This is a genomic window from Tabrizicola caldifontis, from assembly GCF_004762095.1.
GTDB lineage: Bacteria > Pseudomonadota > Alphaproteobacteria > Rhodobacterales > Rhodobacteraceae > Tabrizicola > Tabrizicola caldifontis.
Genome location: NZ_SIJH01000011.1, coordinates 111,280 through 159,718 on the forward strand (window position 1 = coordinate 111,280; position 48,439 = coordinate 159,718).

Here is a 48,439-nt window from a genome sequence, read left to right on the forward strand (position 1 = left end):
CGAAGCCGAAAGCCGCGCAAAGCTTATGGTACTGCTTGTTGGCCAGCCGGTTCGCAAGACTGCCTTCCCGCAGGGTTCCCCCTTCAAGCACCTGCCTGATGAAGGCACGATTGTTCACGTCGCCTTCAAGCCCGAATGCGGTCAGGGCAATCTGCAAGAGCCGCCTGTCAGAGACCAGTTGCTCAGCCGTCTCGATCTTGCCGATCCGGTCGCGAAAATAGGCTTCATCCCGCTTTAGGACGGGTGAAGCCAACTGTGCCGCCTGCTGACGCTGCAGCGTCCTCTTTAGGAAACCCCAGCCGCCATAGCCGGACATCGGCAATAATGGCTGGAAGCTCATGGTCGTGCCGAAGCGACCAGCAGTCGCTCTTCCCTGGGTAGCAGGCTGCGAAGCGCCTTCAGTGCCTGGTAATGCTGATCTTCAAGAACCGCGCGGCTGGCCAGGGCCAGTTGGGTGCGGCTGTCATTGTCGGTCAGGGCCTGACTGAGATGTTCGATCCCGCGAAGGAGCTGCAGCCGGGCCTCGGCCGGATCGGCATCGCCCGACAATACAAGCTGCGCGATGTAGCACACGCGACGGACCGGAGTGTTGACCTCACCCGGATGGATGGCGTCGCGCAGTCGAAGGATATTGGCATTCGGGGTCATGATGGCCAGACGCGACCTCTTTTCCCCATTCTTCACTACGGCGCCATTGATCAGCACCCGTTCATGCGGCCCGAGTTTCAGCACGAGGCCGGTCATGTCGTGCCCCCCGCTCCTCGCAGGCCGCGCATCACGGCCGTGTTGATTTCGGTCAGGACAGCGACACTGGCCTTGCCGTCCAGCACAGATCGGCTGTGCCGGCTGGCAAACTCGTAAAGATAGAACAGTCTCGCCCGCAGTGCCGCGGGCAAATTGTTTCCGGGAAGTGCCACATCGGCGGCAAGCGCGGACCAGAGTTGCAGGTTATCGGTCACGGCGCGCACAAGGCCGGGAAAATCGGCCTCGCGGTTCGACCAGGCAGAATGCAGCCGACGGGTGATCTGTGCCAGTAGATCGTATTCGACCGATCGGTGCGAACGCGTAGGTGCTTCCTGATGAGCATATGCGATTGGGGCTTGATGGGACATCGGGGTTCCGTCGGTTCGAAGCTCTGGAAGGGTGCGGGCCGCGGCGCGTCAGCCGCGGCCCCGAACGCTTAGCGGAACAGAGAGAGAAGACCCTGCGGCTGCTGGTTTGCAATCGACAGCGCCTGGGTGGCCAGCTGCTGTTGGACCTGCAGCGCCTGTAGCCTGGCCGAGGCTTCCTCCATGTCGGTATCGACCATGGCGCCGATCCCGGTCCTGAGCGAATCGGTCAGCTGCCCGACGAATTCGCTCTGGATCTCGATGCGCTTCTGTGCCGAGCCGAACGCAGCCGCGGCGTCGATCGCCGTCTGGAGCATCCCCTCGATCGCCCCGAGAGCACTTGCTGGGGCATTCACCACGTCGATGCCGTGTAGCCCGGCCAGACCGCCGGTGCCTCGGCTGGCGGAAACCGAAACATCGGCTGCCTGGTTCGTGTTGTTCGCGATTTGCAGGGCGCCGCTCGACAGGGACAGGGTGAAGTCGCTGTCGGACAGGCCATTCGCGGTCAGGGCGTTCTTGAGGCCCGCAACCAGCGAATCTGCGGTGTCGCCCTGCTGCACAACATAGCGGCCTTCAACCGAGCCGACCCTGAGCGAAACCGAGTCACCTGCGATCAGAGCGGTCAGCGTGGCGGGATCCGCACTTGGCGCGTTCGATGCCAGGGCACCCCCACCCCCCTGGAAGGTAAAGCCGTTCAGCGTGACCGGAGTTCCGGTCACCACGCTTGTGGCCGACAGCGTTCCAAGACCGCCGCCTGTCAGCGCGCTGCCCGCCGTGGTAGACAGATTCTGTGCCGTCACTTCGATATTGGCCGATGTCACGCCTGACTGCGACCGGTCGAGCGAGGAAAGCACATTGACCGTGGACTTGGATCCGTCCACCAGGTTCAGCCCGTTGAACTGCGCCGCGCCGACGACGGATTCGATCTGCTTGGTCAGCGCCTTGATGTCGGTGTCGATCTTGCCGCGGTCGACGTTCTCGGCCTGGGCGGCGACGATCTTGCCTTTCATCTCGGTCAGCAGCTTGGTCACCGATTCCGCTGCCGACCGGGCGACGGTCAGCGTCGCATTCCCTACGGCGAGGCTGTCGGAGATGCCCTTGAAGCCCTGGACATCAGATTCCATCACCTTCGAGATTGCCCAGACTGCGGCATTGTCCTTGGCGGTAGCCACGCTCTTGCCGATGGAAATATCGGCCTGCGTCTTGTTGAGGTTGGCGTTAATGCCCTTCATCGTCTGGAGGGCAACCATTGCACTGGTATTGGTCAGAAGCGACGACATTTCTGTTTCCTTCACGAATGGCCGCAGGTTTCACGGCCGCGAATGCCACGTCTGAATGTGGCGGGACGGGCCTTCTGTCCGATGCCGCCGGCTGGGCCGGAAGCGCCGCCCCGTCATGAGGCGCGAGGACAGTGAAGCGTCCAAGGTTCTAACCAATCCCTAACTCCGCCGCGTGAAGTGCCGGGCATTCTAGAAAAATCAGAACCGTCCCAGGGCCGAGGACGTGCCGTCGCCGACCTCGGCCCGCCGGCCGCGCGAATCATAGGTGGTCAGCGTCGGGCTGGTGGTGATTTCGGTCAGCCTGCCCAGCGCGGCCTTCACACCGCGCGCGGCGGCTTCAAGCAGGCGGGCATTTCGCTCGGCCTTCTGCTGCAGGCGCTCTGCGGTCGCCTTGTCGGGTAACGAAAGCGTCTGGGCCTGTGCCTCGATGCCGGTTCCTATCCGTTCAAGCGCGGCCAGGTCGCCTGCAAGAAGTGCATCCCGGGCCTCGTCCAGAAGGTCTTCAATCGCCATCGCCGGTTCCTTTCGCCACCATTGCCTCGAAGATCGTCCGGGCCAGCCCTATTCCCCCTGCGCTTGCCATCAGCCGCGCCTGTTCGTGCCGCAGGAACGAGGCGAACTGTGCCTCTCCGGAACCGCCGGAGAAGGAACCTGCTGCGCCGCCCAGGCCGGCATGGGCCAGCATCGCGGCCAGAAAGACGGTCTCGAGTTCCTGTGCCTTAGCGAATGCGCGGTCGTAGCGGCCAGTTGATGCCAAGGCCGGGGTCGGGACGGAGTTCGTGTGCATGAACGGCTCTCTCATCGGTCGGAATTTACGCGACAATCTGCGACGGCAGTAAAGAATGGGTAACCTCCCTGGCAGATAAGCGATTGCAGCGTGGCCGAAGGTGTCCCGAAATGCAGTCCACCCGCCCTGTGCAGACTTGTCCGCTCCCTTCCCTCGTCGCACGCTTTCGGGCAGAGGGGGCGGGCGGACTCGCCCCGGAATTCGCGGATCTGCTGGGCGCTCCTGCGGGGGTGAGGGATGCCCCGGATTCAGACGGTGCACCCTGCGATTGGAATGCGCCACTGCCGCAGGAAACCGTGCTGTTTCTCTTGCCGGGAACGGCAGGGACGCGCGCACCGGAATTTGCGTCAGACGTCGGTGCAGATCCGCAGGGGCAGGCCATCGGCAGCGAGACATCGGCACCCGAAGCCTTAGACCCCTGCACGTGGGAAACCGCAGATGCGGCAATCGACCGCCCGGTTGACAGTCCGGGTCTTTTCGTCAGAGGCTTGCCGCATTCCGATGATATGGCGCCGAACGATGACGGCCGGAACTGCACTGGTGCGGCAGGGGTGCCGGATGTCCCCGCACAGGACGGATCCTCCTTTCCTGCACGGAATGCAACAAGCGCCGCCAAGCCCGGGGAAGTGGTCCGTGATCAGGCGTCAGAGGCTTCGGTTTCCGGCCTTGTCCCTGCCCGGAATCCGGCGGTCGTCGATGCGTCGCCGGGAAATGGGCCGGCGTCTGCACCGGCGGCTTCCCCGACCCCGCCGTGCCTGTCTGGCCGGAACCGGCCGGCGGGCGGCCTTGTCGCCCCCCCTCTGGCCCCGGCACCACAGCTTTCTTGCGACCACGGTGCAGCCGGTTCCAGAGGGCCGACCGCAGGTCATGCCATCCCGATCACGGTCGGCCATGCCGGGGCAGAGACCGCTTTGCCGTGGCATGGGCTGCAGCAGGCTGCGGAAGGGGATTTGGACGGCCTGACCTTTGTCGCAGGCAGCCCAGGTCGGGCAGCCGCTGCCGGCCTTGCACCCGTGATTGTGCCCGACCATCCGGAAAAGCAATGTCCGACAGACAGCACTGCGGGCGCGGATCTGCTGGCGGCCGAGCAAGCGTTCCGCAGGCCAGTGCCAGCGTCGGTCCTGGCGCCGATGGCCGGGCCTTCTGGCGGGCTGCTGCCGGATCCCGCCGCGCTGCCGCTGCTTGCCCACACATTACCGCACGCATCGACCGGGGCGATGGCGCATGCGCCAGCCTTGCCGAATATCGGCGCAAGCATTGGCCAGCTTGCCTTGGCGATCGTCGACCCCGGCCGGCATGCGAAGGACAAGGTCACCGAAATCCGTCTGTCGCCTGATGAACTCGGCAGTGTCCGCGTGACCCTGCAGACGGATGCCGCAGATCCCGATCGGATCGCCGTGATGCTGAGCTTTGATCGCCCCGATACGCTCGACCTGTTCCGGCGCCATGCAGAGCAACTGACCGAAGCCTTGCGTTTGGCCGGCTTTCCTCGGGCAGAGATCGGCTTTGGTCAGCACGGTGCGGATCAGTGGCAATCCGGCACCCCCGGATCAGGACGGGAGGAGCCCCGGCGCTATGGGGGCGCACCGGATGCCATGCCCGCGGATGCGGCCGTGAAGCCTGGAGTTTTGCGGCAATCTGCAACCCCCGCATCTTCGCTGGATCTTCGATTGTGAGGACTGCCATGACTGTCGCAACCGTAATGCCCTCGTCCGGTGCCACCGCTTCCGGCAACAAACCGGGCCAGGCCTCCGGGATCGCGTCCGATTTCAACACTTTCCTTCGGATGCTCACGGTGCAGATGCAGAACCAGGATCCGCTGAACCCGATCGATTCTGCGGATTATGCGGTGCAACTGGCCACCTTCTCGGGGGTCGAACAGCAGGTGCGCACGAATCAGCTTCTGTCCGAGATGACGACGCGGTTCCAGCAGATCGGCATGGCCGAAATGGCCAGCTGGGTCGGGAAAGAGGCGCGTACGGATGCGATGGTGCGCTTCGATGGTCGCCCGGTGACCCTGTCGCCCAACCCGGCGCAGGGGGCGACCCGGGCGGTTCTCGAGGTGCGGGATGCGCAAGGCCGTCTGGTCGCACGCGAGGAAATTCCCGTCACTGCAGAACCATACGCCTGGTTGGGTGCCGATGCGGCCGGCAATCCGCTGCCGCCCGGGGCTTACTCTCTCAAGCTGGAAAGTCTGCGCGGAGAGGAAGTCATCTTCACCGGCCCGATGGAGCATTATGCGCGTGTGGTCGAGGTGCGCGGCACGCCTGCAGGGACCAGCCTTGTCCTTGCAGGTGGCAGCGAAGTGTCTGCCAACCGCGTCACGGCCCTGCGCGAGGCACGCTGATGCCTCCGGTCAGAAGAGGCGATCCACCAGCACCCCGGCTGCGAAGGCCGCCAGTATCACCAGTAGCCAAAGCCCGACCTTCATGCGGGGGCCGGGTCGCGCAGGAGGTGTGGCCGGGTTTCCGGCGCGGATGAGCTGGGCCTCGACAAGACCCGGAAGTTTCGGCCCGAAACGCGCGAGAACCCGGGCGGTCTTTGCCAGATCGCGCAGAACCGCCTTTGGTCCGACGTTCTCGCGGATGTAGCGTTCGACGATCGGGCTGGCCACTTCCCAGATGTTGATGTGCGGATCCAGGGACCGCGCCACGCCTTCGACCACGACCATCGTCCGTTGCAGAAGGATCAGCTCGGTCCGCGTTTCCATCCCGAAGCGTTCGGTGACCTCGAACAGGTAGGCGAGGAGCCGCGCCATCGAGATGCGGCTGGCATCCATGCCGAAGATCGGCTCGCCCACCGCCCGCAGCGCGCGGGCAAATTCGTCGATGTCGCGGTCGGGGGGGACGTAACCCGCCTCGAAATGCACCTCGGCCACGCGGCGGTAATCCTTGCGGATGAAGCCCATCAGGATCTCGGCATAGACCCGGCGGGTGTATTCGTCGATCCGGCCCATGATGCCGAAGTCATAGGCGATGATGTCGCCGTTCGCGGCCACCTTCAGGTTGCCCTGGTGCATGTCGGCATGGAAGAAGCCGTCGCGCAGCGCGTGGTTCAGGAACAGCTGCAACACGCGGGCGCCCAGCACCCGGCGGTCGTGTCCGGCGGCCTCGATCGCCTCGACATCGTTCAGCCCGATCCCTTCCGCCCAGCCCAGCGTCATCACGTTGCGCGACGACAGGAACCAGTGCGGCTTCGGCACCTGGAAGCCTTCGTCCTGTGCCGTGTTCGAGGCGAACTCGGCGGCCGAGGAGCTTTCCAGCCGCAGGTCCAGCTCTCCCATCACCACGCCTTCGAAATGGGCGATCACGTCCACGGGGCGCAGGCGGCGGCTGAAGGGGGCAAGGCGCTCGATCCAGCGGGCGGCGAGGTAGAAGGCGTCGATGTCCTTGCGGAAGGCGCGTTCGATCCCGGGGCGGAGCACCTTGATGGCGACCTCCTCGCCGGTATCGGCCAGCCGCGCCCGGTGGACCTGGGCGATCGAGGCGGCGGCGACGGGTTCGGAGAAGTCGGAGAACAGGTCGGAGACCGGCACCTCGAGTTCCGCCTCGATCATGTTCCTGGCGGTTTCGGTCGGGAAGGGCGGCAGCTTGTCCTGAAGATACTTGAGTTGGTCGGCCAGTTCCTCGCCCACGATGTCGGGGCGCGTGGACAGGACCTGGCCGAACTTGATGTAGGCCGGCCCCAGCGCGGTCAGCGCCCGGGTGGCGGGGGGCAGCGCGGGGTCGCCCTTCAGACCCAGCCACTTGAACGGCCAGCCCAGCATCCGTGCGGCAAAGCGGAGCCGGGGGGGCGCGCGAAAGGCCTCCAGCACCACGTCCATGGCGCCGGTGCGTTCCAGCGTGGCGCCGGTGCGGATCAGGCGGACGATGTTGTGCGGGCCCTTCATGCGGCGCGCTCCGGGCGGCTCTTCGCATCCCTTCGGTCGCTCATCGCGGGGCGCGACCGCGAAGAGGGACCGAACGGGGCCGATGAGCGGCAGGTCCTCACAGCTTCCACCCGGAATGGAGGGCCGCGATGCCCATGGTCAGGTTGCGGTATTTCACCTGCTCGAACCCGGCGGCGCGGATCATCGCGGCGAAGCTTTCCTGATCGGGGAACCTGCGGATGGATTCGACGAGATACTGGTAGCTGGCGCGGTCGCCCGCGATGACCTGGCCCATGACCGGGATGATGTTGAAGGAATAGAGGTCATAGACCTTCTGCATCAGGTCGTTGGGGATCTGGCTGAATTCCAGCACCATCAGCCGCCCGCCCGGTTTCAGCACGCGGAAGGCTTCGGACAGCGCGTCGGGGATGCGGGTCACGTTCCGGATTCCGAAGGAGATCGTGTAAACGTCGAAGCTGTTGTTCGGGAAGGGCAACGCCATGGCGTCGCCCACGACCCAGTCGAGGCTGTGCGCCAGGCTTTCCGCCTCGGCGCGCTTGCGGCCCTCGATCAGCATCGGCTCGGTCATGTCGCAGACGACGGCCTGCGCGCCGGGGGCGCGTTTCAGGAAGCGGAAGGCCACGTCGCCGGTGCCGCCCGCCACGTCCAGAAGCCGCTGGCCGGGACGCGGGGCCAGCCAGTCCATCATTGCGTCCTTCCAAAGCCGGTGGATGCCCAGGGACATCGCATCGTTCATGATGTCGTATTTCGAGGCCACGCGCGAAAAGACGCCATGCACCATCCCGGCCTTTTCGGCCTCGGGCACGTCCTGAAAGCCGAAATGGGTTGTCTTTTCTTCGCTCATCGGTCTTGCGATCCTTCGCCCTGACGCCTCCTTATAGTCCGCCACCCCGCGCCTGCAATGCGCCCATCTGTCAGGGACCGCCGATGCCTGAACTGCCCGAAGTCGAAACCGTGCGCCGCGGCCTGATGCCGGTGATGGAAGGCGCGATGATCGCCCGGACCGAGGTCAACCGCCCTGACCTGCGATGGCCCCTGCCCGAACGGATGGCCGAGCGGCTGACGGGGCAGCGGGTGAAGGCACTGCGGCGGCGGTCGAAATACCTTTTGGCCGATCTTGATTCGGGCGAGACGCTCCTGGTGCATCTGGGCATGTCCGGGCGGATGCTCGTCTCGGGCGCGCGGGTCGGCGCCTTCCACCGCGACCACCCCGCACCGCAGAAGCACGACCATGTGGTGCTCCACCTGGAGGGTGGCGCAAGGGTGACGTTCAACGATGCCCGCCGCTTCGGCGCCATGGACCTGACACCCACCGACCGCGCTGGTGACCACCCCTTGCTGGCGGGGCTGGGGCCGGAACCCTTTGGCAATGATTTCAACGAAGCCTACCTTGCGGACCGTCTGAAGAACCGGAAGACCCCGATCAAAGCCGCACTTCTGGATCAAAGGATCGTGGCCGGTTTGGGCAACATCTATGTTGCCGAGACGCTTTACCGCGCCCGGATCAGCCCCTTGCGACTGGCCGGTGATCTTGCACAATCGCAGGTTCACGACCTGGTGCCGGCCATTCGGGACGTTCTGGCCGAAGCGATCGAGGCGGGAGGGTCGAGCCTGCGGGATTTCCGGCATGCCAATGGCGAGCTTGGCTATTTTGCCAAGCATTTTCAGGTATATGGTCGGGAAGGCGAACCCTGCGAAACCCCCGGCTGCGCCGGCACGGTCGTCCGTACGGTCCAGTCGGGGCGATCATCCTTCTGGTGTCCCTACTGCCAGAGGTGACTTGCCATCGCCCCGTTTGGTGCTAGGAGTCAGCCGACCGCCAGAAGGAGGGCCGCAATGGCCTATGAGACCCTGATCGTCGAGGTCGAGGACAATGTGTCCCTGATCCGCCTGAACCGCCCTGACGCCATGAACGCCCTGAATTCCACGCTGATGCGTGAACTTGCGGCGGCCGTGACGGCGGCGGAAACGAATGATCGCGTGCGTTGCATCGTGATCACCGGCTCGGAAAAGGCGTTCGCCGCCGGGGCCGACGTCAAGGAGATGGCCGAGAAGGGGTTCATAGATGTATTCTTCGATGACCTCTTCGGCCCCGAGGCAGCCACCATCGCCCGCGCCCGCAAGCCGATCATCGCGGCGGTGGCGGGCTATTGCCTGGGCGGCGGCTGCGAGCTGGCCATGCTGGCCGATTTCATCATCGCCGCAGACACGGCCAAGTTCGGGCAACCGGAAATCAACCTGGGCATCGTGGCAGGCATGGGCGGCACCCAGCGGCTGACGCGGGCCGTCGGCAAGTCGAAGTCGATGGACATGCATCTTACCGGGCGCTTCATGGACGCTGCCGAAGCGGAACGTTGCGGGCTGGTCAGCCGGGTCGTGCCCTGCAAGTCGCTGCTGGAAGAAACCATGAAGGCCGCGCAGAAGATCGTCGAGAAATCGGCGGTGACGGCGATGGTCGTAAAGGAATGCGTGAACCGGGCACAGGAAACCAGCCTGTCCGAAGGGCTGCTGTTCGAACGGCGCATGTTCCACGCCATGTTCGCGACCGAAGACCAGAAGGAAGGCATGGCCGCCTTCCTTGAGAAACGCCAGCCGCAGTTCCGCGACCGATAGGGCGGCCTTTCCAGCTGGTGGCACCGTGCCGTCGAAGCCAGCCGCGCAGCCTTGCAAGGCTATCCGCGATCCTGCGCTTGGGGGCTTTCCTTTTCGGTCGCGCTGCACTAATGGACGACGTACATGCGCGTGGGCCCGCTTAGGCAAGAATCATTCCCGATCCTTCGGTCGGGGCCTTGTGGTCTTTCGTGCAATCTGAAACGCAAAGATCCCGAGGTAGCCAGATGGCCAATACCGAACAGTCCAAGAAACGCGCCCGTCAGGCGCAGGCGCGCTATGCCGTGAACAAGGCGCGCCGCTCTCGCATCCGCACTTTCCTGCGCAAGGTGGAAGAGGCGATCGCTTCGGGCGATGCTGCCGCAGCCGAGGCTGCGCTTAAGGCTGCGCAGCCAGAGCTGGCACGCGGTGTGACCAAGGGCGTACTGCACAAGAACACCGCCGCGCGCAAGATGTCGCGCCTGTCCTCGCGTGTGAAAGCCGTCGCCAAGGTCTGATCGCAGCTTCCGTCCGGTCTGGAAGGGCGCCCCCGGAAGGGTGGCGCCCTTCGGCATTTCCGGGCCGCTGGAACCCGTAGCCAGGTCGGGCCGTTGCCGATTTGCAAGGGGGCGCGGATTCGGCTTCCGCAAGGCTGTGTCAAGCGCGTTGTTCGGTTGCGGCGCCCGCGGACCCCTTGCTAGCTTCAGCCTGCGATTCACTTCGTCTTGGGGGACATGAACGGATCGCGAAGGAAAAGCTGCTGCACAGATCGGGTGCTGCCGTGCCGGAAGATCTGAGTTTTTCCTTTGTGGTCAATGATATAAGGGCGGCATTCCTGCTGCCCCGTCATACTGGTCTGGCTGCCGGGTAACCGGTGGTATCAGGCTGGTTGCTTCCTGTCTTCCTTCGGGAAGCGTCGTGTCCGTTGCGCAGCCGCAGTGGACATTGCGCTTGGCGAGGGTGGTTCGTCCATGGCGAGGCAACTGTGCATGTCCGGCGGATATTCTGCCGGTCAGTCGATATTGGCAGGCGACAGAATGACGAACGAAACTTGGGGTCAGGTCCGGGAAGAACTGATCAAGCGGGTCGGCAAGAACAATTACGTCACCTGGATCGAACCCCTCAAACTGTCGCATCTCAAGAATGGCGTGGCGCGGTTCGAAGTGCCGACGATCTTTTTCGGTGACTGGGTGCAGCGCAACTATGCCGACCATATCCGTTCGCAGCTGGCCAGTGCTGGAGAGCCGGTAGAGCGCATCGAATTTGCCGTAGGCGGTGCCGGGTCCAGAAGCCCCGCCACGACGCCGGTGCTGAAATCGGTGCGGACTAGGCCCGTGTCAGAGGAAGATCTTCCCGGCGCACCGCTGGATGCCCGATTCACCTTCGACACCTTCGTTGTCGGCAAGCCGAACGAGCTGGCCCATGCCGCAGCCCGGCGGGTAGCCGAAGGCGGGACCGTCACCTTCAACCCGCTGTTCCTTTATGGCGGGGTCGGACTGGGCAAGACGCACCTGATGCACGCGATCGCGCATGAGCTGAACGCCCGCCGCCCCGAGCTTCGGGTACTGTATCTGTCGGCCGAGCAGTTCATGTATCGCTTCATCCAGGCGCTGCGCGACCGTCAGGTGATGGATTTCAAGGAGCTGTTCCGGTCCGTTGATGTGCTGATGGTCGATGATGTTCAGTTCATCGCCGGCAAGGATTCGACGCAGGAAGAATTCTTCCACACCTTCAACGCGCTGGTGGATGCCAACAAGCAGATAGTCCTGTCGGCCGACCGCGCCCCGGGCGAGATCAAGGATCTCGAGGAACGCATCAAGTCGCGTCTGCAGTGCGGCCTGGTCGTCGATCTGCACCCGACAGACTACGAACTGCGGCTGGGCATCCTGCAGCAGAAGGTCGAACATTACCGCGCGCAGTATCGCGGCCTGATGATCGCCGACGGGGTGCTGGAATTCCTTGCCCACCGGATCACCACCAATGTCCGCGTTCTGGAAGGGGCACTGACCCGGCTTTTCGCCTTTGCTTCGCTGGTCGGGCGCGAGATCACGCTGGATCTCGCCCAGGACTGCCTCGCCGACATCCTGCGGTCGTCCGACCGGAAGCTCACGATCGAAGAGATCCAGCGCAAGGTGGCCGAGCACTACAACATCCGCCTGTCCGACATGATCGGGCCGAAGCGGCTGCGCACCATCGCCCGGCCGCGGCAGGTGGCGATGTATCTGGCCAAGCACCTGACCCCGCGCAGCCTGCCGGAAATCGGACGGCGTTTCGGGGGGCGCGACCACACCACGATCATGCATGGCGTGCGCAAGATCGAGGAGCTGATGGCCACCGACAGCCAGCTGGCCGACGATCTGCAACTTCTGCGTCGGCTGCTTCAGGGCTGAGCCGGGGCTGCTCTTGACGGCCCGGCCAATCCTAATCACAGTCGCGCGCAGCACTTGTGAACCGGGAAAAACCGGGTAAATTCGGCGTCCCTTCAGGGGTCGGCAGGGGGAAGAGATGAAGCTTTCGATCGAACGCGCCACGTTGCTGAAGGCGCTGGCGCAGGCCCAGTCGGTCGTGGAACGCCGCAACACCATTCCGATCCTTGCCAACGTTCTGATCGAGGCCGAAGGCAATCAGGTCTCCTTCCGTGCCACAGATCTCGACATCGAGGTCGTTGATCGTGCACCGGCCATGGTCGAACGGTCGGGTGCGACGACTGTCTCGGCGGTAATGTTGCATGAAATCGTTCGCAAGTTGCCGGACGGCGCCCTCGTAAACCTGTCGGATGATGCGGCTGCGGGACGCCTGACCATCACGGCAGGACGGTCCACTTTCAGCCTGGCCACGTTGCCGAAGGAAGATTTCCCGGTGATGGCGTCCAGTGAATATTCGTCGAACTTTTCGGCCAAGGCACCGGCTCTGCGGCGGCTGTTCGACAAGGCCAAGTTCGCGATCTCTACCGAAGAGACGCGCTATTACCTGAACGGTGTCTACATGCATGTCGCGCAGGGCGACGGCGGCAAGGTTCTGCGCTGTGTGGCGACCGACGGCCATCGGCTGGCCCGGATCGACGCGCCCCTGCCCGAAGGGGCCGAGGGGATGCCCGGCGTGATCGTGCCCCGCAAGACGGTGGGAGAACTGCGCAAACTGCTTGACGACGATGATGCGAACATCGCCGTATCGGTTTCCGAAACGAAGGTTCGTTTTGCTACCCCGGCGATCACCCTGACCTCGAAGGTGATCGATGGCACATTCCCCGATTACACCCGCGTCATACCGACCGGCAACAGCAAGCGGCTGGAAGTGGACGCCAGCGAATTCGCCAAGGCGGTTGACCGTGTGGCCACGGTGTCTTCCGAACGTTCGCGCGCAGTGAAGCTGTCGCTTGACGAGGATCGGCTGGTACTTTCGGTGAACTCGCCCGACTCTGGCGCCGCCGAAGAGGAGCTGGCCGTTGCCTATGGCGATGAGCGGCTGGAAATCGGCTTCAACGCGAAATACCTGCTGGAAATCGCCAGCCAGGTGGACCGTGAGAATGCGGTGTTCTTGTTCAATTCAGCGGTCGATCCCACGCTGATGCGCGAAGGCAATGATACTTCGGCGGTCTATGTCGTGATGCCGATGCGGGTCTGATCCGGCCCGAACGCCCGTTCTGAAAGGGAAATTCCGTGGGCGGTCTGGTGATCGAAACCCTCGCCCTCTCGCACTTCCGCAGCCACCGCAGTTCGCGCCTGGTGCTGGACGGGCGTCCCTTGGCGTTGGTCGGACCGAATGGTGCCGGCAAGACCAATGTGCTTGAAGCGGTTTCGCTGCTGTCTCCTGGCCGTGGCCTGCGCCGTGCTGCAGCCGAGGATCTGGCCCGCCGGCCCGAGGGTCTGGGATGGAAGGTCAGCGCCACGGTCCGGGGCCTTGGCGGTGCGCACGAGATCGAGACATGGGCCGCGCCGGGCGAAGCGCGGCAGGTGCGGATCGACGGCAAGGCCGCCACTCAGGCAAGCCTGGGTCGGGTGATTCGTATCCTTTGGCTGGTTCCGGCGATGGACCGGCTGTGGATCGAGGCTGCCGAGGGACGTCGCAGATTCCTTGACCGCATGACGCTGAGTTTCTTCCCCGAACATGCCGAACAAACGCTCGCATATGAAAAGGCGATGCGGGATCGGAACCGGCTGATCCGCGATCAGGTCACGGATGCGGCCTGGTATGCCGCGCTGGAGGCGCAGATGGCCGAGGCGGGGCTACAGATCATGCGGAACCGCCGCGCCGCCCTTGCCCGGATCGCGTCAGCGGCAGACCCGCACAGCGCCTTTCCATGGGCCACGCTTTCCCTGACCGGGCCGGAGGGCGCAGAGGAACCCGCAGACCTGGCGAAGGCACTGGCTGACAGCCGCCGCCGTGACATGGCAGTCGGGCGGACGCTGGTCGGCCCGCATCGCGCCGACCTTGCAGCGCGCTTCGCCGCAAAGGACATCCCGGCTGACCAATGCTCTACCGGAGAACAGAAGGCCTTGCTGATCAGCCTGATCCTCGCAAACGCGCGCGCGCTGGCGCAGGATCTTGGGCACGCACCGGTGCTGCTGCTGGACGAGGTCGCCGCACATCTGGATATGAACCGACGCGCCGCGCTTTATGACGAAATCTGCGCCCTGGGTGCGCAGGCCCTGATGACCGGGACCGAGCCGGGGCTTTTCGATGCGCTCGGCGCGCGAGGAGAGCTGGTCACCGTGAGGGACAGCGACGATGGTTCTAGGGTCGCGCATGGATAAGTGAATGACAATTTCTATTCATCAGTTGCTGCTCTATGCTTTGGGTATGGCCGGTCTCTGGGCGGTGCCCGGCCCGGTCTGGGTTGCGCTTACGGCACGGGCGCTGTCGGGCGGCATGGCGGCCGCCTGGCCCCTAGCGGTTGGCGTGGCACTGGGCGACCTTGTCTGGCCCCTTGCTGCAATCCTGGGTCTTTCCTGGATCGTCAGCAGCTACGGCGACGCATTGTCTGTACTGCGCTGGATCGCGGCGCTGATCTTTCTGGCCATGGGGATCATGCTGGTCCGCAAGCCCGCAGCTGCCCCGCATGCCGACAGCCGCCTGACGCGGCCCGGCATATGGGCAGGGTTCAGCGTCGGTCTTGCGGCCGTCATCGGCAACCCAAAGGCAATCCTGTTCTACATGGGGGCGCTGCCGGGATTCTTCACGCTCGAGACGCTGAAGCCGGTCGACATCGCGCTCATCATCGCGATCTCGGCGCTCATCCCAATGGCCGGAAACCTGGGTCTCGCCCTGTTCCTCGATCGGGCGCGGCAGCTGCTGTCCAGCCCGGAAAACCTTCGCCGGATGAACCTGGGCTCGGGCATCCTGCTGATTGGTGTGGGCGTGGCCATTCCCTTTGTCTGACCACCAAATCTGGTGGCCAAGGGGTGACATTGCCCGGCCGAACCGCTATAAATCGCGGGCAACGACAAGGGTTTCCCGCGCATGGCTGAACAGCCCAGCAAGGCCGCCGAATACGGCGCCGAATCCATCAAGGTTCTCAAGGGGTTGGAGGCGGTCCGCAAGCGCCCCGGCATGTACATCGGCGACACCGACGATGGCTCGGGTCTGCACCACATGGTCTATGAGGTGGTGGACAACGGCATTGACGAGGCGCTGGCCGGACACGCGACCGAGGTCGTTGTGAAGATCCATGCCGACGACAGCGTGTCCGTGCGCGACAACGGCCGTGGCATTCCCGTAGATCTGCACCCGGAAGAAGGCGTGAGCGCCGCAGAGGTCATCATGACCCAGCTGCACGCCGGGGGCAAATTCAACAACACGGACGAGGGCGGCAACGCCTACAAGGTATCGGGCGGGCTGCACGGTGTGGGCGTGTCGGTCGTGAACGCCCTTTCGGAATGGCTGGAGCTGACCGTCTGGCGCAACGATACCGAGTACCGCGCCCGGTTCGAGGACGGCGAATGTACGGTGCATGTGCACCCCGTAGGCCCGGCGCCCGGCAAGCGCGGCACCGAGGTGCGCTTCCTGGCCAGCGCCAAGACCAACCGCCCGGACGGGACGTTCAGCAATCTCGATTACAACTTCAAGACGCTGGAAACCCGGCTTCGTGAACTGGCGTTCCTTAATTCGGGCGTACGCATCGTGCTGGAGGACGAGCGTCATGCCGAACCGCAGCGGGTCGAGCTGTATTATGAAGGCGGCGTGCGCGAGTTCGTGAAATACATCGACCGCTCCAAGACGCCCGTGATGCCCGAGCCCATCTACATGGTCGGCGAACGCAATGGCATCGGGGTCGAGATTGCGATGTGGTGGAACGACAGCTACCACGAAACCGTATTACCGTTCACGAACAATATCCCGCAGCGTGACGGTGGCACGCACCTGGCCGGTTTCCGCGGGGCGCTGACGCGAACGATCACGGCCTATGCGCAGTCTTCGGGCATCGCCAAACGCGAGAAGGTGGATTTCACCGGCGACGACGCCCGCGAGGGGCTGACCTGCGTGCTGTCGGTCAAGGTGCCGGATCCGAAATTCTCCTCCCAGACCAAGGACAAGCTGGTCTCCTCCGAAGTCCGTCCGGCGGTGGAGAACCTGGTGAACGAGAAGCTGGCCGAATGGTTCGAGGAAAACCCCGGTCCGGCCAAGGTCATCGTCGGCAAGATCATCGAGGCAGCTCTTGCGCGCGAAGCCGCCCGCAAGGCGCGCGAGCTGACCCGGCGCAAGACGGCGCTCGACGTGGCCAGCCTGCCCGGAAAGCTGGCCGATTGTCAGGAACGCGATCCGGCCAAGTCGGAATTATTCCTGGTCGAGGGCGACAGCGCCGGCGGCAGTGCCAAGCAGGGCCGCAGCCGCGCCAATCAGGCCGTGCTGCCCCTGCGCGGCAAGATCCTGAACGTGGAACGTGCGCGGTTCGACCGGATGCTGTCCAGCCAGGAAATCGGGACGCTGATCACCGCACTTGGCACCGGAATCGGTCGCGACGAATTCGACATTTCGAAGCTGCGCTACCACAAGGTCATCATCATGACCGACGCAGACGTGGATGGCGCGCATATCCGCACGCTCTTGCTGACGTTCTTCTTCCGGCAGATGCCGCAGCTGATCGAAGGCGGCTATCTCTACATTGCGCAGCCGCCGCTATACAAGGTCACGCGCGGGCGATCGGAGGTCTATCTGAAGGATCAGGCTGCCCTTGACGACTATCTGATCGAGATGGGCACCGAAGGCGCCGTGTTGCGGCTGGCCGATGGTCAGGAAATCGCGGGCAATGACCTGGTCAGGGTGATCGAGGGTGCGCGCCAGTTTCGCCGGGTGCTGGATGCCTTCCCCACGCATTACCCAAGGCCCATCCTGGAACAAGCTGCCTTGGCTGGGGCATTCGATCCGGGTCGGGCGGATGAGGATCTGCAACTGGTCGCCGACACGGTCGCCAGGCGTTTGAACCTGATCGCGCCCGAGTTCGAGCGCGGCTGGCACGGCCGCGTCACCCAGGACCACGGCATCCGTCTTTCCCGCATCCTGCGTGGCGTCGAGGAATTGCGCACGCTGGACGGCGCGGTGCTGCGTTCCGGCGAGGCGCGCAAGCTTTCCCAGATTGCAGGGCAATACCGCGACATCTATCGCGAGCCGGGGCGCCTTGCGCGCAAGGAGCGGGATCAGCCCGTGTTCGGACCGATCGACCTGCTGAAGTCCATCCTGGCCGAGGGCGAGAAGGGCCTGACCCTGCAACGCTACAAGGGGCTAGGCGAGATGAACCCGGATCAGTTGTGGGAAACCACGCTTGACCCCGAGGCACGGACGCTGTTGCAGGTCAAGGTGGACGATCTGGCCGAGGCGGATGACATATTCTCGAAGCTGATGGGCGATGTCGTCGAGCCGCGGCGCGAATTCATCCAGCAGAACGCGCTGAGCGTGGAGAATCTGGATTTCTGAACCCCGAGGGGCCGGTGGCATAGGGGCCTGAAGGCCGCTTCCCGGTCAAAGCGGCAGATACCAAAGCGCCAGGAAGGGCCCGGTGCCCGAGCGCATTGCATGCGTGATGCCGGGCGGATTGTAGATGAAGCCGTCCGGCCCCGGGTCCGTCCAGTCCATCGCGCTGTTCCACCATTCGCCCGGAGTAAGCGAGAGATAGACCTCTTCCGGGGGGTGCTCGTGATCCATGTAGTGGACGTTCGGCGCCATGACGGTTGCGCCGATCCACAGATCGTCGCGCGTCTCCAGCCCGCCGGGGCCCAGGATCACGGCGTTGGCATGGCCGTTCCAGAACGCGGGTTCGCTTTCGCTTGCCGAGCCGCGACGGTACCAGCGTAGCTGGCCTTCCAGCGCGGCGAATGCTCCGGCAAGATCAGCCCGACCGGCAGGCGCGCCTGCCAGGGCTGTGGCGATCCAGTCGCAGACCGGAAGACGCGCTGCCCCATCCCCGGGCCGGCCCGGCATCGCCGCCCTTGCGATCACCTTCTCAGCTGCCAGCAGCGCCTGGCCTGAGCAGGCAGCCCGCAAGGCCCGTGCCGAACTGTCCAGAAAGGCGGCAATATCGGGGGGTCGGTCCATTCTGCCCTCGCATGGTGACCCCGGCAGGACTTGAACCTGCAACCTTCCCCTTAGGAGGGGGACGCTCTATCCGTTGAGCTACGGGGCCCTTTGCACTGAATGCTCGGAAATCCGTCGCAAGGCAACCGGTGAAAAGAAAAGGGGAGGCAAGTTTTGGCCCACTACCCCCCCTTGGTCCGACGCATCCGGGTTGAGAGCTTGCTTGGATGCGCAGGACATGGCCAGCCTATCCGGCTGTTAGCGCTAGCATTATCATGGCAAAGCACCTTGGACAAGCCCCGGCATTGGCGTTAACAAGAGATATCCCCAGCCGCCGGAACAGCACCTTGACCAAGCCTTCGTCAGACCCGCGCCATACCCTGACCCTTCGCGATGTGTCCGAAGCATCCGGCGTCAGCGAGATGACGGTCAGCCGGGTGCTGCGGAATCGGGGCGATGTGTCGCCGCAGACGCGGGAAAAGGTGCTGGAGGCGGCCCGGGCGCTGGGCTATGTGCCGAACAAGATTGCCGGTGCCCTTGCCAGCCAGCGGGTAAACCTGGTCGGAGTGGTGATTCCCTCGCTGTCCAACATGGTCTTTCCCGAGGTGATGACCGGGATCTCCGAGGTGCTTGAAGGCACCGGCCTGCAACCCGTGGTCGGCGTGACCAACTATCTGCCCGACCGCGAGGAAAAGGTCATCTACGAGATGCTGTCTTGGCGGCCCTCGGGGATGATCGTGGCAGGGCTGGAACATTCCGATGCGTCGCGCGCGATGCTGCGCAGGGCAGGCATTCCGATTGTCGAAATCATGGACATCGATGGTGATCCGATCGACCACGCCGTGGGCATTTCGCACCGGCGGGCCGGGCGGCAGATGGCCGAAGCAATCATTGCCGCGGGCTATCGCCGCATTGCCTTCCTCGGCACGCAGATGCCGAACGACCACCGCGCCAGAAAGCGGCTGGAAGGGTTCGAGGAAGCCCTTGCCAAGGCAGGGCTGCAGCTGGTTGATCGGGAATTCTACTCTGGCGGTTCGGCGCTGCTGAAAGGTCGCGAGATGACGGCCGTCGTCCTGAACCGCACACCCGACGTTGATTTTCTTTACTATTCCAACGACATGATCGGCGCGGGCGGGCTGCTTTACTGCCTGGACAAAGGGTTGGATGTGCCCGGCCGCATTGGGCTGGCCGGATTCAACGGAGTAGAACTTCTGGACGGCCTGCCGCGCAAGCTGGCCACGATGGACGCCTGCCGCCTTGAGATCGGCCGCAAGGCCGCCGAGATCATTGCGGGCAAGGCCAGTCCCGGCGCCAAGGTGGAACTTTTCCCAAAGCTGGAGCCCGGCGACACGATCCGGCCAGTCTCAGGCCAACACTGACCCCCGCACGCGGCCGATCACTGCTGGATCGATTCGAGATACTTCGCCAGCGACAGCACGCGGCCCCGAACTTCCAGCACGCTGCCGTAAGGACCGGCGGTATCGCCAATCTCGTCCGAGAAGACACGGCCCCAGACCGGCATCGTCCCGCCATGTGCCCGCAGGCCCGAACGGCCGTCGATGACATGCAGAACGTTCAGCATCGGGAAGACACCGCTGTTGTTCTTCGCCAGAAGCGTGAGGTTCGGCGACGGGACGTTCACCACATCGGCCATGTCACCATCGCCCATGCCGGTGGCTCCGTGGCAGGCGGCGCAGTGGTCGGCATAGAGAGTGGCGCCAATGTCGGCCTCTTGCGCGCTGCCGGCCGTGCAAAGTGCGCTTCCCGCGAGGCAGGCAGCGATCAGAACCATCTTCGATTGCATCAGTCAGTCCTCCCTCTGAACGGATCAGGTTTTTCAATCTGACCGATGAGGAACGATCCCGCGTTGACGCAGATCATTGTGAGATGCGGTCGCAAGATGGTCTTGCGGTGCCACGCTTCGGAACGGCCGACAACCCGGATGCAAGCGGCCTTGCGTCGCGAGACGCCAGTCAGGCGTTTGTCGGGTGCCAGTCTGCCTGAAGAATGCGCACCCGCCTCTGCAATTCGCCAATGACATCCGGGCGTGCGAGAAAGTCCTGCACTGACATCAGCGACCAGCCCAGACCATCATCCCCGAAACGGATGACCGAGACCTTGGCCGGCAGAAGATGACCGCCGAAGAAGATCGACATGCGTGAAGCGTCCGTCATCGAGGGAAACATCCGTCGCCATACCAGCCGTTCCGGCGCAAGCGTCAATCCGAATTCCTCGTGCAGTTCGCGCAGCACGCAGGCCTCGGCCGTCTCGTCGCCCTCGCGTCCGCCGCCGGGAAGATCCCACAGGCCGGGCCAGGGTAGCCCGGGTCTGTCGTCGCGCCGCAAGGTCAGGATCGATGCCCTGCAGAACAGCGCAGCCTTGGCCCCCGCAAAGGTCATGGGCAGGGGGTCAGGGATTGTCGTTGATGTCGCGGTCCCAGATCTTCACCTGGCCTTGGCGTATGCCTACCACCCGACGCAAGGCCAGCCAGGCAACGACCGACAGAACCGCGAAGACCAGAAGCAGCGCCGCAATGCCCGACGGGGCAAACCCGATGCCGACCAGGATCCCCGTCGCCACCGCGCCGATGGCGAAGCCAAGGAAGATGTAGCCCGGGGCCAGAACCTCAAGAACGCCCAGCGCAAAGCCCAGGATCACCCAGGCCCACCATGTGTCTGCGAGGGATTGCAGCATCTAGCCCCGTCCTTTCAGCATCTTGAAGGCGTCGCCGAAGGCCTCCAGCACGTTGGCGGGCACGAGGATGGTCTGCTTGCCCTGGCCCACGGCGATGGCTTGCAGGGCCTCGACCTGTTTCAGCGCGACCTGATACTGCGCAGCTTCCAGCCCACTTTCCTTGATCGTGCCGGCAATCACGCCGGTGGCGTAGGCTTCGGCCTCGGCGGTAACGCGCTTGGCCTTGGCCTGCTGTTCGGCGGCGTAGAGTTCGGCGTCGGCGGCCAGTTCCACGGCGCGCTTCTTGCCCTCGGCCTCCATTACCTGGGCGCGGCGGGCGCGCTCGGCGTTCAGCTGCTGCAACATGGCGGCGCGCGTCGCCTCGTCAAGGTTCACGTCCAGGATTTCGGCCCGCGTCACCTCTACCCCCCAGTCGTCAACCATGGCCTTTACCTGTTCACGCACCCGCTCGATCAGCTGGGCGCGGCCGGACTGCACCTGGTCGAGTTCCAGCTTGCCGATTTCGGACCGGACGATCCCGGCTACGGTGGTTGCGATCGCCCCGTCCACGTCGCGGATGCGGTAGACAGTCTTTTCCGGCTCGGTCACGCGGTAGAAGACCGAGGTCTCCACCTTGACCAGGACGTTGTCGGCGGTAATGGCGTCCTGGCTGGCATTGGGCAGCTGGCGTTCCAGGACCGAGACCTTGTGCGCGACGCGGTCGAGGAAGGGTACGACGAAGTTGATCCCCGGTCCCAGGACCGACCGCAGCCTGCCAAAGCGTTCGACCACGTGCTTTTCGCTTTGCGGCACGATGCGGACGCCGAGGACGATGCAGAGAATGATGAACAGCGCGATGGCCAGATAGACCCCGGGCCAGCCAATCAGAAAGGAAAGATCCACGGCAATACCTCCATCTCAATCCCGCCTCCGGGGCAGGGTGAGGACGAATGTGGCCCCTTGCGACCTGTGACGCAAGTCTGGTGGCAGCCTTCCCCCTGCCGGCGGAAACGGATAGGCTCCTTGCGCCACAGAATGGAGCCGATCATGACCCAGCGCCTGCATCTCGTCTTCGGGGGCGAGTTGGTGGACCCTCAGTCGAATGTCTTCCGGGACGTATCGAAGATTCACGTCGTCGGCATGTTCCCGAACTACGAGTCGGCCTACCAGGCCTGGAAGGCCGAGGCGCAGCGCACCGTGGACAATGCCCACATGCGCTATTTCATCGCCCATATCCACCGCCTGCGTGACGAGGAGAAATCCGGTTCGCCGACCGAGGAGCTTGGCGGCTAGTCCATGCCGGCATCGCTGGGGCTGAAGCTCTATAATCTCGGACACCGGCGCGAGGTCGGCAAGACTGCGGTGCGTGTCGCGCGTCCTGCCGGACGGCTTGCCTGGCTGCACGCCCCGAACCCCGGCCAGGCCAGCCCGATGCTGGCACTGGCCCGGCGTCTTGTCGAGGAAGACGGCCTTGCCGTCCTGCTGACCTGCCCGGCAGAGCTGCCAGGACGGAACGGTGTGCTGCAAGAGAAGCCGCCAGCGGACAATCCCGCCGAAATCCGCGCCTTCCTTGACCACTGGCGCCCCGAGATCGCCGTCTTTTCCGAGGGCGAATTGCGCCCTGCCGCCCTGCACGAGGCATCAGAGCGCGGGATCCCGCTGCTGATGGTCAATGCCACGATGCCGGCTTTCCTGCGCGACCGCGATGCCTGGTATCCGGGGTTGATGCGCGCGGCACTTTCGCGGTTTTCCCACATCTGCGCCGTGGACGAGCCCGCCGCGCGCGCGTTCCGCAAATCCGGTGCGGTGCTGTCCAGTGTCGCGGTGACGGGCCGGATGGAAGAGGAAAGTGTCGCTCCACCCTGCCTTGAGGCAGAGCGCGCGGCTCTGGCCCGGGTTCTTGCCACGCGACCGGTCTGGTTTGCGGCCGGTCCGCCCGAGGCGGAAGAGTCTGCCGTCCTTGCCGCCCATCGTGCCGCACTGCGCTATTCGCACCGGCTGCTTCTGATCCTGATGCCCGATGATCCCGGCCGGGCGGAGGCACTGTCGCGGCGTCTGGAGAAGGAGGGGTGGTCGGTTGCCCAGCGGATGCAGGATGAAGAGCCAGACCCCGAGATCGAGGTATTCGTCGTCGACAACCCGGCCGAATACGGGCTCTGGTATCGGCTGGCCCCGATCACCTTTCTGGGCGGCACCCTGAATGGCCCCGGTCCGACCCGAAATCCGATGGAGGCGGCCGCACTTGGGTCGGCCATCCTGCATGGTCCTCGGACCGGTGCCTTCGGTCAGGTCTTTGCGCGCCTCGGGGCGGCGCGGGCCACGCGGGCGGTGGTCGCGGCCAGCGATCTGGGAGATGCGCTTGGCGATCTTCTGGCACCTGACCGGACGGCGCGGCTGGCCCAGGCCGCCTGGGCCGTGGCCAGCGATGGCGCCGAGGTGACCGAGGCGGTCCTCGCCCGGATTCGCGCCCTGACTGATGGCGCCGCCTGATGCGGGCCCCGGGATTCTGGTTCCGTCCGCCTGACCGTCCTGGCCTTCTGCCGCGACTTCTGGCCCCACTTGGATGGCTGTACGCCGCAGGAACGGCGCGGCGTCTGCGGCGCCCCGGCCATGTGCCTGGTGTGCCGGTCATCTGCATCGGAAACCTGGTGGCGGGCGGGGCGGGCAAGACGCCGACCACGCTCGCCCTGGTCGAACGCCTGACGGCACGGGGCCAGGCGGTGCAGGTGGTCAGCCGGGGTCATGGCGGTCGGCTGAAGGGGCCGGTCCGGGTGGATGCCCTGCGCCACCGTGCCGGTGACATAGGGGACGAACCGCTGCTGCTGTCGGCCGTCGCCCCGGTGTGGGTGGCCAGGGATCGCGCCGCCGGAGTGCGCGCGGCGGAAGCCGCCGGGGCAACGGTCGTGCTTCTGGATGACGGGTTCCAGAACCCGGCCGTGCGCCCCGCGCTGGGGCTGGTCGTGGTCGACGCCGCAAGGGGGTTCGGCAACGGGCGCTGCATTCCTGCCGGTCCGCTACGCGAACCCGTGGCCGTGGGCCTGGCGCGCGCCGATCTGGTGCTGACCATCGGTTCGCCCCAGGCTCAGGCCCACTTCGATGCGATCTGGGGCGCGCAGGTCACGGTGCCAAGGCTGCGCGGTGTGCTGGAACCGTTGCGCATGGGCATTGATTGGCAGGGCACAAGGGTGCTTGCCTTTGCCGGCATCGCAGACCCCGCGCGCTTCTTTGCGACATTGCGGGCAGAGGGCGCAGAGGTCGTGCGCGGCGAGCCGCTGGCCGATCACGAGATGCTGTCGGAAACCCTGCTGCGCCGGCTGGAGGCCGAGGCACTGGCCCACGGCGCACAATTGGTGACGACGGAAAAGGATGCGGCCCGCCTGCCGCCGCACTGGCGGCCCAGGGTGCTGACGCTGGTGGTGCGTCTGCGGATCGAGGACTGGTCGGCGCTGGATGCCGCCTTTGACCGTCTGGGTCTCTAGGTAAACCGCGTGGCGGCGTTTCCCGGGGACACGACGATGACTTCGTGCCCGATCACCGGGGTGAACTGACGACAGGACGAAGGCGCAGGATCTTGGGGGCTGTGTCAGCCTAGAGGACCGAGAACCTCGTCCTGATGCTGGCCGAGCCTTGGGGCTGGGCGGTCAAGTGAAAGTTCCGCGCCCGAAAAGGTCATCGGGCTGCGCACCCCCGGCAGGCCCCCGGGCGCGATCTGCATGCCGCGGGCAATCACCTGCGGGTCGGCAAAGACCTCGGCCATGTTGTTGATCGGCCCTGCGGGCACGCCTTCGGCCTCGCAGGCCGCCAGAAGGTCGGCCTTGGCCCAGGTCTTCGTCGCCGCCGTGATCCGTTCGGTCAGTGCGGCACGGTTCGTCACCCGGTCTGCGTTGGTCAGGAATTCAGGCGCGGTTGCCATGTCCTCCAGCCCAAGGATCCGGCACAGGCGCTGGTATTGCGCGTCGTTCCCAGTGGCAAGGATGATCCAGCCATCCTTGCAGTCGAACACCGCATAGGGCGCCAGATTCGGATGCGCGTTGCCCATCAGCCCCGGCGGCTTGCCCGAGGCCAGATAATTCATCGCCTGGTTCGCCATGATGCTGGTGGCCACGTCCAGCAGCGCCATGTCGATGTGCTGGCCTTCCCCGGTCTGCCCGCGCTGGATCAGCGCAGCAAGGATCGCGGTCGCGGCATAGACCCCGGTGAAGACATCCGTCACCGCCACGCCCACCTTCTGCGGCTGGCCGTCAGCGGGGCCGGTCACGCTCATCAGCCCGGACATGCCCTGGATGATGAAGTCGTATCCGGCGCGGTGCGCGTAAGGACCAGTCTGACCGAAGCCGGTGATCGAGCAGTAGATCAGCCGCGGGTTCACCTTGCGAAGGCTGTCATAGTCCAGCCCGTATTTGACCAGTCCCCCGACCTTGAAGTTCTCGATCACCACATCGGCATCGGCCACCAGACGGCGTACCGTCTCCTGTCCTTCTGCCGTGCGGAAATCGCAGATGATCGACCGCTTGCCCCGGTTCGCGCTGTGGAAATAGGCGGCGGTGCGCTCGCCCCCTGCCTCGATGAAGGGCGGGCCCCAGCGGCGGGTGTCGTCGCCCTCGGGGGCCTCAACCTTTATGACATCCGCGCCGAGGTCGGCGAGCGTTTGCCCGGCCCAGGGGCCAGCTAGGATACGCGCCAGTTCGATGACGCGGATGCCATCCAGAGGCGCCGGCATGTCAGCCGGCCAGCTTGGCGTCGAGAATCGCCTTCAGGTCATCCCAGGACATGTTCGAATGCCGGTCGCCGTTGATGAAGATGGTCGGTGTGCCCTTCACCTCGTCGGCAGCCATGTTCTTTTCGAACTGGGCGATCAGGGCTTCGGCCTTGGCCTGGTCGTTCAGGCAGGCGTCCAGCGCCGCATTGTCCAGCCCGGCAGCCAGACCGATTTCGCGCAGCTTCTGCACGGCCTGAACCGGATCCTGCGTGCCAGCCCAGTCCTGCTGCTTGTCGAACAGCATGTCATGGATGCCGAAATAGCGCATTTCGCCGCCGCAGCGCGCGACCATCGCGGCCCATAGGCCGTAACGATCGAAGTAGACCTCGCGCAAGGTGAAGTGGACCTTCCCGGTGTCGATGTATTCCGCCTTCAGGTTCTTGAACACCTTGGCGTGGAAGTCCGCGCAATGCGGGCAGGTGTAGCTTGCGTATTCGACGATCTTCACCGGAGCGTCCGGCGAGCCAAGCGAGAAATCACCCGGGCTCTCGGCGGCTGGGATTTCCTCGGCCAGCGCCGGGGTCATCGCTGCCGAGGCAGCAGCGGCAAGGGCGATCATCGCGCGGCGGTTCAGTTTCAGCATAGGGTTGCGTCCTTTGTCATGCGCGGCGAGTTAAGATGTTTTGCGCCAGCTGTTCAAGCGCGCTCCGCAGACCGGGATCTGCAACCCCGGCAGTGGTTTCCTGCGCCCTGGTCCGCACGGCGGGGTCTGGCTTCGGCGATGCCCTGGGGGCGGGGGCGAACTCTGCCTGACCCTCGGCAAATCCGGTCGCGGCGGTCTGGGTCAGGTGGATATGGCTTATGGCGTTGTAGCCGTAGACCGCGTTGACGCGTTCCTTCAGCACCGGCAGCGCCATCTGCACCATCGGTGCCTCGGTCGCCTTGACCAGAAGCGTCAGCGTCGCACCCATGCCGCCCTTGCCATAGCTGATCTTCACCGGCCGGGTCTTTGCGGCCATTTCCGGACCTGCGACCTCGGCCCAGTGGGTCAGAAGCCGCGCCACGGCAAAGCCGCGTGATTCGCTGGCCGCGCGGATGGCATCCTTCACCAGCCCGAAGGCCGGTTCGAACCCGCGCATGCGGTGCTCGGCAGAAGGAGAGGAAAGCGGTTTCCGTGCCATTTGACAGTATTCTATATCAGCCCGCCGGGCCTGCCAGTGACATTGCATGTCAGGCCATAAAGATCGCGTGACGCATCGGCGGGGGCTGGCCCCGCGCTGCGTGTTGGCTATCTTCGGCGCGATGCAGGACGCCCGGACCCTCAGCCACCAGCTTCTGGCCTGGTATGACCGTCACGCCCGCGCAATGCCCTGGCGCGTCGCGCCCGGGGATCGCGCGGCAGGTGTGCGGCCCGATCCTTACCGCGTCTGGCTGTCCGAGGTCATGCTGCAACAGACCACCGTGGCGGCTGTTCGGGATTATTTCCACCGGTTCACCGCCCGCTGGCCCACGGTGGCCGACCTGGCCGCTGCCGAGGACGCGCAGGTCATGGGCGAATGGGCCGGTCTGGGCTATTACGCCCGGGCCCGGAACCTGCTCAAATGCGCCCGGGCGGTCGTGGCCGACCATGGCGGGCGGTTCCCCACAACGCGCCAGGGCCTTCTGAGCCTTCCCGGGATCGGCCCCTATACCGCCAGTGCCGTTGCCGCCATTGCCTTCGACGAGCCGGCAACAGTGGTCGATGGCAATGTGGAACGGGTGATGGCCCGGATGTTCCACGTCGAGACACCCCTGCCCGCAGCGAAGCCGGCGCTGGTTGCCCTTGCCGAAAGGCTGACCCCGGAAACACGCCCGGGTGACTATGCCCAGGCCGTGATGGACCTTGGCGCCACGGTCTGCACCCCGCGCAGCCCGGCCTGCGGGATCTGCCCCTGGTTCCATGCCTGCGCGGCCCGGGCCGCCGGCGTGCAGGCCGACCTGCCGCGCAAAAGCCGCAAGGCGGAAAAACCGCTGCGCCGCGGCAGGCTCTGGCTGGGTCACCGCGCGGATGCGCTGCTGCTCGAGCGGCGGCCAGAACGTGGGCTTCTGGGCGGCATGCTGGGTTTTCCGGGCGATGGATGGGACGGGGCGGGCGGCGCTGCACCTGCGGCGGCTGACTGGAAGGAGATCGGCGAGGTGCGCCATACCTTCACCCATTTTCATCTGGTCCTGTCGGTCCATGTCGCCCTGGTTCAGGGCCCCGTGACCCGGGGCGAATGGGTTCCGCTGGCGGCCTTCCGCCCCGCCGATCTGCCCACGGTCATGCGAAAGGCCTGGGATCTGGCGCGCAGCACGCTTGGCTGAGCCCTTGCATCGCCGTTTGGAGTTACGTCCTGCATGCAGTGCCCCCTGGCACGCCGTGCAAGGGCCCTAGAAGCCCTGCGCCCCTGTCGCCACCTGGCCGGTTGAGACCCGCCGCCATTCCGGTAAAGTCGTGGCATGAGTCCGCTGCCCAATGCGTTTCCCTTCTGGTTGTCGCTCTGCCTGCCGCCCCTTGCCGTGCTGGGCATGGTCCAGGGCGGCTGGACCGTGGCGCTTCTGCCGCTGGCGACCTGGTGGCTGTTTTCGCTTCTGGACGCGCTGAGCGGGCTGAACACCGAAAATCCCGACCCGCAGACCGACGAATCCCTTCTGACCTGGCACCGCGCGGTGACGCTGATCTGGTTCCCGGTGCAGTTCGCCCTGCTGATCGCAATGCTGTGGTATGTTCCGCGCGCCGATCACCTTTCCGCTGTGGAACGGATCGTCCTGTTCTTCGGCATGGGCGTCATCTCGGGCACGATAGGGATCAACTATGCGCACGAGCTGATGCACCAGAAATCACGCATCGAGCGCTGGCTGGCCGACCTTCTGCTCGCCACCGTGCTTTATTCGCATTTCCGGTCGGAACACCTGCGCGTCCACCACATCCATGTCGGAACCCCGCGCGATCCGGTGACGGCGCGATACAATGAAGGTTTCCACCGCTTCTTCCCGCGCGTCCTGCGCCAGTGTCCGCAGTCGGCCTGGCAGGCAGAGGCCGCGATGCTGGCGCGGAAGGGCCTGCCATGGTGGCATCGCAGCAATCCGTTCTGGCGCTATGCCACCTTGCAGGCGACGATGCTTGCACTGGCGGTGGTGCTGGGCGGCTGGGTGGGGCTGGGGCTGTTCCTGGTGCAGGCCTTCACCGCGATATGGCAGCTGGAGCTGGTCAACTACATCGAGCATTACGGGCTCACCCGGCGGCACCTCGGCGGGGGCAGGTATGAGCATGTCCTGCCACGCCATTCCTGGAACGCCGAGCACCGGGCCTCCAACTGGCTTCTCATCAATCTGCAGCGCCACTCCGACCATCACTACAAGCCCGACCGGCGCTTTCCTCTCTTGCAGACCTACAGCGAGAACGAGGCGCCGAAGTTGCCGTACGGCTATCCGCTGATGACCATGGCGGCCATGATCCCGCCATTGTGGCGTCGGCTGATGAACCCGCGCGTCAGGGCCTGGCGGCGCCTGCATTATCCCGACATCACCGACTGGCATGCCTACAACAAGGGGCTGAACCCGGTCGCCGGATAGGGCCGCTGCTGGCCGCAATTCGCGCGACTGTCGGGGGTTCGAGTGGTACGGCAAGCCCCGTCTCAGCAGGCCACCTCGATCAGACGCGGCCCGGATTCTGCCATTGCTGCGGCGAAGGCCGCGTTGAACCCGGCCATGTCGGTCACGCGAACGCCATCCACGCCGTGCCCCCGTGCCAGGGCCACCCAGTCAAGTTCCGGCCCCTCGACATCGAACATCCGGCGGATGTTGCGGCCGACCTCGCGCACGCCCACGGCTGCAAGTTCGTCGCGCAGGATCTGGTAGCCCCGGTTGGCGAAGATCACCACAGTCACGTCCAGCCGCTCGCGCGCCATAGTCCAGAGCGATTGCAGCGTGTACATGCCCGAGCCGTCGCCCTCCAGCACCACGACCTTGCGGTCCGGGCAGGCAACCGCCGCCCCCACCGCATTCGGCAGGCCGAAGCCGATCGAGCCGCCGGTGATCGTCAGGGCATCATGCCCCCGCGCCCGTTTCAGACCCGGGGCAAGGAAATAGGATGCGGAAATTCCCTCGTCGACCACGATGGCATTGTCCGGCATCAGGTTGGCGATCGCTTCGCCAACCTTGGTCACGGTCAGGTCGCCCTCGGGCAGGGCGGGCAGGTCGAGGGGCATGAAATCGTCCGGTCCGAGGTCCGCCTCGCCGATCTCGTCGGCCAGCGCCCGCAGTGTCCAGCCGATATCCATCCCGCGGGTGCAAAGTTCGATAAGCCGCGTGTCGGGGTCGTCGGGGGTGGAGGGCAGGCCGGGATAGGCGAAGAACCCGGCTGGCCGGTCGGTGCCGCACAGAACCAGCGCCGAGGCGCCCTGCAAAAGCTTCAGGTTTTCTTCGATCCGGTAGGCCATGCGTTCGATCTTCACCGCCCCGGCGCCGCGGCGGAACCGGCTGACGAAGAAGGGCTGCATCAGCCGTGCCCCCGCCGCCTTGGTCAGGCGCCTGGCCAAAAGCCCGAGGTCGGACCACAGCACCGGCCCATCGACCAGCAGGACCGCGCCGGGCTGACGCAGCGCGCGGGCGGCGGCGGCCACCTCTGCCACCGAGGGGCGGCGCAGCGCCGGGGGCGGTGGGGCCACCTGATACACCTCGGCCGGATCCGAGGCCATGTTGGCCGGCAGGATCAGCGTGGCGATTTGCCCGTTCCGCGCCCGCGCCGCCTGGATCGCATCGGCGGCATCTGTCGCCACGCGGCCCGCTTCCGAACAGACCCGCGTCCAGTGCGATACCGCCTGGCTGATTCCGACCGTATCGCCCTTCAGCGGCGCCTCGAACCGCAGGTGATAGTCGGCATGATCGCCCATGATGCTCAGCACGCCGCTTTGGGCCTTGCGCGCGTTGTGCAGGTTGGCGAAGGCATTGCCGAACCCGGGCGCCAGGTGCAGCAGGGTGGCCGCCACTTCGCCGCTCATCCGGAAATAGCCGTCTGCCGCGCCCGAAACCCCACCCTCGAACAGGCAAAGGATGCAGCGCATGTCCGGATGACGGTCAAGCGCGGCAACGAAATGCATCTCGGAGGTTCCGGGATTGGCGAAGCAGACCCGCACGCCGCTGGCCAGTAGGGTCCGCACAAGGGTTTCGGCGCCGTTCATTCTTCTGTTCCCTCTCCTGCAGCTGCCTCTGCCTGCTTGCATGCCCGTGCCTCACGCCGCGCCGCCCGCAGCTTCCGATACCCCTTCAGGGCCGGCAGGCTGATCCAGTATCCCGCCGTTGCCGCCGCCAGGCCCGGTCCAAGCCCGCCCACCAGATAGGGCAGGAAGACATAGTGGAAGAACCGCTCCAGCCGGCTCCAGTTCGTGATATCGGCGCTGAACATGGCGCGGACGTTGCGGAAGATCTCGTCACCGGCCTGGCCGAAGGCCGTCATGATCTGGGTGATCGGCACCGCCTCGGCCCGGGTGCCGAGGATCAGATGACCAAGATCCAGCGACAGGATGGCGATGAAGGGAAAAGTCAGCGGATTGCCCGCCGCTGTTCCGATCAGCGCGGCGATGACATTGCCCCGGATCAGCAGGGCAAGGGCTGCGGCCAGAAAGAAATGCAGGCCGAACAGCGGCGTGAACGAGGCAAGGATGCCGCAGGCCAGGCCGCGGGCGATGCGGTGCGGTGCGTCGGGGATGCGCGATGCACGGTGGCGCAGGTAGGTTAAGGCGCGCCTCCATCCGCCCGGTGGCAGGAACAGGTTCGTTATCCTGCGGGCAAGATTGGGCGGGCTGCGCCGTCGAAAGACCATGACATCTCCCTTGGGAACCTGTTCGAGATAGGTAACTTTTGCAGACGCATCAACCTGTTGATATGATGCAGACGTGCCTTTGCCAGTAGGGGGCCGTGCCCGGTTTGCGGAAGGGTAGGGGCGGGCGGCCCGGAACTATCGGCTTTCGATCACCCAATATCCCCGACAACGCCATACTTTTGCCGTTCGGGAAACGTGAAATGCCGGGATTACAGCGGAAAGTTGCGTCGTGATGAAGAAGAAGCCGGGTGCCGAAGTCGTTCAGCTTGAGGTCGACCATCGCGCCGCTGCAGGGATCCGTGCCGTGCCGCGCGTTACCCTTGTCGTGCCGGTCTACAACGAGGAAGCCAGCATCCCCGTGTTCGTGGAGCGGGTGACCGAGATGATGGCAATGATCGGAGCTTCTGTCAGCTTCGACATCCTGTTTGTGAATGACGGCAGCCGCGACCGGACAGAACGGACGATCCTGGCCGAGGCGGCCGGGCGGGACGACATCTCGTTGATCAATCTGTCGCGCAATTTCGGGAAGGAGGCCGCTCTGACCGCAGGGCTGCATCACGCGACGGGTGATGCGGTCATTCCACTGGATGTGGACCTTCAGGATCCGCCAGAGGTCATTGCGGAAATGATTCGCCGCTGGCAGGGGGGCGCCAGGGTGGTGAACGCCCGTCGTTCCCGTCGCGATGCAGACAGCTGGCTCAAGAAGGCGACGGCGAATGGCTTCTACCGGCTTTTCAACGCGCTGGCCGAACAGCCGATCCCGCGCGATGTGGGGGATTTCCGCCTGATGGACCGCGAGGTGGTGCAGGCGATCCGCCAGCTGGGTGAACGGTCGCGCTGCAACAAGGCGCTGTTTTCCTGGGTGGGCTTCGAGACAGAAGAGATCACCTATGAACGCCCGCCCCGAGCCGCCGGGCAAAGCCGGTGGAGCTACTGGAAGCTGACCAAGCTAGCGCTGGATGCGATCTTTTCCTCTTCCACCGTTCCGCTGCGAATATGGACCTATGTCGGCATGATGATGGCCGTCCTGTCCCTGCTCTATTCGGCCTTCCTGTTCTTCCGCACGCTGATCTTCGGGATCGACGTTCCGGGCTATGCTTCGACCGTGATCCTGATTTTGGTCTTCGGGGGGTTGAACATGTTCGCGCTGGGCATCATCGGCGAATACGTCGGGCGCATCTACACCGAGGTCCGGCAACGCCCGCTGTATGTGGTGCGGTCTCAGTTCCTGTCGGCGAAGGCGGCAGATTGACATGGAACGCACCGTCTACGACCGGATGAACGAGCTTGAGGCCGCTCATTGGTGGTTTGTCGCCCGGCGCGAGATCATCGCCGCGCTTGTGGCGCGACACCTTGGTCGGCGGGCGGATGCGTCGATCCTCGAGGCTGGCTGCGGGAGTGGTGGCAATCTGGCGATGCTGGGCCGGTTCGGTCAGGTGGATGCCTTCGAATTCGATGCGGGCGCGCGTGCGCATGCGCGCGCGAAGTCGAATCTGGACGTGCAGTTCGGCGCGCTGCCGTCCGACCTGCCATTCGCCGATCGCCGCTATGACCTGATCGCACTGTTCGACGTCCTGGAACACATCGAGGCCGATATTGCTTCGCTGGCTGCGCTGGCCGCGCACCTGTCAGACCGGGGTGCGATCCTGGTAACGGTTCCGGCCTTTCCCTTCCTCTGGTCGCGGCATGACGAGCGGCACCACCATTTCCGCCGCTATACCCGCGCCAGCCTGGCTGCAGCGGCACGAGAGGCGGGGCTGAAGGTCAGCTACAGCAGCTATTTCAACTTCTTCCTGTTCCCGGCGGCCGTGGCCGCACGGACCTTCAAGCGCATGACCGGCAGCGAAACGCCGGATGACAGCATGCCGCCGGGATGGCTGAATGCCGTCTTGGCGCGCGTCTTCGGTGCAGAGCGCCATCTCGTCGGGCGGGTGCGCCTGCCGGTCGGGCTGTCGCTGGCGGCGGTGCTGGAAAAGGCCTGACAGGGCGATGCTCGCGCAACTTGTCCGGTTCGGCGGGGTCGGGGCACTGGCCACCCTCGCGCATGTGATGGTCGCGCTGGTCGTGCAGGCCGCGCTGTCGGTAACGCCACAACAAGCGAACTTGGCCGGCTTTGCCGCTGCCATTGTCCTGTCTTATGCGGGTCACGCTCGCGTGACCTTTGGCGCACCCGTGAAATCGGGATCGCAGCTTGTCCGCTTCCTTGTTTTGTCGCTACTCGGGCTGGGTGCAAGCAGCCTGACGGTTCATGTCACGACCGACCTGCTTGGCTGGGGTTTCCTTCCCGCCCTGGCGGCAGTTGCGGTGGTTGTTCCGACCCTCAGCTACCTTGCCATGCGCTTCTGGGTCTTTGCCAGAAGCGACCAGGCCGCCCGGTGAAAAAACCCCGCCGTGATATCACGGCGGGGCAGGTGTCCCCCAGGCGGACCGGGGGACAGGCGTGTTCCGGGTGTCAGTGTGTGCGGCTGCCTTCGGCCTCCATCTCGGCGCGGATCTGCTGGCGCAGGATGTCGATGGGCACCAGCTTGCCGTCGCGCTTGAAGTGCCAGTAGGTCCAGCCGTTGCAGGAGGGCGCGCCTTCCAGAGCGGCCCCGACCTGGTGGATCGATCCTTTCACGTCATTGCCGATGAGCGTCCCGTCTGCACGGACCTTGGCCTTGAAGCGATTGCCGATCGAATATAGCTCCTCCCCCGGTCGCAACATCCCGCGTTCGACGACCTGGCCGAAAGGCACGCGTGGTTCGGCGCGTTTCGAGCCGGTGACCTCCAGCGCGCTGGCGTCGAAACGTCGGATGCGGGCGATGCGGTCGGCCGCGGCCTTGCGGTAGGTGGCTTCGCGTTCGATGCCGATGAAGTCGCGGCCCAGCATCTTGGCCACAGCCCCGGTGGTGCCGGTGCCGAAGAACGGGTCCAGAACCACGTCGCCGGGATTGGTCGTGGCAACCAGCACCCGATGCAGAAGCGCCTCGGGCTTCTGGGTCGGATGGGCCTTTTCGCCGTTTTCGTCCTTTAGCCGTTCGTGACCGGTGCAAAGCGGAATCACCCAGTCCGACCGCATCTGCACGCCGTCGTTCAAGGCCTTCAGCGCCTCGTAGTTGAAGGTGTATTTCGCCTGCTCGTCCCGGCTGGCCCAGATCAGCGTCTCGTGCGCGTTGGTCAGCCGCTTGCCCTTGAAATTCGGCATCGGGTTCGACTTGCGCCAGATGACATCGTTCAAGAGCCAGAAGCCCTGGTTCTGCAACTCTGCCCCCAGGCGGAACACGTTGTGATAGCTGCCGATCACCCAGATCGCGCCATTCGGCTTCAGCAGACGCTTAGCGGCGGCCAGCCAGTCGCGGGTGAAGGCGTCATAGGCCGCAAAGCTGGAGAACTGGTCCCAGTGATCATCCACCGCATCGACGCGGGAATTGTCAGGGCGGTGCAGCTCGCCCTTGAGCTGAAGGTTGTAGGGCGGGTCTGCAAAGATCAGATCAACGCTGCCTGCGGGAAGGGAGTTCATCACCTCCACGCAGTCACCGGCAAGGATCTGGTTCAACGGCAGGCAAGCCTCTGCCGCGGTGTTCCTGGTCGTCATGTCTCTGCCTCTGCCCCGGCATCTTGGTGTGCCGATGTTGGGGAAAATGATGGGCCAGAGGCGAATCGCCGTCAAATTCTTTTTTGAATCAGTGGGTTACAGAATTCTCTTGATACAAGATATTGTGCACGGGCCGAAAGGAACGCCTATGCCAAGGGGTTACACCAAGATTTAGAAGCGCCTCGAGATGCGCCTTGGTCGGGTAGCCTGCGTTCACTTCCCAGCCATAGCCGGGGTGCTGTTGCGCCAAATCCACCATGATCCGGTCGCGCGTCACCTTGGCCACGATCGAGGCGGCGGCGATGGACAGGCACCTTGCATCGCCCTTCACGATGGCGGTCGCGGCGCAGGCAAGGCCGCGCGGCACCAGATTGCCGTCGACAAGGGCATGGTCGGGCGCCAGGGCTGCGACGGTGCGCTCCATGGCCAGATGGCTTGCGCGCAGGATGTTCAGGCTGTCGATTTCTTCTACTGTCGCATGGGCGATGCTAACCTCGGCCGTGGCCATGATTCGGTCGAACAGCGCCTCGCGCCGCGCGGCAGTCAGTGTCTTGGAATCGGCCAACCCTTCCGGGATGCGCTCGGGATCGAGCCTTACTGCCGCCGCCGTGACCGGCCCCGCCAGCGGGCCACGGCCGACTTCATCCACCCCTACGACCCGATGCGCGCCGCGGGCATGGGCTGCCGTCTCGTGGCTGAAATCGGGGATGATGCGGGACATGCGCTTTGGACTATCCGGTATCGCGGCGCGGAAAAAGGGGGTGGAAGGCTGCTCGCCCCTTCCACCCCCGGATCGGGCGGGGTTCAAGGGCACCCCCGCCCGGCTCCGCGCCCTTTAGCGGCCGGAGACGCGGAACCCCGCATCCCGCAGGCATTGCGCGGAATAGACCCTGTCGGCCCGGCCGAAGACGCGGGCGGTGTTGGCGCAGTTGCGAGGCAGGCGGTGGTCAAAGCCTTCGCGCCTGAGACAGTTCTCGGAATACAGGCTGACCGACTGCCGCGCCCCGTCGATCGAGATCTCGCAGACCGCAGGCACGCGGCGGTTCTTCACCGGCGCGGGCTTCGGGGCGGGTCGGTGCTTGTCGTTCAATTCGTTCACGATGACACCCACGACCAGCGCACCGATCAGTGCCTTGGCAAGATCGTCGTTGCGGTCGGCCTTGGCCGGAACAGCGGCGCCCAGAATCAGGGCCAGGGCCACCGCACCGGCAGTCAGCATGGCGGCAAGGCGGCGCGGTGGGGTGCCGGTCTCGGCAATCCCTTGCGACGCGATGTGGCGGGATCTGCTTGTGAACTCGACGGACATGCGGGCCTCCTGTTGCGACGGCTCTGGTTGGTCGGCCCGCACGCTGCTGCGCGGACCCGATGACCCGACACTCGCCACCCCGCCTGAAAGTAAGCAATAACGCCCGCCGGTTAGGCGATATCAGCACCCCATGCGGGCGATGCTATCCCATATCATCTTCCGTATTTTCACTCTGATATTGTATATCAGCGCACCCATGCGCATTGTCTGGCCAATCGAGCAGCCGCCCAGTCAGGAGCCGGAAAAATGACAAGACTGATGATCACTGCCGCCCTCGCACTGGTGCTGGCCGGCCCCGCGGCGGCGGAATGCTACGCTGACTACAAGGCCAAGCGTGACGAACCGCTGAAGCTGCATTACGGTGTGGCGCAGGTTTCCGACGGCAACTGCTCGCCTGCGGCGGCGGAAGGCGAACTTGCGCCGAGACTTGCTGCAGACGGCTGGACGCTGCTCAACGTTCTGTCCACATTCGGGCCCGAAGGGCTTGAAGAAAGGAAAGCGAGTGCCGGAGCCTATTTCCTCCGTTACTGACAGTCTCAAGGCCGGCAACCGTGTGGTTGCCTTCGGAATCGGTGCCATCGTCCTGATCCTGCTGGCTGCGGCGCTGTTCCTGTTCCTGAATCTGCCGGATGCGAATGCCTTCAACGCCAAGGTCGAACGCATCTTCGTCGAGAATGACGATCTGACCACTGCAGCCGAGATCAAGCTGCTGGAGATCCTGGCACAGTCGGGCACGTCCTTTTCCGAGGTGCTTAGCAGCTACAGGATGGTGATCTTCGTGCTGCTGGTCTTTTCCACCGCCATGCTGATCGCCGCGCTGGTTTTTCTGGTGATGATCATCGCGCTGAACCGGCGCATTTCGGCGATCCAGCGGTCGGGGATCCAGGTGGCAAGCCTGATGATCAGCCGCGAGGCGCGGGCCGTCTACATCAACGACATGGAATTCCAGCTGACCGAGGCGGCGCTGGAAACGCTAGCCGTCCTGGCCGAGGCGCGGATGGACGACGAGGTGCTGACAGGCGCCCAGATCGAGGCGGTGATCTCTGGCCGCAACGAGGCCGACTGTGACGAAGCCGCCGGCGCGACACGGGTGAAACGCCTGCGAGATGCGCTGGGCAACCAGCTTGTGTCAGAGCTTCTGGTCAAGACCATCGCCAGACGCGGCTATATGCTTGCGGTGGGCAAGGACACCATCAAGATGATCTGAGCCGCGGGCGGCTATTCGATCTCGCGTGCCTCGCTGACCAGCATCACGGGAATGCCGTCGCGGATCGGAAAGGCCAGGTGCGCGGCCTTCGACACAAGTTCCTGCCTTTCGGCATCATAGGTCAGCATCGCATGGGTCACCGGGCAGACCAGCGCCTCCAGCATCCGGCGGTCGGCAGGTTCGGTCATTGCAGGATTTCCTCGTCGGCCCCGCCGCGCAGGGCAAATTCGATCAGTGTGACCAGCGTCTCGCGCCGGGTGTCGAGTGTCGGTGCCTCAAGCAGGGCCTGCTTGTCCTCGGGGCTGAAGGGGCAGAGCATCGACAGCGAATTGATCAGCAGCTCGGGCTCGGCCTCCTTCAGGCTGTCCCAGTCGGTGGACAGGTTCAGCTTGACGAAATAGCGGCCAAGCAGCGCCATGAACTCGCCGCGACGAAAGCCGGGGTCATCCTCTGGCGGCCCAAGATCGCGGGTAAAGGGGGACCAGTCCACCAGACAGCGGCGATAGGGTGTGAAGCCCTGCACCTCTTCCTGCACACGAAAGCGCGAGATGCCGGACAGGGTGATCATGTAGCGCCCGTCCTCGGTTTCCGAAAACCCGGTCAGGCGTCCGGCGCAGCCGATGGCCTGCAAGCGCTTTTCGCCCTGCCGCCGTTCCGATGCCGGGGTCTCGCGCGGCTGGATCATGCCGATCAGCCGGTGCCGCGTCTTCATGCAATCCTCGATCATTGCCAGATAGCGAGGCTCGAAGATGTGCAGCGGCAGCCGTGCCCGGGGCAACATCAGTGCCCCGGGCAGCGGGAAGACCGGGATGACATCGGGAAGGTCGGCGGCGCTTATCATGCGCAAGGATCTAGCCCGGCGCCGGGGTCAGGCAAATATCATCGACGACAGGCGGCGGCGGCCGGACAGCACGATCGGATCCTGCGGTTTCAGCGCGTCGAAGATGGTCAGCAGCTGGGCCTTGGCCGCCCCGTCGTTCCAGTTGCGGTCGCGGCGAAAAAGCTCCAGCAGTTCGTCCACCGCCTCTTGCGTCTTGCCGGCGGCCAGCAGCGCTGCAGCCAGATCGTAGCGCGCCTGATGGTCGTTAGGGTTGGCTTCGACAGCGGCGCGCAGCTCGGTCACGGGGCCGGCCTTGGCGGCCTGCTTCGCCAGTTCCAGTTGCGCGCGCGCGGCGTCGAATTCCTTGGACTTGGCCACCGTCGCGGGCGCGGCCGCAAGGAAGGACTCGGCCTGGTCAAGGTTGCCAAGCGCGATGTGCGCACGGACAAGTCCCGCGTAGGCGGCAGCGTTTTCCGGCTCTTCGCCAAGGATCGCGGCGAAGGTCTCGGCTGCATCGACGGCGGCGCCTTCTGCCAGCATGTCCTCGGCTGCCTTGAGCGCATCGGCAAGGCCCCCGTCCCCGGCCAGCGCCGAAACGCGGTCGATGAAGGCCTTCAGCTCCGAGGCGGGCACCGCACCCTGGAAGCCGTCGACCGGCTGACCCTGCCAGAAGGCATAGACCGTCGGGATCGACTGGATACGCAGTTGCGCGGCTATGCGCTGGTTCTGGTCCACATCGATCTTGACCATCCGCACCTTGCCCTTCGCGGCGGTGACGGCCGCTTCGAGCATCGGGCCCAGCGTGCGGCACGGTCCGCACCAGGTGGCCCAGAAATCGACGATCACCGGTACCTCGCGGCTGGCCTCGATCACATCGGCCATGAAGGTGGCTTCGGTTCCGTCCTTGATCAGATTGGTATCGGCTTGCGGTTTCTCGCCCAGGCCCAGCATGGTTGCCCCCTTGCGGAATGTCTGTCGTCTATATGATCCTTCATGGCGCAAACGCCAAGGGCCCGCTTAGATGGCCCGCGGGGTCTTTCGGCTGATGCGCGCGGGACAGTCGGCAAGGTGATCGTTCACCATGCCCGCGGCCTGCATGAAGGCATAGGTGATGGTAGGGCCGACAAAGGCGAAGCCTTCGGCCTTCAACGCGCGTGACATTGCTGCCGATTGCGGCGTGCTGGCCGGAATGTCGGACATGCGGGCAGGACAGGCGTCCAGCGTCACGCCGCCGGTGAAGGACCAGAGGAAGGGCGAAAACCCTTCCCGCGCCTCGATCCGCAGGAACGCACGGGCGCCGCGTAACGTGCCCGCGATCTTGCCGCGGTGGCGGACGATCCCGCGATCTGCAAGCAGGCGGGCGATCTCGGCTTCGCCCCATGTCGCAAGGGTTTCGGGCCGGAAGCCGGCGAAGGCGGCGCGGAAACTGTCGCGCTTGCGCAGGATCGTGATCCAGGACAGGCCTGCTTGAAAGCCTTCCAGGATCAGAAGTTCGAAAAGCCGCTGCGGGTCGCGTTCGGGTCGGCCCCATTCGCTGTCATGGTAGGCGACATAAAGCGGATCGGCTCCGCACCAGGGACAACGTTTCGGATCTTCGGGATTTTCCATCGCAGACCTGCGCGCGAATGCCGGAACAAAATATGAAAATTGAGGAATTCTTTACCTTTGCCGGATCACCCTGTCGACAGGGATTCGGGTTGGTCCGGGTGATCTGATGAGCTTCTTGCAGGAACCCAAGCTGTCGAAATACGACCGGGATCCGGCGCTGGCCAGTCCGCTGGCGGCGGCGGTAACGACCGAGGACCGGGAAACGATCGCCCAGGTGGCCGCTGCCTTGAAGGATCGTCGCATGCGGCTGGCCTTCCAGCCAGTGGTCTATGCGGCTGATCCGTCGATCATAGGGTTCTTCGAAGGCTTCATCCGGCTGCTGAACCTGCGCGATCAGGTGATCCCGGCGCGCGACTTCATGGGTGCCGTAGAACAGACCGAACTGGGCCGCGAAATCGACTGTGCCGCCCTGCGGATGGGGTTGATGGCGCTGCAACGCAATCCACAGATCCGGGTGTCGATCAACCTGTCGGCGCGTTCCGTGGGTTATCAGCCGTGGATCGGAATCCTGCGCAAGGCGCTGCGCGACCATCCGCGCCTGGGGCAGAACCTGATCCTGGAAATCAACGAGGCATCCGCGCTTCAGGTGCCCGACGTGCTGGCGCCCTTCATGGCGGACATGCGCGGCCATGGCATCGTCTTCGCGCTGGACGATTTCGCCGCCGGCATGACGTCGCTGCGTCTGCTGCGCGACCTGCGCTTCGAGATTGCAAAGATCGATGGCGATCTGGTGAAGCATGTAGATACCTCGGGTGAGGCGCAGGTCGTCGTGCGCGCGGCCATCGCCCTGGCACAGGAGGTGGGGATGTATGTCACCGCCGAGGCCGTCGAGACCGAGGGCGAAGCGAACTGGCTTCTGGCCGAGGGGGTGGGATGCCTTCAGGGCTATCTGTTCGGTCCACCCACCGTGACGCCCGACTTCCGGGCCTTTCGGCACGGACGGCCATCGTTATCGGGCGCGGCCGGATGACGGCGCCGGGGGCGCGGCAGGTCCGCGCAGGGGTTGCCGTGGTTGCGCCAACATTCTTGCGCTTGTGATCTTGTGCCCTTAGGTCAGGGCTTGAGCGGTGCATCCCGGATGTGCCGCATCTCGGATCGCACGGGCGCAAGGGAGAGCATCCAGATGACCAATGTCGTAATCGTGGCCGCGGGCCGCACCGCTGTGGGCAGCTTCAACGGCTCCTTCGCCAATACGCCGGCGCATGATCTGGGCGCCGCCGTGATCGAGGCGGTTGTGGCGCGCGCCGGCATCGACAAGGCCGAGGTTGAGGAGACGATCCTGGGCCAGGTGCTGACCGCTGGTCAGGGGCAGAACCCTGCGCGGCAGGCGCATATCAAGGCGGGCCTGCCGAAGGAATCCTCGGCCTGGTCGCTGAATCAGGTCTGCGGATCGGGCCTGCGCGCGGTGGCGCTGGGCGCGCAGCATGTCCAGCTGGGCGACGCAAAGATCGTGGTCGCGGGCGGGCAGGAAAGCATGAGCCTTTCACCCCACGTCGCGCATCTGCGCGCCGGGCAGAAGATGGGCGATCTGAACTTCATCGATTCCATGATCAAGGACGGGCTCTGGGATGCCTTCAACGGCTATCATATGGGTCAGACGGCCGAGAACGTCGCCAGCCAGTGGCAGATCAGCCGCGACATGCAGGACGAATTCGCCCTGGCCAGCCAGAACAAGGCCGAGGCGGCACAGAAGGCCGGCAAATTCAGGGACGAAATCATCCCGTTCACGGTGAAGACCCGCAAGGGCGACATCGTGGTGGACCAGGACGAATACATCCGCCACGGCGCCACGCTGGAGGCGATGCAGAAGCTGAAGCCCGCCTTCGTCAGGGACGGCACGGTCACTGCAGGTAATGCCAGCGGCATCAACGACGGTGCGGCGGCGGTGCTGCTGATGTCCGAGGAAGAGGCCACCAGGCGCGGGCTGAAGCCGCTGGCCCGCATCGCGTCCTATGCGACGGCCGGGCTTGACCCCTCGATCATGGGTGTCGGTCCTATCCATGCCAGCCGCAAGGCCCTGGCCAAGGCGGGCTGGAAGGTTGGCGACCTTGAGTTGGTCGAGGCGAACGAGGCTTTCGCCGCCCAGGCCTGCGCGGTCAACAAGGACATGGGCTGGGATCCGGCGATCGTGAACGTGAATGGCGGCGCGATCGCCATTGGCCACCCGATCGGCGCCTCGGGCGCGCGCATCCTGAACACGCTTCTGTTCGAGATGGCGCGCCGCGATGCGAAGAAAGGGCTGGCAACGCTGTGCATCGGCGGTGGCATGGGGGTTGCCATGTGCCTGGAACGCGCCTGATCTGTTGCGGCGGTGCAGCAACTGGCTGCAAGTGCGAAGCGGGCGCGCAATAATGTTGCGCGCCCGTTTTCGTTTCGGTAACGGGATTTCAATGGCATACAAAGGCATACTTGGAGGAGGAGAATCACGATGGCACGGGTTGCACTGGTCACTGGCGGGTCGCGGGGCATCGGGGCGGCGATCTCGGTCGCGCTGAAGGCGGCGGGCTACAAGGTCGCGGCGAACTATGCCGGCAACGACGAGGCGGCGGCCACCTTCACGAAGGAGACCGGCATCCCGACCTACAAGTGGTCGGTCGCGGACTACGATGCCTGTGTCGCTGGTATCGCCAGGGTCGAAGCCGACCTGGGCCCCGTCGAGGTGCTGGTGAACAACGCCGGCATCACCCGGGACGCGATGTTCCACAAGATGACCCCGCAGCAGTGGAAAGAGGTAATCGACACCAACCTCACCGGCCTGTTCAACATGACCCATCCCGTCTGGTCCGGCATGCGCGACCGCAAGTTCGGTCGCGTGATCAACATCAGCTCGATCAACGGCCAGAAGGGCCAGGCCGGGCAGGCCAACTACTCGGCGGCAAAGGCGGGTGACCTCGGGTTCACCAAGGCCCTGGCACAAGAGGGCGCGCGCGCCGGAATCACGGTGAACGCGATCTGCCCGGGCTACATCGCGACCGAAATGGTCAAGGCCATCGATGAAAAGGTGCTGAACGAACGCATCATCCCGCAGATCCCTGTCGGCCGTCTTGGCGAACCAGAGGAAATTGCGCGCTGCGTGGTGTTCCTGGCAAGCGACGATGCTGGTTTCATAACCGGATCCACGATCAGCGCGAACGGCGGGCAGTTCTTCGTGTGATCTTCGCTACCGTCTGTCGCATCTCTGGCGACAGTAAACGTGCAATGATTTGATTGTATCGCGCGGGTCGTGACGGCTGTCGATTGCAGGCGACGGTGCACAGGGATAGGGTGCCACTGCCCGCAGAGCACGATGACAGATGCAGCAGATCCTCACGCACAAGCCGCAAGGCAGGTGGTTCGATTTTCGGGCCGCCACCCTGGGTGCAGCGCAGTTGCGCGGGGTTTCGACATTTCGGATCGGGCTTGACGTTCTTCTTCTTGGGCGGGGGCGGGGCAAGCTGACGTCGCAGGAGTATTTCCTGGAAGGCGCATGGCAACCCGGACTGAACTGGGCGCAGCGTCGCGCATTTCTGGGGCTGCGGGCGGGAAAGGCGCTGAACCTGTCGCTGCAGCCCCCCTTTACGCCAGAGCTGCGCCAGAAGACCCAGAACAAGTTTGCCGCCGCAAGCGGGTTTCAGGCAGCCGGGCTGGCAATGCCGCGGCGTCTGGGCATCGTGGCAGCCGAAGATCCGGGCAGTGGCGCAGAATGGCTCTCCAGCCGCGAGGCGCTGACAGACTTCCTGCAACGGCCGGGGATCTTGCCGTGCTTCGGTAAGCCGGTGTTCGGCAGCACCGGACGCGGCGCCGTGAGCCTGATCGGGCTGGAGCCGGACGGCCGGATCAGGCTGGGCAATGGCCAGACCGTGCCGCTTGCCGCGCTGGTGCAGGAAATATGGGAGACCCATGCCCGCGGCTTCCTGTTCGAAGAGCTGCAGCATCCGCACCCCGATCTGGCCCGCATGATCGGCCCGGTGATCGGCACGCTGCGGGTGGTCACGGTTCACGACGGGTCCGCGCCCGAAGTGCTTTACACGGTGCAGAAGATGCCGGGGAAGGCTGCAATGGTGGACAGCTCGGCAGGGCCGTTGGGGGGCTATGCCGCGATCGACACATATTCGGGGCGCGTCCTGCGTCTGCAGGACCGGCGCCGTCTGGGTGGCACGCCGATGGAGGCGAACCATGTGACCGGCGCGCCGATGGTCGGCGAGACCCTGCCCGAGTTCGATGCGGCGCTCGCCGCCGCGCGCGCGGCGCACGCCACCCTTCCCGAACTGGGTGTTCTGGGGATCGACATGTTCCTGACCGACAAGGGGCCAGTCATGACCGAAGTGAACTCCAGCCCATTCCACTCGGTCTATCAGGCGGCCTTTGCCCGGGGCCTGCTGAACCCGGACCTTCTGCCAAAGCTGCAGCGCGTTCGCGAACGGTTTCGCGCCATCACGCCCCGGCCAAAGGATGGGCCTCTGCCATGAGCCGCGCCCGCGCAACCTGGATCGGCTTCACCGCGGTCCTGATGTGGGCTTTGCTGGCCCTGTTCACGATCGGCAGTGCCCCGGTGCCGCCGTTGCAGCTGAACGCGGTCTGTTTCGGTATCGGCGGGCTGATCGGGCTGGTCTGGACGGCGCGCCAGGGGTTGGGCGTGCTGCGCGAGGTCGGCTGGAAGGTCTATGCCTTCGGCACCGCCGGTCTTTTCGGCTATCACTTCCTGTATTTCACCGCCTTCCGACTATCGCCTTCGGCCGAGACCGGATTGATTGCCTATCTCTGGCCGCTCTTCATCGTGCTGCTTTCCGGTCTCCTGCCCGGTGAACGCCTTCGGACGCCACATGTGTTCGGTGCGCTGATTGCCTTTGCGGGGGCTGCAATCATCGTGCTGGGCCGTGGGGGTGATGCCGAGGGATCGGCAGCCGGGCTGGCGCTAGCCTTCCTGTGCGCATTGACGTGGTCCGGCTATTCGGTGCTGTCGCGGCGGCTGGGTTCGGTTCCAACGGAAAGCGTGACAGTCTTCTGCCTGGCGACGGCGGCGCTGTCGCTGGCAGCGCACCTTGCCCTGGAGGATACGCTTTGGCCTGCGACCGGCCTTGGCTGGGGCGCCCTACTTGCACTGGGCGTGGGCCCGGTAGGGGTGGCCTTCTTCACCTGGGACATCGGGATGAAGAAAGGCGACATCCAGATGCTGGGCGTTGCATCCTATGCGGCACCCCTGCTGTCCACGATCGCGCTGGTCATGGCAGGCATTTCACGACCGACCTGGACAATTGCCATCGCGGCCGTTCTTATTGCCGGTGGGGCGGCGCTGGCCGCAAGGGCCGGCGCCATTGACAAGGCGCGCTCATCCCTTCCCCCGGACGCATTGCGCCCGGATCAGTGCGGAGTGTCGGCAGTAGATGGGCGAGTGGCCGCGCACCCTAGTGACTGAGACGTGCGATCTCTTCCTTCAGCCGCAGCTTCTGCTTCTTGAGTTCGGCGATCTTCAGGGCATCCGATCCAGGATTGCGCTGTTCCTGTTCGACCATCTCGGAAAGGGCCTCGTGCTTCCTGCGCAGTTCCACCAGATGCGATGCGATCGTCATGGTCGTCCTCCTGTGAAAAGCTACCCACAATAGACAGTCGATCACGAAAGCCGAGTCGTGTCACCCACTGTTACGGTGATGTGACAGATTGTCAGCATTCCGTCAGCGGAAGCGCGCCAGAAGGTCGGCGCCTTCCCGCAGGACTGCGTTCGCCTCTGGCGTATAGTTTTCCCGGTCGCCGTCGTGGGCCGGGCCCTGGTGGATCACGAAGGGCGCAAGCAGCCTGAAGGCCGCGCGTCCGCCCTTGCGCGCCTGCACGACGACCCGCAGCGCTGCCCGCCCCTCGCGTGCCGCCAGCGGGAGGACGCTGGCCGAACCCAGCTTCGGTGCCATGGCAGACAGCACCTCGGGCAAGCCGTCGGCCCCGCAGATCAGTGTCAGCCAGCCGCCGGGCCGCAGCCTGCGGGCGGCGGCGGCCACCCAATGCGCCAGGGGTGTTTCCACCCGCATCGCCCGTGCCCGCCCCGGCACAGGCGACGGGCTGCCGCCGGGCGGGTAGTAGGGTGGATTGGCGATGACATGGTCGAAGTCGCGGCGCAGCGCGCCGGGCATGCGGGCCAGGTCACCCTCATGCACCTCCAGAGCAATCCCGTTGCGCTGGGCGTTCTGACGGGCAAGATCGGCGTAGTCCGGTTGAAGCTCCAGGCCGGCCAGGTGCAGGCCCGGCACCCTCAAGCCAAGGCACAGCGCCGCTGCCCCGGCACCGCAGCCCAGGTCGAGAACGCTTTGCCCTGAGGTGGCCGGGCAGGCGGCAGCCAGAAGAACCGGGTCCGTCGCTGCGCGATAGCCCTTCACCGGTTGCAGCAGGCGCAGACGGCCGCAGAGGAACTTGTCGTCCGAAAGCTCTGCAGCGGCGAACATCAGGGGCTGGGCTCCAGCCCGTTGTCGCGCAGCACCGCGCTGGCCCGGAAATGGTCGCGATCCGCCACCATCAGCCGCTGCGGCAAGATGCCGATGTTGCCGTCAAGGACGCTCATGTGGACGTCCAGCGGAAAGCTGGCTATACCCTCGCCCGTCAGAAGGTGCGTGGCGAAGGCGATCAGCGTCGGGTCGTTCGTGCGCAGAAGTTCCTTCATGATTTGGAGTTAACCCCGCGACTGCGACGGGGCAAGGGCATGGGCGGGGCATGGACGGATCGGGCGAGGCAAAGGCGAAGGCACCGCAGGACCGGCTGGCGGAGTGGTTGGCCGAGGACATGGCCGCGGTGAACGCGCTGATCCGCGAACGGATGGCCAGCGAACACGCGCCCCGAATACCCCAGGTGACCGCCCACCTTATCGAGGCCGGGGGCAAGCGGCTGCGTCCGATGCTGACGCTGGCCGCGGCGCGGATGCTGGGCTACCAGGGTACGGACCACCGGAAGCTGGCGGCGACGGTCGAGTTCATCCATACCGCCACGCTGCTGCACGACGACGTGGTTGACGAAAGCAAGCGGCGAAGGGGGCGCCCCACGGCGAACCTTTTGTGGGACAACAAGTCTTCCGTCCTGGTCGGGGACTACCTCTTTTCCCGCAGCTTTCAGCTGATGGTGGAAACCGGCAACCTGCGCGTCCTGGACATCCTGGCCAATGCCAGCGCCACCATCGCCGAGGGCGAGGTGCTGCAGCTGACCGCCGCCCAGGATCTGCGGACGGATGAGGCCATCTATCTTCAGGTGATCCGGGGCAAGACTGCGGCGCTGTTCTCGGCCGCGACCGAGGTGGGCGGTGTTATCGCGGGGGCACCCGAGGCCGAGGTGCGGGCGCTGTTCTATTATGGCGATGCGCTGGGCATCGCCTTCCAGATGGTCGATGACATCCTGGATTACGGCGGACAGGATGCGGTGATCGGCAAGAATACCGGCGACGATTTCCGCGAACGCAAGCTGACGCTGCCGGTGATCAAGGCTGTGGCGAAGGCCACGGCCGAGGAGCGGGCCTTCTGGCACCGGGTGATCGAGCAGGGTGACCAGCGCGAGGGCGACCTGGAGATGGCGATGACGATTCTGTCTCGCCATGGCGCGATTGCGGCAGCAAGAGAGGACGCCATTGCATGGGCCGGGCGAGCGCGCGCGGCCCTGGACAACCTTCCCGCGCATCAGTTGCGCGCGCTGCTATCAGACCTTGCAGATTTCGTGATTGAACGAGTTTTGTAAACGAATTCAACATTACTTGATCGCCAAATGACCGAAGTGGCATCATGTTTTGGCCAGATTTTCTGTGCAAAACCCACAAGAGGGTCGTTTACAGGAACCCGCTACGGTCGGACCCTTCTCGCATCGGGAATCGTTGACGGAGCAGTTGCTCCGCAACGCCTTGTGAACCCAGGTGGGAGATGAGTGTCAGGGGCTGATGCCACCCGTGCGGTAATGCCAGGGGCTGGCGTGCTGTCCGAGGGAAGGTTTGTCCGGCACAAGGCCGCGGGGAAGGAGAGAATTGGGATGAGCTTTCTTGACTGGCTTTTGCGCCGCAAACCGGGGCGCCGTCACGCAGACGCGGACTCTCGGGGAACCGAGGGTGGGCAGGTCCGGCCATCGCAGGATCCGGTCCAGACGGTGCCCGTGGCGCACGGTCCGGCAGCAAGCCGTTTCCCGAAGCTGGCAGACGGTGCGCCCGAGGTTCTGACAAGGACCGCGACCAGCGTGACCCCGCCAAGGGAAGACCCGACCCCCGCGGTGAACATCTGGGACATCGAGGCCGATCCCCCGTCCGAGGCGCCGCCCGCGCCCGAAACCGGCCAGCCGCCAACCCCGGCTACGCCTCCGCGCCGTCGCACATCGCGCAACAGAACCCGGGTTCTGGGCTTCGAGCCGCAGCCGCTGGCTGTGGTGCCATTGTTCGACGAAGGCCGGATGCAGGATCTGGGCGAACCCGTCGCCAAGTCGAATATGGTCATGTTTCCGACGGGCTGGCTGGTTGTGAAGTCTGGTCCTGGTCGTGGTGCGGCGTTTGCGCTTTCGCAGGGGGTTTCGCAGATTGGTCGTGGCACTGACCAGACGGTTGCGCTGGATTTCGGGGACA

At 64.9% G+C, this 48,439-nt stretch carries 55 protein-coding genes, 1 tRNA gene and 1 pseudogene (1 of these 57 cut by a window edge); 28 read left to right on the forward strand and 29 right to left on the reverse strand.

Features of this window, described 5'->3' with window-relative positions; all coding sequences use genetic code 11:
- The 6 genes from EYB42_RS10885 to EYB42_RS10910 form a co-directional block, all read right to left on the reverse strand.
- Positions 1 to 253, reverse strand: partial view of a DUF1217 domain-containing protein gene (locus tag EYB42_RS10885; protein ID WP_240784106.1) — the 5' end (the start) only. It extends 452 nt beyond the left edge of the window; 253 of the gene's 705 nt are visible here — the first part of the coding sequence; the start codon lies at positions 251 to 253; its stop codon lies beyond the left edge, outside the window.
- Between the two features lie 83 nt (positions 254 to 336).
- Complete coding sequence (gene flbT, locus EYB42_RS10890) at positions 337 to 744, reverse strand: flagellar biosynthesis repressor FlbT (protein WP_135450133.1); 408 nt, start codon at positions 742 to 744, stop codon at positions 337 to 339.
- A complete protein-coding gene (gene flaF, locus EYB42_RS10895) occupies positions 741 to 1,112 on the reverse strand; it encodes a flagellar biosynthesis regulator FlaF (protein ID WP_135450134.1) in 372 nt (123 codons plus the stop codon). Before flaF ends, flbT begins: the two co-directional genes overlap by 4 nt.
- A gap of 68 nt (positions 1,113 to 1,180) precedes the next feature.
- The gene (locus tag EYB42_RS10900) at positions 1,181 to 2,389 is read right to left on the reverse strand and encodes a flagellin (RefSeq protein ID WP_135450135.1); all 1,209 of its coding nucleotides are present in this window, start codon (positions 2,387 to 2,389) and stop codon (positions 1,181 to 1,183) included.
- Positions 2,390 to 2,587: 198 nt separating this feature from the next.
- Positions 2,588 to 2,902, reverse strand: a complete 315-nt coding sequence (locus tag EYB42_RS10905) for a hypothetical protein (RefSeq protein ID WP_135450136.1) — start codon at positions 2,900 to 2,902, stop codon at positions 2,588 to 2,590.
- A complete protein-coding gene (locus tag EYB42_RS10910) occupies positions 2,892 to 3,176 on the reverse strand; it encodes a rod-binding protein (RefSeq protein ID WP_135450137.1) in 285 nt (94 codons plus the stop codon). The genes EYB42_RS10905 and EYB42_RS10910 overlap by 11 nt, the downstream gene beginning before the upstream one ends.
- Positions 3,177 to 4,126: 950 nt before the next feature.
- On the opposite strand from EYB42_RS10910, the gene fliK reads away from it, so the two are divergent.
- Together fliK and EYB42_RS10920 are read left to right on the forward strand one after the other, a co-directional pair.
- A complete protein-coding gene (gene fliK / locus EYB42_RS17370) occupies positions 4,127 to 4,852 on the forward strand; it encodes a flagellar hook-length control protein FliK (protein WP_167850995.1) in 726 nt (241 codons plus the stop codon).
- An 8-nt stretch (positions 4,853 to 4,860) separates the two neighbouring features.
- The gene (locus EYB42_RS10920; protein WP_135450139.1) at positions 4,861 to 5,523 is read left to right on the forward strand and encodes a flagellar hook capping FlgD N-terminal domain-containing protein; all 663 of its coding nucleotides are present in this window, start codon (positions 4,861 to 4,863) and stop codon (positions 5,521 to 5,523) included.
- 9 nt (positions 5,524 to 5,532) lie between these two features.
- Here EYB42_RS10920 and ubiB read toward each other — a convergent pair whose 3' ends face one another.
- Both ubiB and ubiE read right to left on the reverse strand, forming a co-directional pair.
- Complete coding sequence (ubiB, locus tag EYB42_RS10925; protein ID WP_135450140.1) at positions 5,533 to 7,065, reverse strand: 2-polyprenylphenol 6-hydroxylase; 1,533 nt, start codon at positions 7,063 to 7,065, stop codon at positions 5,533 to 5,535.
- Positions 7,066 to 7,162: 97 nt separating this feature from the next.
- Positions 7,163 to 7,909 (reverse strand): bifunctional demethylmenaquinone methyltransferase/2-methoxy-6-polyprenyl-1,4-benzoquinol methylase UbiE, encoded by a 747-nt coding sequence (gene ubiE / locus EYB42_RS10930; RefSeq protein WP_135450141.1) that lies wholly within the window; start codon positions 7,907 to 7,909, stop codon positions 7,163 to 7,165.
- A gap of 83 nt (positions 7,910 to 7,992) precedes the next feature.
- Here ubiE and mutM point away from each other — a divergent pair, with 83 nt between their 5' ends.
- The 8 genes from mutM to gyrB all read left to right on the forward strand — a co-directional run bounded on the left by mutM (position 7,993) and on the right by gyrB (position 17,565).
- Positions 7,993 to 8,844 carry a bifunctional DNA-formamidopyrimidine glycosylase/DNA-(apurinic or apyrimidinic site) lyase gene (mutM, locus tag EYB42_RS10935; protein WP_135450142.1) on the forward strand — a complete coding sequence of 284 codons (852 nt, stop codon included), beginning with the start codon at positions 7,993 to 7,995 and terminating at the stop codon, positions 8,842 to 8,844.
- Between the two features lie 57 nt (positions 8,845 to 8,901).
- Complete coding sequence (locus EYB42_RS10940) at positions 8,902 to 9,678, forward strand: enoyl-CoA hydratase (protein ID WP_135450143.1); 777 nt, start codon at positions 8,902 to 8,904, stop codon at positions 9,676 to 9,678.
- Positions 9,679 to 9,902: 224 nt separating this feature from the next.
- Entirely contained in the window at positions 9,903 to 10,172 is a 270-nt protein-coding gene (gene rpsT, locus EYB42_RS10945) for a 30S ribosomal protein S20 (protein ID WP_135450144.1), read from the forward strand.
- A gap of 519 nt (positions 10,173 to 10,691) precedes the next feature.
- Complete coding sequence (gene dnaA / locus EYB42_RS10950; RefSeq protein ID WP_135450145.1) at positions 10,692 to 12,044, forward strand: chromosomal replication initiator protein DnaA; 1,353 nt, start codon at positions 10,692 to 10,694, stop codon at positions 12,042 to 12,044.
- A 115-nt stretch (positions 12,045 to 12,159) separates the two neighbouring features.
- Positions 12,160 to 13,278, forward strand: coding sequence for a DNA polymerase III subunit beta (dnaN, locus tag EYB42_RS10955; RefSeq protein ID WP_135450146.1), 1,119 nt, complete (start codon positions 12,160 to 12,162; stop codon positions 13,276 to 13,278).
- A gap of 35 nt (positions 13,279 to 13,313) precedes the next feature.
- Entirely contained in the window at positions 13,314 to 14,408 is a 1,095-nt protein-coding gene (gene recF / locus EYB42_RS10960; protein WP_135450147.1) for a DNA replication/repair protein RecF, read from the forward strand.
- Positions 14,409 to 14,412: 4 nt separating this feature from the next.
- The gene (locus EYB42_RS10965; RefSeq protein WP_135450148.1) at positions 14,413 to 15,033 is read left to right on the forward strand and encodes a LysE family translocator; all 621 of its coding nucleotides are present in this window, start codon (positions 14,413 to 14,415) and stop codon (positions 15,031 to 15,033) included.
- 81 nt (positions 15,034 to 15,114) lie between these two features.
- Positions 15,115 to 17,565, forward strand: coding sequence for a DNA topoisomerase (ATP-hydrolyzing) subunit B (gene gyrB / locus EYB42_RS10970; protein ID WP_135450149.1), 2,451 nt, complete (start codon positions 15,115 to 15,117; stop codon positions 17,563 to 17,565).
- 45 nt (positions 17,566 to 17,610) lie between these two features.
- Here the strand turns inward: gyrB and EYB42_RS10975 are convergent, their stop codons facing one another.
- Positions 17,611 to 18,183 (reverse strand): dimethylsulfonioproprionate lyase family protein, encoded by a 573-nt coding sequence (locus EYB42_RS10975; protein ID WP_135450150.1) that lies wholly within the window; start codon positions 18,181 to 18,183, stop codon positions 17,611 to 17,613.
- A gap of 12 nt (positions 18,184 to 18,195) precedes the next feature.
- Positions 18,196 to 18,271, reverse strand: a tRNA-Arg gene (locus tag EYB42_RS10980).
- A 238-nt stretch (positions 18,272 to 18,509) separates the two neighbouring features.
- On the opposite strand from EYB42_RS10980, the gene EYB42_RS10985 reads away from it, so the two are divergent.
- Complete coding sequence (locus tag EYB42_RS10985) at positions 18,510 to 19,541, forward strand: LacI family DNA-binding transcriptional regulator (RefSeq protein WP_256371603.1); 1,032 nt, start codon at positions 18,510 to 18,512, stop codon at positions 19,539 to 19,541.
- A gap of 17 nt (positions 19,542 to 19,558) precedes the next feature.
- On the opposite strand, the gene EYB42_RS10990 is transcribed toward EYB42_RS10985, so the two are convergent.
- The 4 genes from EYB42_RS10990 to EYB42_RS11005 all read right to left on the reverse strand — a co-directional run bounded on the left by EYB42_RS10990 (position 19,559) and on the right by EYB42_RS11005 (position 21,738).
- On the reverse strand, positions 19,559 to 19,966 hold the full coding sequence (locus EYB42_RS10990; RefSeq protein ID WP_240784107.1) for a c-type cytochrome: 408 nt from the start codon (positions 19,964 to 19,966) through the stop codon (positions 19,559 to 19,561).
- 169 nt (positions 19,967 to 20,135) lie between these two features.
- On the reverse strand, positions 20,136 to 20,561 hold the full coding sequence (locus EYB42_RS10995) for an NUDIX hydrolase (protein ID WP_135450152.1): 426 nt from the start codon (positions 20,559 to 20,561) through the stop codon (positions 20,136 to 20,138).
- Positions 20,562 to 20,571: 10 nt separating this feature from the next.
- Positions 20,572 to 20,856 carry an NfeD family protein gene (locus EYB42_RS11000; protein WP_135450153.1) on the reverse strand — a complete coding sequence of 95 codons (285 nt, stop codon included), beginning with the start codon at positions 20,854 to 20,856 and terminating at the stop codon, positions 20,572 to 20,574.
- Positions 20,857 to 21,738: an SPFH domain-containing protein gene (locus EYB42_RS11005; protein ID WP_135450154.1), complete on the reverse strand. Its 882-nt coding sequence runs from the start codon at positions 21,736 to 21,738 to the stop codon at positions 20,857 to 20,859.
- Between the two features lie 144 nt (positions 21,739 to 21,882).
- Here EYB42_RS11005 and EYB42_RS11010 point away from each other — a divergent pair, with 144 nt between their 5' ends.
- The 3 genes from EYB42_RS11010 to lpxK are packed head-to-tail and all read left to right on the forward strand — an operon-like array spanning position 21,883 to position 24,314.
- Positions 21,883 to 22,128, forward strand: a complete 246-nt coding sequence (locus EYB42_RS11010) for a DUF4170 domain-containing protein (RefSeq protein WP_135450155.1) — start codon at positions 21,883 to 21,885, stop codon at positions 22,126 to 22,128.
- 3 nt (positions 22,129 to 22,131) lie between these two features.
- Complete coding sequence (locus EYB42_RS11015) at positions 22,132 to 23,325, forward strand: 3-deoxy-D-manno-octulosonic acid transferase (protein ID WP_135450156.1); 1,194 nt, start codon at positions 22,132 to 22,134, stop codon at positions 23,323 to 23,325.
- Positions 23,325 to 24,314 (forward strand): tetraacyldisaccharide 4'-kinase, encoded by a 990-nt coding sequence (lpxK, locus tag EYB42_RS11020; protein ID WP_135450157.1) that lies wholly within the window; start codon positions 23,325 to 23,327, stop codon positions 24,312 to 24,314. The genes EYB42_RS11015 and lpxK overlap by 1 nt, the downstream gene beginning before the upstream one ends.
- A gap of 104 nt (positions 24,315 to 24,418) precedes the next feature.
- Here lpxK and EYB42_RS11025 read toward each other — a convergent pair whose 3' ends face one another.
- From EYB42_RS11025 to EYB42_RS11035, 3 genes are read right to left on the reverse strand one after another with little or no spacing between them, the layout of a single operon-like run.
- Entirely contained in the window at positions 24,419 to 25,555 is a 1,137-nt protein-coding gene (locus EYB42_RS11025; RefSeq protein WP_135450158.1) for a CaiB/BaiF CoA transferase family protein, read from the reverse strand.
- 1 nt (position 25,556) lies between these two features.
- On the reverse strand, positions 25,557 to 26,177 hold the full coding sequence (locus EYB42_RS11030) for a DsbA family protein (protein WP_135450159.1): 621 nt from the start codon (positions 26,175 to 26,177) through the stop codon (positions 25,557 to 25,559).
- Between the two features lie 16 nt (positions 26,178 to 26,193).
- A complete protein-coding gene (locus tag EYB42_RS11035) occupies positions 26,194 to 26,715 on the reverse strand; it encodes a DUF721 domain-containing protein (protein ID WP_371685714.1) in 522 nt (173 codons plus the stop codon).
- A gap of 121 nt (positions 26,716 to 26,836) precedes the next feature.
- Between EYB42_RS11035 and mutY the strand changes: the two genes are divergently transcribed.
- Complete coding sequence (gene mutY, locus EYB42_RS11040) at positions 26,837 to 27,877, forward strand: A/G-specific adenine glycosylase (protein ID WP_135450196.1); 1,041 nt, start codon at positions 26,837 to 26,839, stop codon at positions 27,875 to 27,877.
- Positions 27,878 to 28,012: 135 nt separating this feature from the next.
- Positions 28,013 to 29,128 carry an alkane 1-monooxygenase gene (locus tag EYB42_RS11045; protein WP_135450161.1) on the forward strand — a complete coding sequence of 372 codons (1,116 nt, stop codon included), beginning with the start codon at positions 28,013 to 28,015 and terminating at the stop codon, positions 29,126 to 29,128.
- A 62-nt stretch (positions 29,129 to 29,190) separates the two neighbouring features.
- Here the strand turns inward: EYB42_RS11045 and EYB42_RS11050 are convergent, their stop codons facing one another.
- Positions 29,191 to 30,735 (reverse strand): acetolactate synthase large subunit, encoded by a 1,545-nt coding sequence (locus EYB42_RS11050; RefSeq protein WP_135450162.1) that lies wholly within the window; start codon positions 30,733 to 30,735, stop codon positions 29,191 to 29,193.
- Positions 30,732 to 31,376 (reverse strand): DUF2062 domain-containing protein, encoded by a 645-nt coding sequence (locus EYB42_RS11055; protein WP_135450163.1) that lies wholly within the window; start codon positions 31,374 to 31,376, stop codon positions 30,732 to 30,734. The genes EYB42_RS11050 and EYB42_RS11055 overlap by 4 nt, the downstream gene beginning before the upstream one ends.
- A 232-nt stretch (positions 31,377 to 31,608) precedes the next feature.
- On the opposite strand from EYB42_RS11055, the gene EYB42_RS11060 reads away from it, so the two are divergent.
- From EYB42_RS11060 to EYB42_RS11070, 3 genes are read left to right on the forward strand one after another with little or no spacing between them, the layout of a single operon-like run.
- The gene (locus EYB42_RS11060; RefSeq protein WP_135450164.1) at positions 31,609 to 32,628 is read left to right on the forward strand and encodes a glycosyltransferase family 2 protein; all 1,020 of its coding nucleotides are present in this window, start codon (positions 31,609 to 31,611) and stop codon (positions 32,626 to 32,628) included.
- Position 32,629: 1 nt separating this feature from the next.
- The gene (locus EYB42_RS11065) at positions 32,630 to 33,358 is read left to right on the forward strand and encodes a class I SAM-dependent methyltransferase (RefSeq protein WP_135450165.1); all 729 of its coding nucleotides are present in this window, start codon (positions 32,630 to 32,632) and stop codon (positions 33,356 to 33,358) included.
- Between the two features lie 7 nt (positions 33,359 to 33,365).
- On the forward strand, positions 33,366 to 33,755 hold the full coding sequence (locus EYB42_RS11070; protein WP_167850996.1) for a GtrA family protein: 390 nt from the start codon (positions 33,366 to 33,368) through the stop codon (positions 33,753 to 33,755).
- A gap of 73 nt (positions 33,756 to 33,828) precedes the next feature.
- Here EYB42_RS11070 and EYB42_RS11075 read toward each other — a convergent pair whose 3' ends face one another.
- From EYB42_RS11075 to EYB42_RS11085, 3 genes are all read right to left on the reverse strand, one after another.
- On the reverse strand, positions 33,829 to 34,950 hold the full coding sequence (locus EYB42_RS11075; RefSeq protein ID WP_135450167.1) for a site-specific DNA-methyltransferase: 1,122 nt from the start codon (positions 34,948 to 34,950) through the stop codon (positions 33,829 to 33,831).
- 88 nt (positions 34,951 to 35,038) lie between these two features.
- Positions 35,039 to 35,671, reverse strand: a complete 633-nt coding sequence (locus tag EYB42_RS11080; protein ID WP_135450168.1) for a ribonuclease HII — start codon at positions 35,669 to 35,671, stop codon at positions 35,039 to 35,041.
- Between the two features lie 114 nt (positions 35,672 to 35,785).
- A complete protein-coding gene (locus tag EYB42_RS11085; RefSeq protein WP_135450169.1) occupies positions 35,786 to 36,256 on the reverse strand; it encodes a hypothetical protein in 471 nt (156 codons plus the stop codon).
- 246 nt (positions 36,257 to 36,502) lie between these two features.
- On the opposite strand from EYB42_RS11085, the gene EYB42_RS11090 reads away from it, so the two are divergent.
- Both EYB42_RS11090 and EYB42_RS11095 read left to right on the forward strand, forming a co-directional pair.
- Entirely contained in the window at positions 36,503 to 36,787 is a 285-nt protein-coding gene (locus EYB42_RS11090; RefSeq protein WP_135450170.1) for a hypothetical protein, read from the forward strand.
- On the forward strand, positions 36,759 to 37,463 hold the full coding sequence (locus tag EYB42_RS11095) for a winged helix-turn-helix domain-containing protein (RefSeq protein WP_135450171.1): 705 nt from the start codon (positions 36,759 to 36,761) through the stop codon (positions 37,461 to 37,463). Before EYB42_RS11090 ends, EYB42_RS11095 begins: the two co-directional genes overlap by 29 nt.
- Before the next feature lie 11 nt (positions 37,464 to 37,474).
- Here the strand turns inward: EYB42_RS11095 and EYB42_RS11100 are convergent, their stop codons facing one another.
- The 4 genes from EYB42_RS11100 to EYB42_RS11115 form a co-directional block, all read right to left on the reverse strand.
- Positions 37,475 to 37,651, reverse strand: coding sequence for a Trm112 family protein (locus EYB42_RS11100; RefSeq protein WP_135450172.1), 177 nt, complete (start codon positions 37,649 to 37,651; stop codon positions 37,475 to 37,477).
- Positions 37,648 to 38,304 carry an LON peptidase substrate-binding domain-containing protein gene (locus EYB42_RS11105; RefSeq protein WP_135450173.1) on the reverse strand — a complete coding sequence of 219 codons (657 nt, stop codon included), beginning with the start codon at positions 38,302 to 38,304 and terminating at the stop codon, positions 37,648 to 37,650. The genes EYB42_RS11100 and EYB42_RS11105 overlap by 4 nt, the downstream gene beginning before the upstream one ends.
- 27 nt (positions 38,305 to 38,331) lie before the next feature.
- Positions 38,332 to 39,234, reverse strand: a complete 903-nt coding sequence (gene trxA / locus EYB42_RS11110; protein ID WP_135450174.1) for a thioredoxin — start codon at positions 39,232 to 39,234, stop codon at positions 38,332 to 38,334.
- A gap of 66 nt (positions 39,235 to 39,300) precedes the next feature.
- The gene (locus EYB42_RS11115; RefSeq protein ID WP_135450175.1) at positions 39,301 to 39,891 is read right to left on the reverse strand and encodes a DNA-3-methyladenine glycosylase I; all 591 of its coding nucleotides are present in this window, start codon (positions 39,889 to 39,891) and stop codon (positions 39,301 to 39,303) included.
- Between the two features lie 106 nt (positions 39,892 to 39,997).
- On the opposite strand from EYB42_RS11115, the gene EYB42_RS11120 reads away from it, so the two are divergent.
- From EYB42_RS11120 to yddG, 5 genes are all read left to right on the forward strand, one after another.
- Entirely contained in the window at positions 39,998 to 40,861 is an 864-nt protein-coding gene (locus tag EYB42_RS11120) for an EAL domain-containing protein (RefSeq protein ID WP_135450176.1), read from the forward strand.
- A 153-nt stretch (positions 40,862 to 41,014) separates the two neighbouring features.
- Positions 41,015 to 42,190, forward strand: a complete 1,176-nt coding sequence (locus tag EYB42_RS11125; RefSeq protein WP_135450177.1) for an acetyl-CoA C-acetyltransferase — start codon at positions 41,015 to 41,017, stop codon at positions 42,188 to 42,190.
- A gap of 129 nt (positions 42,191 to 42,319) precedes the next feature.
- Positions 42,320 to 43,045: a beta-ketoacyl-ACP reductase gene (gene phbB, locus EYB42_RS11130; RefSeq protein ID WP_135450178.1), complete on the forward strand. Its 726-nt coding sequence runs from the start codon at positions 42,320 to 42,322 to the stop codon at positions 43,043 to 43,045.
- A gap of 139 nt (positions 43,046 to 43,184) precedes the next feature.
- On the forward strand, positions 43,185 to 44,339 hold the full coding sequence (locus EYB42_RS11135) for a sugar-transfer associated ATP-grasp domain-containing protein (protein WP_135450179.1): 1,155 nt from the start codon (positions 43,185 to 43,187) through the stop codon (positions 44,337 to 44,339).
- On the forward strand, positions 44,336 to 45,286 hold the full coding sequence (gene yddG / locus EYB42_RS11140) for an aromatic amino acid exporter YddG (RefSeq protein ID WP_135450180.1): 951 nt from the start codon (positions 44,336 to 44,338) through the stop codon (positions 45,284 to 45,286). Before EYB42_RS11135 ends, yddG begins: the two co-directional genes overlap by 4 nt.
- Here the strand turns inward: yddG and EYB42_RS11145 are convergent.
- The 3 genes from EYB42_RS11145 to EYB42_RS11155 form a co-directional block, all read right to left on the reverse strand.
- Positions 45,276 to 45,440 carry a YdcH family protein gene (locus EYB42_RS11145; RefSeq protein ID WP_135450181.1) on the reverse strand — a complete coding sequence of 55 codons (165 nt, stop codon included), beginning with the start codon at positions 45,438 to 45,440 and terminating at the stop codon, positions 45,276 to 45,278. The genes yddG and EYB42_RS11145 overlap by 11 nt on opposite strands.
- Positions 45,441 to 45,542: 102 nt before the next feature.
- Entirely contained in the window at positions 45,543 to 46,301 is a 759-nt protein-coding gene (locus tag EYB42_RS11150) for a tRNA1(Val) (adenine(37)-N6)-methyltransferase (protein WP_135450182.1), read from the reverse strand.
- Entirely contained in the window at positions 46,301 to 46,516 is a 216-nt protein-coding gene (locus tag EYB42_RS11155) for a putative signal transducing protein (RefSeq protein ID WP_135450183.1), read from the reverse strand. Before EYB42_RS11155 ends, EYB42_RS11150 begins: the two co-directional genes overlap by 1 nt.
- 50 nt (positions 46,517 to 46,566) lie before the next feature.
- Here EYB42_RS11155 and EYB42_RS11160 point away from each other — a divergent pair, with 50 nt between their 5' ends.
- Together EYB42_RS11160 and EYB42_RS11165 are read left to right on the forward strand one after the other, a co-directional pair.
- Positions 46,567 to 47,574 (forward strand): polyprenyl synthetase family protein, encoded by a 1,008-nt coding sequence (locus EYB42_RS11160; RefSeq protein WP_135450184.1) that lies wholly within the window; start codon positions 46,567 to 46,569, stop codon positions 47,572 to 47,574.
- A gap of 285 nt (positions 47,575 to 47,859) precedes the next feature.
- Positions 47,860 to 48,439, forward strand: a pseudogene (locus EYB42_RS11165) (hypothetical protein); the annotation flags it as partial.

Coding starts and splice junctions, on each gene's coding strand:
- flbT (WP_135450133.1), bottom strand. CDS start 744: ATGACCGGCCTCGTGCTGAAACTCGGGCCGCATGAACGGGTGCTGATC.
- flaF (WP_135450134.1), bottom strand. CDS start 1,112: ATGTCCCATCAAGCCCCAATCGCATATGCTCATCAGGAAGCACCTACG.
- EYB42_RS10900 (WP_135450135.1), bottom strand. CDS start 2,389: ATGTCGTCGCTTCTGACCAATACCAGTGCAATGGTTGCCCTCCAGACG.
- EYB42_RS10905 (WP_135450136.1), bottom strand. CDS start 2,902: ATGGCGATTGAAGACCTTCTGGACGAGGCCCGGGATGCACTTCTTGCA.
- EYB42_RS10910 (WP_135450137.1), bottom strand. CDS start 3,176: ATGCACACGAACTCCGTCCCGACCCCGGCCTTGGCATCAACTGGCCGC.
- EYB42_RS10920 (WP_135450139.1), top strand. CDS start 4,861: ATGACTGTCGCAACCGTAATGCCCTCGTCCGGTGCCACCGCTTCCGGC.
- ubiB (WP_135450140.1), bottom strand. CDS start 7,065: ATGAAGGGCCCGCACAACATCGTCCGCCTGATCCGCACCGGCGCCACG.
- ubiE (WP_135450141.1), bottom strand. CDS start 7,909: ATGAGCGAAGAAAAGACAACCCATTTCGGCTTTCAGGACGTGCCCGAG.
- mutM (WP_135450142.1), top strand. CDS start 7,993: ATGCCTGAACTGCCCGAAGTCGAAACCGTGCGCCGCGGCCTGATGCCG.
- EYB42_RS10940 (WP_135450143.1), top strand. CDS start 8,902: ATGGCCTATGAGACCCTGATCGTCGAGGTCGAGGACAATGTGTCCCTG.
- rpsT (WP_135450144.1), top strand. CDS start 9,903: ATGGCCAATACCGAACAGTCCAAGAAACGCGCCCGTCAGGCGCAGGCG.
- dnaA (WP_135450145.1), top strand. CDS start 10,692: ATGACGAACGAAACTTGGGGTCAGGTCCGGGAAGAACTGATCAAGCGG.
- dnaN (WP_135450146.1), top strand. CDS start 12,160: ATGAAGCTTTCGATCGAACGCGCCACGTTGCTGAAGGCGCTGGCGCAG.
- EYB42_RS10965 (WP_135450148.1), top strand. CDS start 14,413: ATGACAATTTCTATTCATCAGTTGCTGCTCTATGCTTTGGGTATGGCC.
- gyrB (WP_135450149.1), top strand. CDS start 15,115: ATGGCTGAACAGCCCAGCAAGGCCGCCGAATACGGCGCCGAATCCATC.
- EYB42_RS10975 (WP_135450150.1), bottom strand. CDS start 18,183: ATGGACCGACCCCCCGATATTGCCGCCTTTCTGGACAGTTCGGCACGG.
- EYB42_RS10990 (WP_240784107.1), bottom strand. CDS start 19,966: ATGCAATCGAAGATGGTTCTGATCGCTGCCTGCCTCGCGGGAAGCGCA.
- EYB42_RS10995 (WP_135450152.1), bottom strand. CDS start 20,561: ATGACCTTTGCGGGGGCCAAGGCTGCGCTGTTCTGCAGGGCATCGATC.
- EYB42_RS11000 (WP_135450153.1), bottom strand. CDS start 20,856: ATGCTGCAATCCCTCGCAGACACATGGTGGGCCTGGGTGATCCTGGGC.
- EYB42_RS11010 (WP_135450155.1), top strand. CDS start 21,883: ATGACCCAGCGCCTGCATCTCGTCTTCGGGGGCGAGTTGGTGGACCCT.
- EYB42_RS11015 (WP_135450156.1), top strand. CDS start 22,132: ATGCCGGCATCGCTGGGGCTGAAGCTCTATAATCTCGGACACCGGCGC.
- lpxK (WP_135450157.1), top strand. CDS start 23,325: ATGCGGGCCCCGGGATTCTGGTTCCGTCCGCCTGACCGTCCTGGCCTT.
- EYB42_RS11025 (WP_135450158.1), bottom strand. CDS start 25,555: ATGCCGGCGCCTCTGGATGGCATCCGCGTCATCGAACTGGCGCGTATC.
- EYB42_RS11030 (WP_135450159.1), bottom strand. CDS start 26,177: ATGCTGAAACTGAACCGCCGCGCGATGATCGCCCTTGCCGCTGCTGCC.
- EYB42_RS11035 (WP_371685714.1), bottom strand. CDS start 26,715: ATGGCACGGAAACCGCTTTCCTCTCCTTCTGCCGAGCACCGCATGCGC.
- mutY (WP_135450196.1), top strand. CDS start 26,837: ATGCAGGACGCCCGGACCCTCAGCCACCAGCTTCTGGCCTGGTATGAC.
- EYB42_RS11045 (WP_135450161.1), top strand. CDS start 28,013: ATGAGTCCGCTGCCCAATGCGTTTCCCTTCTGGTTGTCGCTCTGCCTG.
- EYB42_RS11050 (WP_135450162.1), bottom strand. CDS start 30,735: ATGAACGGCGCCGAAACCCTTGTGCGGACCCTACTGGCCAGCGGCGTG.
- EYB42_RS11055 (WP_135450163.1), bottom strand. CDS start 31,376: ATGGTCTTTCGACGGCGCAGCCCGCCCAATCTTGCCCGCAGGATAACG.
- EYB42_RS11060 (WP_135450164.1), top strand. CDS start 31,609: ATGAAGAAGAAGCCGGGTGCCGAAGTCGTTCAGCTTGAGGTCGACCAT.
- EYB42_RS11065 (WP_135450165.1), top strand. CDS start 32,630: ATGGAACGCACCGTCTACGACCGGATGAACGAGCTTGAGGCCGCTCAT.
- EYB42_RS11070 (WP_167850996.1), top strand. CDS start 33,366: ATGCTCGCGCAACTTGTCCGGTTCGGCGGGGTCGGGGCACTGGCCACC.
- EYB42_RS11075 (WP_135450167.1), bottom strand. CDS start 34,950: ATGACGACCAGGAACACCGCGGCAGAGGCTTGCCTGCCGTTGAACCAG.
- EYB42_RS11080 (WP_135450168.1), bottom strand. CDS start 35,671: ATGTCCCGCATCATCCCCGATTTCAGCCACGAGACGGCAGCCCATGCC.
- EYB42_RS11085 (WP_135450169.1), bottom strand. CDS start 36,256: ATGTCCGTCGAGTTCACAAGCAGATCCCGCCACATCGCGTCGCAAGGG.
- EYB42_RS11090 (WP_135450170.1), top strand. CDS start 36,503: ATGACAAGACTGATGATCACTGCCGCCCTCGCACTGGTGCTGGCCGGC.
- EYB42_RS11100 (WP_135450172.1), bottom strand. CDS start 37,651: ATGACCGAACCTGCCGACCGCCGGATGCTGGAGGCGCTGGTCTGCCCG.
- EYB42_RS11105 (WP_135450173.1), bottom strand. CDS start 38,304: ATGATAAGCGCCGCCGACCTTCCCGATGTCATCCCGGTCTTCCCGCTG.
- trxA (WP_135450174.1), bottom strand. CDS start 39,234: ATGCTGGGCCTGGGCGAGAAACCGCAAGCCGATACCAATCTGATCAAG.
- EYB42_RS11115 (WP_135450175.1), bottom strand. CDS start 39,891: ATGGAAAATCCCGAAGATCCGAAACGTTGTCCCTGGTGCGGAGCCGAT.
- EYB42_RS11120 (WP_135450176.1), top strand. CDS start 39,998: ATGAGCTTCTTGCAGGAACCCAAGCTGTCGAAATACGACCGGGATCCG.
- EYB42_RS11125 (WP_135450177.1), top strand. CDS start 41,015: ATGACCAATGTCGTAATCGTGGCCGCGGGCCGCACCGCTGTGGGCAGC.
- phbB (WP_135450178.1), top strand. CDS start 42,320: ATGGCACGGGTTGCACTGGTCACTGGCGGGTCGCGGGGCATCGGGGCG.
- EYB42_RS11135 (WP_135450179.1), top strand. CDS start 43,185: ATGCAGCAGATCCTCACGCACAAGCCGCAAGGCAGGTGGTTCGATTTT.
- yddG (WP_135450180.1), top strand. CDS start 44,336: ATGAGCCGCGCCCGCGCAACCTGGATCGGCTTCACCGCGGTCCTGATG.
- EYB42_RS11145 (WP_135450181.1), bottom strand. CDS start 45,440: ATGACGATCGCATCGCATCTGGTGGAACTGCGCAGGAAGCACGAGGCC.
- EYB42_RS11150 (WP_135450182.1), bottom strand. CDS start 46,301: ATGTTCGCCGCTGCAGAGCTTTCGGACGACAAGTTCCTCTGCGGCCGT.
- EYB42_RS11155 (WP_135450183.1), bottom strand. CDS start 46,516: ATGAAGGAACTTCTGCGCACGAACGACCCGACGCTGATCGCCTTCGCC.
- EYB42_RS11160 (WP_135450184.1), top strand. CDS start 46,567: ATGGACGGATCGGGCGAGGCAAAGGCGAAGGCACCGCAGGACCGGCTG.